Raw genomic sequence first — 54,461 nt, forward strand, 5'->3', positions numbered from 1 at the left:
GTCCGGACACCGGGGAAGGTGCGTCCGGGCGCCGAGTGGCTGGGAGTCGCGCGACAGGAGCTAGAACAGGCCGGGGATCACCTCCTCCTGAGTGTCGGAGAACACGGACTCCTGCTCGTGCAGGTAGCTCTCCCAGGCGTCCTGCGCCCAGATCTCGGCGCGGTTGCCCGCCCCGATGACGGTCAGGTCGCGGTCCAGCCCGGCGTAAGCGCGCAGCGGAGCCGGCAGGGTCACGCGGTTTTGCTTGTCCGGCATCTCGGCGCTCGCCCCCGAGAGGAACACCCGGAGGAAGTCGCGTGCCTGCTTGCTGGTCACCGGCGCCTGCCGGATCTTCTCGTGCATCACCTCGAACTCGGCCTGGCTGAACACGTAGAGGCACCGCTCCTGGCCGCGCGTGACGACGACTCCGGAGGAGAGCTCGTCGCGGAACTTGGCGGGGAGGATCACACGGCCCTTCTCGTCGAGTTTGGGGGAATGGGTGCCGAGGAACACGGACTGCCCCCCAGTTCTTCCGGCCACGGATGGTGTGTCCTCCACAGTACTCCACTTCCCCCCACTCACAACCCGGGCACAGGCCGTGGCGCGCCGAAGGGACCCCCGTGATCCGCGTCATTCCGCGGATCCGTGATGGTGGGGCGAAGTGGAGGAGAACTGCGGCTGAGGGGAGGGCCGAGGCACGAAAAAAGGGCCGATCCGTGAGGATCGACCCTGGGGTGGAGCGGAGGGGGGGGCTAGCCGCGCCCGTCTCCGCGGTTGTCCCACCTGTCGTTCAGACGGTCCATGAAACCGGAGCCCTGGCGGTTGCCCGTGCGGGGCCTGGTCTGCCGACCGACGTCGGGGAGCCCGGGCGCGGAGGAACCACCGGCTGCCGGCCGCATCGCGACGATCACACCGCCGAGCATGAACGCGAAGCCGAGGATGCCGACGAGGGGCTGACGCACGACCACGCCCGCCACGAGGACGCCGAGACCGAGGATGCCGAGGAGGATGCCGAGCACCAGAGCGCGGTAGTTGGTGCCGCCGCGCCCCTTGCCGACCGCCGCCACGAAATCGGCATCGTTCTGATAGAGGTTGCGCTCCATCTCATCGAGGAGCCGTTGCTCGTGTTCCGAAAGCGGCATCATGACCCCTTCAGGGTGTGGCGTCGATAGGGCGTGGCGTCGATCCTTCCGCGGAACGACACCGAGTAGGCGGGGTCTGGGCTCGAGCGGTCGGGCGGCGCTTCAGTGTAGACCGAGCCCGACGCAGTCACCAGGCACCTTCGGTGCATAGGCTGGTCGGGTGAACCACAGCTCTCGACTCATCGATCGCGTCCAGCTCCGAATCGATGAATTCCTCACCGGGCGCACACCAATTCTGCGCTCCATAGGAGAGGACGTCTCCGCCCTCGGCGACCTTTCGCGGGACTTTCTCAGCGGGGGCAAGCGGTTTCGCGCGCGCTTCTGCGAGGCGGGCTGGAACGCCGTCTCGAGCGCCCCGAGCCAGGCCCACCCGAGTGGCTCCGATCCGATCGCTCGAGTCGGGGCGAGCCTTGAGCTGTTCCACGCGGCGGCGCTCGTGCACGACGACGTGATCGACAACTCCGACACCCGCCGCGGCGCGCCTGCGGCGCACCGGCGCTTCTCCTTCCTCCACGCCGACGGCGACTGGAGCGGAGACCGCGACGAGTTCGGCCGTTCCTCCGCGATCCTCCTGGGCGACCTACTCCTGGTCTGGTCCGACGAGATCTTCGCCGACGCGGAGTGGTCGCTCGGCGACCGCGCCGCCGCCGAGCGCGCACGAGCCGAGTTCAACCTGATGCGCACCGAAGTCACCCTGGGCCAGTACCTGGACATCCTCGAAGAGAGCGCGTGGGTGCGCCACCCCGAGCACGAGCACCTGGAGCGAGCCGAGCGGGTGGTCGTGTATAAGAGCGCCAAGTACAGCATCGAGGCGCCACTCGCGATCGGAGGCTCGCTGGCCGGCGGTGATGACGCCCAGCTCGACGCGCTGCGCCGCTTCGGACTCCCGGTCGGGATCGCGTTCCAGCTGCGCGACGACGTACTCGGCGTCTTCGGCGACCCGGCCGTGACGGGCAAGCCCGCCGGCGACGACCTGCGTGAGGGCAAGCGCACCGTGCTGCTCGGGCTGGCCCGCGGCGCCTGCTCGCCGAGCGATCGAGCCGAACTCGACGCCGTTGTCGGCCACAGCGATGCCGACGCGGCCGCGATCGCGCGCGCGCAGGAGATCGTCGCGGGCAGCGGTGCCCTGGAGCAGCTGGAGGAGCGGATCGCCCATGAGGTTCAGGCCGCGACGGCGGTCCTCCCCGACGCGCCGCTGCGAGCCGAGGGCATCGCCGAACTCCGCGAGCTGGCAGCGCAGGTCACGGTCCGCACCTCCTAGGAGCGGATCCAGGGCTCAGGCCAGGGCCTGGGCCACCCGACGGACCTCGGCCTTGCGACCGGCGCGGAGGGCGAGGATCGGGCTCGTGCCCAGGCTCTCCTCAACGGCCAGCAGCCAGTCGACGGCCTCATCGTCGGTGAAGCCGGAGTCCGCGAGCAGGATCGCGGTGCCCCGGATCTCCGTCATCGGCTCGCCCTCGCGGAGGAAGAGGGCCGGCACCTTCAGGACACCGTCCCGGCGGCTGCCGAGCAGGTGGCGCTCCTCGAGGAGGCGGCGGACCCGGCCGGCGCCGAGTCCGGTCAGCTCTACGAGGTCGGGGACGGTCAACCACTCCAGCTCGGAGTCGGTCGAGGTGGCGGGGGCAGCGGACGAGTCGGTCACCCGTTAAGACTGCCACGAGCCCGCAGGGCCGCCAACCGCGACGGCGGCCAGGTGGGACGGGCCGGGTCCTGCGCCGCCCGGGCGTCGCTCACCGGTTCCGCCGGGGGTCTTGCCTAGACTCATCGCGTGACCACCAGCCAGCTCGACCCTCTCCTCGGCCGTCTCGTCGACGGCCGGTACGAGGTGCGCTCGCGAATTGCGCGGGGCGGCATGGCAACCGTCTATCTGGCACACGATCAGCGCCTTGAGCGCCGCGTCGCGATGAAGGTCATGCACGGTCACCTCTCCGATGATGCGACCTTCAAGAACCGCTTCGTCCAGGAGGCGCGCTCGGCCGCCCGCCTCGCCCATCCGAACGTCGTGAGCGTCTTCGACCAGGGCCAGGACTCGGACATGGCCTACCTGGTGATGGAGTATCTCCCCGGCATCACCCTGCGCGACCTGCTGAAGGAACGCGGCCGATTGACCGCCCAGCAGGTGGTCGACATCATGCACTCGGTGCTCTCCGGTCTCGCCGCCGCGCACCGAGCCGGCATCCTGCACCGCGACCTCAAGCCAGAGAACGTCCTCCTCGCCGATGATGGCCGGATCAAGATCGGCGACTTCGGCCTCGCTCGCGCCGCCTCCGCGAACACCGCCTCCGGCCAGGCGCTCCTGGGCACCATCGCCTACCTCTCCCCCGAGCTGGTCACCCGCGGTACCGCCGACACCCGCAGCGACATCTACGCCATCGGGATCATGATCTACGAGATGCTCACCGGCCAGCAGCCCTTCACGGGCGAGCAGCCGATGCAGATCGCCTACCAGCACGCGAACGACTCCGTGCCCTACCCGAGTGCGACGGTCGCCTCAGTGCCCACCTCGCTCGATGAGCTCGTGCTCTGGGCGACCGAGCGCGACCCGGACATGCGCCCCCGGGACGCCGGAGTCATGCTCGCGCAGCTGCTCGAGGCCGAACGCCTGATGGGCATCACTCCGAGCGACCGGCGCGGCGACACCCAGGCGGTCGCTCCGCTCCCCGTTCCCGAACCGGCGACGGCCCTCTTCGCCCCGGCGGAGCCCGGCCGCACCTCGGTCATCGAGCGCTCGCCGGCTACCGGCGCCGTCCTGGTGATGGACGAGGACGACGACACGGTCGCCCGTCTCGCCGCGAAGCGCCGCGTCCGGCGGCGCCGTGGAGTCCTGCTGACGGTGGTCGTGCTCCTCCTCGCCCTGATCGGCGGAGGAACGGCCTGGTGGTTCGGCGAGGGACCGGGGGCGATCGTGTCGATCCCGAACGTCGTCAGCCAGTCCCAGCAAGACGCGACGACCCAGCTGCAGGCGCAGGGGTTCGAGGTAGAGCCGCAGGCGGCACCCGACCTCACCGTTCCCGCGGGCACAGTCATGAGTTCCGATCCGCCCGGCGGGCAGGGAGTGCACAAGGGCTCCGTCATCACCCTGACGGTCTCCAGCGGGCCGCGCCAGCTGCCGGTCCCCGATCTCGCCGGCCTCTCGGAGGCCGACGCGACCGCGAAGGTCGCCGCAGGCTCCTTCACCGTCGGCGATGTGTCGAGAAGGTTCGACGCCGACGTCGCGGCGGGCGTGGTCATCTCCGCCGCGCTCCCCGACGGCTCCGCGCTGCCCAAGACGATGTCGGAGACCAGCAGCATCGCGATGGTGGTGAGCCTCGGACCGATCCCCAACGTCGTCGGTCTCTCGATCGACGACGCGACAGCGAAGGCGAAGGCCGCAGGCCTCGCGCTCGACCGCAGCGGCGAGGACTGGAGCGACACGGTCGCCGTCGGCGTGGTCCTCACCCAGGCGAACCCGGAGGCACCGGCGGTGACGGGAGACGCCATCTCCGTCGTCACCTCGAAGGGCCCGAAGCCGGTGGCCGTACCGAACCTGGTCGGGATGAACCGCGACCAGGCGAAGGCGGCCCTCGAGGCGGCAAACCTCGCGTGGAGCTACTCGCTGACCACCCTCGGTCCGCTGATCGACGCGGCGCCGAACGAGCTGACGAAGGTCACCAACCAGTCCAACAAGGCCGGTGACCTCGTGCAGCGCGGGACGACCATCCAGCTGTCCATCACGATCACGACCTGACGTCCCGGAGGCCGAGCCGCCCCTGAGCGACGGGTCGACCGGCGGGACGGAGTCAGAGTGCGCGGCCGCGCAGCTCCTCAGCCACAAGGAAGGCGAGTTCGAGCGACTGCATGTGGTTGAGCCGCGGGTCGCAGACCGACTCGTAGCGGGTGGCCAGCGTCGCCTCATCGATGTGCTCCGAGCCGCCGAGGCACTCGGTGACGTCGTCGCCCGTGAGCTCCACGTGGATGCCGCCCGGGTGCGTTCCCGCCGCTCGGTGCGCCTCGAAGAAGCCCTTCACCTCGTCGACCACGTCGTCGAAGCGCCGGGTCTTGTAGCCGGTCGGGGTCGTCAGCCCGTTGCCGTGCATCGGGTCGGTGACCCACAGCGGCAGGGCGTCGCTGCGCGTGACCGCCTCGAGCAGCGGCGGCAGCGCGTCGCGGATCTTTCCGGCTCCCATCCGGGTGATGAAGGTGAGCCGGCCGGGCTCGCGCTCCGGGTCGAGCTTGTCGATCAGCTCGAGCATGGTCTCCGGCGTCGTCGAGGGGCCGAGCTTCACGCCGATCGGGTTGCGCACGCGCGAGAGGAAGTCGACGTGAGCGCCGTCGAGATCGCGAGTGCGCTCACCGATCCAGATGAAGTGGCTCGACGTGTTGTACGGCGTGCCGGTGCGTGAGTCGATCCGCGTCATCGGGCGCTCGTAGTCCATCAGCAGGCCCTCGTGACCCGTGTAGAACTCGGTGCGCTGCATGCCCTCGAAGTCGGCCCCGCAGGCCACCATGAACTTGACCGCGCGATCGATTTCCCGGGCCAGCTGCTCGTAGCGCTGATTCTGCGGATTCTCGGTGAAGCCCTTGTTCCAGTAGTGGACGAGACGCAGGTCGGCGAACCCTCCCTGCGTGAAGGCGCGGATGAGGTTCAGGGTCGAGGCTGCCGTGTGGTACCCCTGCACGATGCGGCGCGGATCCGCGGCACGCGACTCCGGAGTGAAGTCGTAGCCGTTCACGATGTCGCCGCGGTAGGCCGGCAGCGTCACGTCGCCGCGGGTCTCGAGGTCGCTTGAGCGCGGCTTGGCGAACTGGCCGGCCATGCGGCCCATCTTGATAACCGGCATGCTCGCGCCGTAGGTGAGGACGACGGCCATCTGCAGCACCGTCTTGACCCGGTTGCGGATCTGGTCCGCGGTCGCTCCCGCGAAGGTCTCGGCGCAGTCGCCGCCCTGCAGCAGGAAGGCCTCGCCACGGGCCGCGGCTCCGAGGCGCTCGCGCAGCTGGTCCACTTCGCCGGCGAAGACGAGCGGCGGCAACGCGGCGACCTCGGCGGACGCCTTCGTCACGGCCTCGATGTCGGGCCAGTGCGGCTGCTGCTTGATCTCGAGCTCCCGCCACGAGTCCAGGCCGGCGACCACGGAGGGGGCGGCGAGGACGTACGGTTCGTTCGGATCGATGACCACGAGGGTGTTCCCGGTTCTAACGGGCGCCAGCGGCGCGCGGAGGGCCGCCGCCCGGACGGACGGCAGCGGTTGACGAGCTTATCGCCTGGGCGGCGGTGCGGCCGGGCAAGGGCGCCGAACGGGCGCTCAGCGGGTGAGCGCCGCGCGCTTCTCCTTGACCGAGGTCGCATAGACGTCGAGATACTCCTGTCCGCTCAGGGCAAGGAGCTCGTACATGATCTCGTCCGTGATCGAGCGGAGGATAAAGCGGTCGCCCTCCATGCCCTCGAAGCGGCTGAAGTCGAGCGGCTCGCCGAACACGATGCCAATCCGACCGAGTGCGGGCAGGCGCTTACCGATCGGCATGATCCTGGCGGTGTCGATCATCGCGACGGGGATGACGGGCACGCGCCCCTCGAGGACCATCCGGGCGACTCCGGTGCGGCCGCGGTACATCCGCCCGTCGGGGCTTCGCGTGCCCTCGGGATAAATGCCCAGCGCGTGGCCGCCGGCGAGAACGCGCAGCCCCGTGTTGAGCGAGGCCTCCGACGCCTTGCCACCGGAGCGGTCGATCGGCAGCATCCCGGTGGCGGTGAAGAACGTCTTCGTCGCCCAGCCCTTGAGTCCCTTGCCGGTGAAGTAGTCGCTCTTCGCCAAGAACACCATGTTGCGCTCGATCACCAGCGGGAGGATCACGGAGTCGATGAACGAGAGGTGGTTGCTGGCGAGGATCACACCACCGCTCGCGGGAATGCGATCGGCACCGACCACCCACGGGCGGAAAATCGTCTTCAGGAGCGGGCCCGCGACGATGTGCTTCATGAACCAGTAGAACATCGGGCTCCTCGGCGGTGCGGTGGGTCGGGTGCGGCGGGTGGCGTCAGAGGGAGTTCGCGTGCACGCGCGCGAGGTCGGCGGCCCCGACGACTCCGGCGTCGTTGACGAGCTCGGCGATACGGAACTCGGGCTCCGGGTGGAACCCTCGGGCGGGCAGATTGTCGACGTAGGCCTGGCGGATCGGGTCCAGCAGCAGATCCCCGGCCTGCGCCACTCCCCCGCCGATGACGAACATCTGCGGGTCGAGGACGGCACTGAGGCTGGCGGCCGCCTCGCCCAGCCAGTGGCCGAGCTGGCGCAGCGCGGCGAGGGCGCCGAGGTCACCCGCCGTGATCAGCTCGGAGATGACGTGTCCGGTCAACTCGCCGCCGTTGCGGGTGCGGGCGTCAGCGATGCCCTGGCCGATCCCGCCCGCGTCGGCGAGCTCGCCGGCGAAACGCTGGAGCGCGCGCCCCGAACCGTACTGTTCGATGCAGCCACGGGCACCGCAGCCGCAGGGCAGACCACCGGGGACGACACGCATGTGCCCGATCTCAGCCGCGGCGCCGAAGCCGCCGCGCAACAGCCGGTCGTTGATCACGATCGCGCCGCCCACTCCGGTGCCGATCGTGAGCATCAGCATGTCGCTGACGAGACGGCCGGAGCCATAGCGGAACTCGGCCCAGCCCGCGGCGTTCGCGTCGTTCTCGATGATGATCGGGAGGTCGATACGGGCCGACAGCTTCTCGCGGAAGGGCTCGTTGCGCCAATTGATGTTCGGGGCGTAGTAGACGATCGACTGGGACGCGTCGATGAAACCGGCGGCGGCGACTCCAACTGCGGCGACGTCCCCAGGGAGCAGGCCCGAGCGCAGGTGCTCGACCATCTCCACGACGACGTCGACAATCAGCTCGGGGTGCCCGGCGGGAGTGGGCCGACGGTCCTCGCGGAGGATCCCGCCGAACTCATCGACCAGGGCTCCGGCGATCTTCGTGCCGCCGATGTCGATCCCGATCGCGTGCACGCGCACCGCCTTCCCGTCGTCACCGGCGCTGGAGCGACGGCGGGCCGACCTGAGCGGCGGCCAGATCGAGTGTAGTGACCGAGGGGTGCCCGGTGCGGCTCGGCGATGAGACCCGGCGGGGTGTGTCGGCTCTGCGCCGGATTGTCAGCCTGAAAAGATCCACAGCTTCGACGACGCCGCTAGGGTGGAGGCGACGTTGATTCAGGTACCGAAGGAGTTGCCGTGGACCAGTTCGATTCTCCCCTCGTGGTGGCGGCCGACCCGCAGGCTAACGCGACCGCCCTCCTCCTGGACCGCGTGCGCGAAACGCCCGAGCGGCCGCTGTTCGCGTTGCCCGACGGCGCGCACTGGCGCGACGTGACGGCGCAGGAGTTCCTCGATCAGGTCACCGCGCTCGCCAAGGGGCTCGTCGCCGCCGGTGTCGAGCCGGGCGAGAAAGTCGGGCTGATCTGCACGACCCGCTACGAGTGGACGCTGATCGACTTCGCCGTCTGGTTCGCCGGCGGTGTCCTCGTCCCCGTGTACGAGACGTCCTCCCCCGCCCAGGTGCAGTGGAATCTCGCCGACTCGGGCGCTCATGCCGTGATCGTCGAAACCGCCGAGCACTTCGCCCGCTTCGACGAGGTCCGCGCCGATCTGCCGGAGGTCCGTCTCGCCTGGCAGATCGGGCTCGGCGACCTCGACAAGCTCGTCGCGCGCGGCGTCGACGTCCCGAACGCCGAGATCGAGCGCCGCCGCTCGCTGGCAGCCGGTGCCGACATCGCGACGATCATCTACACCTCCGGCTCCACCGGCCGCCCCAAGGGCTGCATCATCAGGCACTCGAATTTTGTCGAGCTCAGCCGCAACTCGGCGGTTGCCCTCACGGAGCTGATTCACCAGCCCGGCGCGTCGACACTACTGTTCATCACCACGGCGCACGTGTTCGCCCGCTTCATCGCGATCCTGTGCGTGCACGGCGGGGTGAAAGTCGGGCATCAGGCCGACACCAAGCAGCTGCTCCCCTCGCTCGCCTCCTTCAAGCCGACCTTCCTCCTGGCCGTCCCGCGCGTGTTCGAGAAGGTGTACAACTCCGCCGAGCAGAAGGCCGAGGCCGCGGGGCGGGGGACGATCTTCCGTCGCGCCGCCGATGTCGCGGTCGCCCATTCGATGGCCGCGGAGGCGGGCTCGGTGCCGTTCGCGCTGAGGCTGCAGTTCCTGCTCTTCGACCGGCTCGTCTACTCGAAGTTGCGGGCCGCGATGGGCGGCAGTGTGCGCTTCGCCGTCTCGGGGTCCGCGCCGCTGGGCGACCGGCTCGGGCACTTCTTTCACAGCCTCGGCATCAAGATCCTCGAGGGCTATGGCCTCACCGAGACGACGGCGCCCGCCACAGTGAACCGTACGGAACGGTTCAAGATCGGTTCGGTCGGTCCGGCGCTGCCGGGCGTCTCGGTGCGGATCGTGGACGACGGCGAAATCCAGGTGCGCGGGATCGACGTCTTCGGCGGCTATTGGAACAACGAGGCGGCCACGGCGGAGGCGTTCGACGGCGAGTGGTCCCGGACGGGTGATCTCGGAACGCTCGATGAGGACGGCTACCTGCGGGTCACGGGCCGGAAGAAGGAGATCATCGTCACGGCGGGTGGCAAGAATGTGGCGCCGGCCGCGCTTGAGGACCCGATCCGGGCGAATCCTCTGGTCGGTCAGGTCGTTGTCGTGGGGGATCAGCGTCCGTTCATCGCCGCGCTGGTCACGCTCGACTCCGAGATGTTGCCGACCTGGCTGGCGAACAACGGGCAGGAGGCGGGTCTGTCGCTCGAGGCTGCGGCCGTGAATCCGGCTGTGCTGGCTGAGGTGCAGCGGGCCGTCGATGCGGCGAACGAGCGCGTGTCCCGTGCCGAGTCGGTCCGGAAGTTCGTGATCCTGCCGACCGAGTTCACGGAGGCCAGCGGTCACCTGACCCCGAAGATGAGCATCAAGCGGAACGTCATCCTCGCCGATTTCGCCGACACCATCGCCGCCGTCTACTCCGCCGCCCCCGCCACCGAGGGCATCTCCCTCCGCTGACTCGCTTTCCCGTCGGCGAAACGCACCCCGCTCTCCGAAACGCACCCACCTCAACAGGCCAACCGCGCCGAGCCGGGCAGGGACCGGCTCGGAAATTAGCGGAGCCGTATCCGGCAAAGCGCGTCCCAGCGCTTTCCCGTCGGCGAAACGCACCCCGCTCTCCGAAACGCACCCACCCCGAACGGCCAACCGCGCCGAGCCGGGCAGGGACCGGCTCGGAAATAAGCGGAGCCGTATCCGGCAAAGCGCGTCCCAGCGCTTTCCCGTCGGCGAAACGCACCCCGCTCTCCGAAACGCACGCACCTCAACAAGCCAACCGCGCCGAGCCGGGCAGGGACCGGCTCGGAATCAACTCAGAACCAGTGGGATTCGCGGACGGCTTTCATGGCGGCGCGGCGGTCGTCCTTCGACAGGCGGTCGAGGTAGAGGCGTCCATCGAGGTGGTCGCATTCGTGTTGGAGGGCCTGGGCCATCAGACCGTCGCCTTCGAGGACGATGTCGTTGCCGTCGAGGTCGGTACCGCGGACTTTCGCGTGCGGGTAGCGGATCGCCGGGTACCAGAGGTTCGGGACGGAGAGGCAGCCTTCGTCCACGGGCTGCGGTTCTCCGTTGAGCTCGATGATCTCGGGGTTCAGGACGTAGCCGATCACGCCGTCGACGTTGTAGCTGAAGGCGCGGAGGTTGACGCCGATCTGGGGGGCGGCGACGCCGGCTCGTCCGGGCGGGCGGACGCTGTCGAGGAGGTCGTCGACGAGGCCGCGAACTCCGGCGTCGACCGTGTCGATCATCGAGGACGGGGTCTTCAGCACCGGGTCCCCGAAGATCCGGATCTGGCGTTCGGTCATGTGGTGCGCTCCCTCAGGGCCTCCTCCGCGCTCAGGAGGGCGTTCTCGACGACTTCGCTCGCTGCGGGGTGCGGCCAGTACTGGCTGCGGGCGAGTCCGCGGATGCCGATGCCGGCGCTGGCGGCGTGGACGAGCGGCTGAATGAGGATACTGGCCTGCGGCCCGATGATGTGCGCGCCGAGGAGGGCGCCGTCGAGTCCGACGACCAGGAGGCAGGCGCTGGAGTCGTCTTCGAGCGCCCAGCCGAATGCGGTGGAGCCGTACTCCTGGGTGACGGTGATCACGTCACGGCCCTGCTCGCGGGCTTGGGCGGCGCTGAGGCCGAAGTGGGCGATCTGCGGGTGGGCGAAGATCGCGCCCGGCACCGGCGAGAGCGTGTTCGAGAGCAGCTCCCGCGGGTGGAGGAGGTTGTGCGCGACGAGTCGCGCCTCGTGGTTGGCAACGTGTTTCAGCTGCCAGCGCGACGAGACGTCTCCGAGCGCGAAGAGCCCCGGCACGGGGCGCCCGCCGGAGAGCACGCGCTGTTCGGAGTCGACGCTGATCCGGCCGTCCTCGTGCAGGTCGATGCCAACAGTCGCGGCGGCGACAGTGTCGCTGTTGGCTTGGCGGCCGAGGGCCACCAGGAGCAGGTCGGTCTCGACCGTGGTGCCGTCCTCGAGGGCGACGTGCAGGCCGTCGTCGCGGGCGTCCACGCTGTCGACGCTCACGCCGGTCAGCACGGTGTAGCGCTCTGCGGCGATCGCGGTGAAGCGGCGGGCGACGTCCTCGTCGAGGGCGCGGAGGAGCCGGTCGCTGCGGACGGCGACGGTGACCGCGGTGCCGAAGGAGGAGAAGACATGCGCGAACTCGACGGCGACCGCGCCTCCGCCGAGGATCAGCATCCGCTCGGGGAGCTCGTCGAGCCGCATCACGGAGGAGGAGTCATGGATGCGCGGGTCGGGCTCGTAGGCCGCGAGGAGGGGCCGCGGCCGAGAACCGGCGGCGATGACCACCTGCGGAGCGCTGATGCGCGCTCCGCTCGCGCTGGCGAGAACGTGCGGCCGGACGCCGTCGCCGAGGGATTCGAAGCCGAAGCTCTCGCGCAGGACCGTCACGTTCGGGGAGCGCTGGTCGCGGTACTCGAAGCCGCCCTCGCTGATCGCGTCGATCCGACCGAAAACCCGATCGCGGACCTCGGCCCACTCGGGGCGCTGGAGCCGGGAGCGCACGCCGATCCGCTCGCCCTGGTCGACGTCGGTGACGACATCGGCGACGTGGACGAACATCTTCGTGGGGATACAGCCCGCGTTGAGGCAGGTGCCGCCGAACCACTCGCCGTCGTCGAGGATCGCGACCCGCAGGTCGTCGAACTCGGGTCCGACGATCGAGTTGCCGGATCCCGCGCCGATCACGATCAGGTCGAAGGCGTCGATCCGGCTGGTGTCACCCCGAGTGACATCGACAAGATCAGACACGCCGAACCGGCATCCCTTCGACGACGAGCGCGGCGAGCAGGCGCGCCGCCTCCTTCGTGCCCTCCCGCAGCTGCTCCCACTTCACGACGGACCCGGCGGCGAGTACGGGGTCGTACGGGATGCGGACGATGTCGCGGACGCGGGAGCGGAAGTGCGACTCGATCTCCTCCAGCTTGACCAGGCTCGTGCCCTGCGTCGCCGTGTTGAGCGCGACGACCGCGTTGCGCACCAGGTCGCCGTAGCCGTTCGCGTCGAGCCAGGTGAGGGTCTCGGAGGCGAGGCGCGCCTCGTCGACGCTGCCGCCCGAGACGATCACGACGGTATCCGCTCGCTGCAGCGTCGGCCGCATCACCGAGTGCACGATCCCCGTGCCGCAGTCGGTGAGCATGATCGAGTAGAAGCGCTCGACCAGGTCGGCGACGACGTTGTAGTCGTTCTCGTCGAACGCCTCGGAGAGCTGCGGGTCGGTGTCCGAGGCGAGAACGTCGAGGCGGGTCTCGTCGCGCGAGACCATCGTCGAGAACTCGGTGAAGCCGGTCACGCCGGCGGCGCGGTTCACGACGTCGCGGACCGTCGCCCGCGTCTGCTTCGGCACGCGCTCGGCCAGCGTGCCGCGGTCCGGGTTGGCGTCCACGGCGATGATGCGGTCCTCACGGGCATCGGCGAGGGCCATGCCGAGCAGCGTCGTAACCGTGGTCTTGCCGACGCCGCCCTTGCGAGTCATGACCGGGACGAAGCGGGTGCCGCCCTCGAACTGCCGACCGATCCGCTCATCCATCGCCTTCCACGCCTTCACTTTGGCGGAGTCGCCGAGGTTGACCGTGTGGAAGCTGACGCCATACAGGAAGCGGTGCCAGCCGCCGGTGGGGGCGGGCCGCGTCTTGCGGTTGACCTCGAGCAGCCGGTCCGGCGTGAGCATCGACGCCGACTCGGGTGCCGCTGCGCTCGGCTCAGTCGGAGTGGGAGCCGCGCTCGAAGACTCGGCACGGAGGCGGTCGCGGCGGGTGGGTCCGGCGGCGTGCTCGCCCGCGGGCTCGTCGGGCGCCGGCAGCGGGGCCCGGGTCGGGATGCCTGCCGTGACGGGTCCGTGCGCGACCGGTCCGTGCGCGGCAGGAGCGGGCGCGTCGGGAATGCGCGCCGAACCAGGAGTGGGCTCCGGCGGCAGGAGGGCGTGCGAGCGGGTGGGCGGTAGGCCGAGGCGGCCGACATCGATCGCCTCTTCGTCCTCGACGGGCGCGGGAGCGGTGGAGCGGCGCCGCGGGCCGGGCGGAGTGATTCGCACCCCGTCGGGCAGGAGGGTCGGTGCGGTGTCGGTCGGCCGCGGAGAGTACTGACCCGACTCCCGGGCCGCGTCCAGGGCGGTTCGCGGTGTGGGACCGGTCTCGGTGTCGGGCTGTTCGTCGTTGCGCTCATCCATGCGAACGAGCCTCCTTCCGCTTGCGATGAGTGTACCGGCGGGCTCGGATCGCACCGGGCGGCTTGGTCGGAGCCCGCCGCTGCTGCTAGTGGGACGCGCCTGCGCAGGCCCCGCGGACGACGTGTGCAGACAACGGTTAGGTTCTGCCGCCCGGGGGAACGTAAAGTAGTCAGCCATGCATGTACTCAGCGTGAGCTCCCTCAAGGGCGGCGTCGGCAAGACCACGGTGACCCTCGGCCTTGCATCCGCGGCGTTCTCGAAGGGCCTGCGAACGCTGGTCGTCGACCTCGATCCCCAGTCAGATGTGTCGACCGGAATGGACATCAATGTCGCCGGTCACCTCAACATCGCCGATGTCCTGACGTCGCCGAAGGAGAAGATCGTCCGCTCGGCGATCGCTCCCTCCGGTTGGACCAAGGAGCACCACGGCACGATCGACGTCCTGATCGGCAGCCCGTCCGCGATCAACTTCGACGGACCGCATCCCAGCATCCGCGACATCTGGAAGCTCGAGGAGGCCCTCGCCAGCGTCGAGGCCGACTACGACCTCGTTCTGATCGACTGCGCCCCCTCGCTCAACGCGCTCACCCGCACGGCGTGGGCGGCGAGTGACCGCGTGGCCGTCGTCACTGAGCCCGGCCTGTTCTCGGTGGCCGCCGCCGACCGTGCGCTGCGGGCGATCGAGGAGATCCGGCGCGGCCTGAGCCCGCGCCTGCAGCCACTCGGCATCATCGTCAACCGCGCTCGCGTCCAGTCGCTCGAGCACCAGTTCCGGATCAAGGAGCTGCGTGACATGTTCGGGCCGCTCGTGCTCAGCCCGCAGCTGCCCGAGCGGACCTCGCTTCAGCAGGCGCAGGGCGCGGCGAAGCCCGTCCACGTCTGGCCCGGTGAGAGCGCGCAGGAGATGGCGCACAACTTCGATCTGCTGCTCGACCGGGTCATCAGGACCGGCCGCATCGGCGAGCAGGTGTCGGCCGCTCAGTAGTGGCCGGCGGCGGCGTACCGGGACCGGGAGAAGAGCCAGCCCTCTCAGCCGGCGCGGCGGGAGGCGCGGCGCTGCGCGAGTTCGTCGGTGGGATCGACCGACTGGTGGTCGAGTTCGACCAGGCTCGACTCGACCTCACGGAGCACCTTGCCGACGGCGATACCGAAAACGCCCTGGCCCCGGCTGAGCAGGTCGATGACCTCGTCGTCCGACGTGCAGAGGTAGACGCTCGCGCCGTCGCTCATCAGTGTCGTCTGCGCGAGATCATCGACTCCGGACTCGCGGAGCTGCGTGACGGCCGTGCGGATCTGCTGGAGCGAGATACCGGTGTCGAGGAGACGCTTGACGAGCTTCAGGACGAGAATGTCGCGGAAGCCGTAGAGGCGCTGTGTGCCGGAGCCGGAGGCGCCGCGGACGGTGGGCTCGACGAGCCCGGTGCGGGCCCAGTAGTCGAGCTGGCGGTAGGTGATGCCGGCAGCGCGGGCCGCGACGGCCCCTCGGTAGCCAGCGTCGGCGTCGAGTTCGGGCAGTCCGTCGGTAAACAGGAGGAGGTCGCGCTGGCCGCTGACGTCGCGGCTGACTTCTCTCATTCCTGTGCCTTTCGGATCCGGACGCCGGATCCTCCGAACGCGCTCCCTACCGTACCGACCGGGACCGGCCGAGTAAACGACATCGGCCTCGGGGTCGCGGCGTGTCGCACGGGGCCCTCCGCTGCGGGCGGAGCGGCGCTCACGAGCGGGCGATCCGCGAGAGGGCGCTGCGCACCATCGCCCCGCGGATCGTGCCCAGCTGGGCGGCCAGGCTCACCGCGTTCTCGGCGGCGCCGGCCGACCCCGAAGCCTCGCCGCGGCGCGCACTCGAGGCGACGACGCTCTCGATGAGGGACATTTCGCGTTCGACGGCGACCCGCAGCGGTCGGAGGTGGCGCGGCTCGATGCCCGAGCGGCCGAGGTCGACGAGTGCCTTGAGCGTTGTCACGGCCTCGTCGCCGAACACGTCCCCGCCTCGCACGAGACCCGCGGCGATCGCCTCCTGAACGAGGGCGGGCGTGGCGCCGGACTCGGCCACCAGCCCTTGCCTGGTCAGCCGGGTGGCCGGGCCGAGGAGCGAGGCTCCAGGACCCCCGACGCCCGCGGGCAGCGTGGGCTCGCGTCCGGCATCGATGTCGTCGAGGTATCCGCGGATCACTTTGAGCGGCAGGTAGTGGTCACGCTGCAGCGCGAGGATCATCCGGAGTCGCTCGACGTCGGACGGGGAGAACTTGCGGTACCCGGAGTCGGTGCGGGCCGGCGAGACGAGCCCCTGCTCCTCCAAGAAGCGCAACTTGGACGGGGTGACATCCGGGAACTCAGTGGTCAGCCGGGCCAGCACCTGCCCGATGCTCAGCAGAGCGGCGGAACCGGTGGGGAGGGCGCGCGCCGAGGAGCGGCCCACGGCTCACGCGTCCGGAGCAGCGACGAGGTCGGCGCGGGACGCGTAGAAGGTGAGGCGGAACTTGCCGACCTGCACCTCGGAGCCGTCGGTGAGGATCGCGGACTCGATCCGAACCCCGTCGAAGTAGGTGCCGTTCAGGGAGCCGAGGTCGTGGACCTCGAAGGAGGTGCCCCGACGAACGAACTCCGCGTGCCGACGCGAGACCGTGACGTCGTCGAGGAAGATGCCCGCGTCGGGGTGACGGCCGACCGTCGTCGAGTCGGTGTCGAGGAGGAACCGGGCGCCGGTGTTGGGCCCGCGACGCACGACGAGCAGCGCCGAGCCGGAGGGCAGGGCACCGACGGCCTCGGCCTCCTCGCGGGACGCGCGGTTGTCGAGAGCGGCGAGCTGGGCGCCGATGTCGTCGGTGAACGTCAGAGTCGTCTCCGTCGACGGCTCACCGGGAACGGACTTGTGCTGGGCGGATGATGCTCCACCGACGGGCTCGACCAAGACGTACCTCCTATCCGCTCAGCGTATCCGAATCGTGACCCTCGCCGGACCCGTGAGCACCTGAGCGGACCCCGAGGACGAGGTCCCGGGTCTGCACGGCATAGACGACCCCGGCCCACCAGTAGAGGAACGCGCCCCAGAGCGCGAACGCCCAGGCGATGGGCAGGGAGGCGGGCGACAGCGCCGGGAAGGCCTGCCCCAGCATGATCAGCGGGAGGGCGTAGAAGAGGCAGAAGGTCGCGAATTTACCCAGGTGGTGCACGGGAAGCGGGCCGTAGCCGTGACTGGCCAGGACGACCGCCAGCACGACGAGCATGAGGTCGCGGGCCAGCAGCACCGCCACGAGCCACCAGGGCACCAGCCCACGGGCGGCGAGCCCCACAACGGTGGCGAAGATGTAGAGCCGGTCGGCGGCGGGATCGAGGACGCGGCCCAGGCGCGTCATCTGGTCGAAGCGGCGCGCGATCCAGCCGTCGAGGTAGTCGGTGAGGCTCGAGACGACGAGAGCGAGGAGCGCGAGGGCGTCCTCACCGGAGACAACCAGCACGAGGAAGACGGGCACCAGCGCCAGGCGCACCAGGCTGAGGACGTTCGGGACCGTCCAGATCCGGTCCTCACCGGTGCGTGCCATGCGCCCAGCCTAGGCGGGGCGCACTGCGGCGGGCTCAGCGCTTGTCGCGCCAGACGCGCTCGAAGGGCAGGCGCCAGGCGTGCGGAGCGATCAGCTGGTGGATCGCGTTCGGCCCCCAGGAGCCGGGCGCGTAGAGGCGGACGGGCGGCGGGTCCTGCAGAAGGGGCGCCGACACCTCCCACAGCCGCTCGATACCCTCGGCCGTCGTGAACAGGGTGTGGTCTCCGCGCATCGCGTCGAGGATCAGGCGCTCGTAGGCCTCGAGCGCGTCGCCGGCGCGATCGGTCTCCTGCAGCGCGAACTGCATGCTCAGCTTGTCCAACCGCATCCCGGGGCCCGGCCGCTTCCCGTAGAAGGAGAGCGAGACCTTCGAGGCGTCGGCGAGGTCGAACGTGAGGTGGTCGGGGCCGTGCGCGCCGACTCCGGAGCCCTGGGGGAACATGCTCTTCGGCGGCTCGCGGAACGCGATCGAGATGATGCGCTGGCCCTCCGCCATCCGCTTGCCGGTGCGGAGGTAGAACGGGACACCGGCCCAGCGCCAATTGTCGATCTCGCACTTCAGCGCGACGAAGGTGTCGGTCTCGGAGTCGGCGGCGACGCCGGGCTCGTCACGGTAGCCGATGTACTGGCCCCGCACGACGTTCTCGGGGTTCAGCGGGCGCATCGAGCGGAAGACCTTGTTCTTCTCCTCGCTGATCGCCTGCGGCTCGAGCGCGGTCGGCGGCTCCATCGCCATGAAGGCGAGCACCTGGAAGAGGTGGGTGACCACCATGTCCTTGTAGGCGCCGGTCGACTCGTAGAACTCGGCGCGGCGGTCCAGCGTGAGGCGCTCGGGGATGTCGATCTGAACGTGATCGATGAAGTTGCGGTTCCAGATCGGCTCGAACAGGCCATTGGCGAAGCGGAAGGCGAGGATGTTCTGCGCCGGCTCCTTGCCGAGGAAGTGGTCGATCCGGAAGATCTGCTCCTCGCCGAAGGTCTCGTGCAGCTCGGCGTTGAGCACGACGGCGCTCTCGAGGTCGACGCCGAACGGCTTCTCCATGATGATCCGCGACCGCTCGACCAGGCCGGCCTCGGCGAGCATTCGCACGACCGAGAGCGCCGCCCTGGGCGGAACGCTGAGGTAGTGCAGGCGGCTGACGTCCGGGCCCAGGACCGCCTCGGCGTCGGTCACGGCGGCCGCCAGTGCGGCGGGGCCGGCGGACTGCGGGACGTAGCGGAGCTTGGAGGCGAATTCATCCCACTGCGCCGGCGTGAGGGAGCGGCTGCCGAACTCGTCGTAGGCGAGCTTCGCGAAGGCACGGAACGAGTCGTCGTCGTGCTCTTCGAGCGAGGTACCGACGATCTGCAGATCGGGAGCGAGGGAGGAGAGCGCGAGGTGGGCCATGCCCGGGATGAGCTTGCGCCGGGCCAGATCGCCGACAGCGCCGAACAGCACGACGACGTGAGGTGCTGCCTGCTCGGTCTGAACGGCGGGAGCGGAGGGTGCGGTTGTCACGGTCACTCCTTGATCATTCCAGTTCGGATCGTGACCGCGGCGTCGTGTGCTGGATACGCGCCGCCGCTAAGGTCTCTCCCGTGCCTTCGTTCTCCGACGCGTCCGCCGCACCCGCCTCCTCCGCCGCCCCGTCCTCCGCCGACGGGACGACCGCGCCCGTGCTCGAGGAGAGGATCCGCGCCGACGTCCATCTTCTGGGCGAACTGCTCGGCCAGGTCCTGCGCGAATCGGGTGAGCCCGCGCTCTACGAGGACGTGGAGCGCCTCAGGGCTCTGACGATCAGCGCCTACGACAGCGGCGACGCGGCGGGGACGGCCGAGGCGGAGGAGTTCGTGGCCTCGCTCTCGCTCGAGCGCGCCGAGGAGGTGGCCCGAGCCTTCACCTGCTACTTCCATCTCGTCAACGTGGCGGAGGAGTTCCACCGGGTGCGGGTGCTGCGCCGCCGCGAGGCGGATGCAGGCGCGCAGTCGCCGGAGGATTCGATCCTCGCCTCGATGCGCCGCCTCACCGGCGAGCTCGGCGAGGCCGAGGCGTTCGCACGCCTCTCCCGCCTGGAGTTCCGCCCCGTTCTGACGGCGCACCCGACCGAGGCCCGCCGTCGTGCGGTTGCCTCGACCATCCGGCGCATCAGCGACCTGCTCGAGCAGCGCGACGATCCGCGCATGGGCGGAGTCGTGCTGGTCGAGATCCGTCGTCGGCTGCTGGCCGAGGTCGACACTCTCTGGCGCACGGCGCCGCTGCGCGAGTCGAAGCCGACTCCGCTGGACGAGGTGCGCACGGCGATGAGCGTGTTCGACGAGTCGCTGTTCTCGGTGCTCCCCCGGGTCTACCGCCGCCTCGACGACGCCCTGCTCGGTGAGGGCTCGGGCACGCGCGCGCCGGTCGCGCCGGCCTTCGTCCGCCTGGGCACCTGGATCGGCGGTGATCGCGACGGTAACCCGTTCGTCACGGCCGAGACGACCCTCGCGGCGGTCGACATCGCCTCGGAGCACGTCCTGATGGGCCTCGAGCGCGTCGCCCGTCGCGTGGGCCGCGCGCTGACGCTCGATGCGTCGACCACTCCGCCCTCCGCCGCCGTCGAGGCGCTCTGGGCGTCCTGCGTCGAGCGCGCCCCCGAGCTCGCCACCGACATCGCCGAGCGCTCCCCCAACGAGACGCACCGGCGGGTCCTGCTCTTCGCGGCCGAGCGCCTGGCCGCGACACGCTCCGAGGGGCCGCTGGCCTACTCCGCCGCCACCGAGCTGCTCGGCGAGCTGCGCACGCTGCAGGAGTCCCTGGTCGAGGCCGACGACGTCCGCGCGGCCTACGGCGACCTGCAGGACTTCGTCTGGCAGCTCGAGACCTTCGGCTTCCACCTGGCCGAGATCGAGGTGCGCCAGCACTCGAAGGTCCACCGCGAGACGATCGCCGCACTCCGCGCCGGCGAGGAGCTGGATGATCGTGGCCGCGAGGTCTTGGCGGTGTTCCGCGCGATCGCGAGGGTCCAGGAGCGCTTCGGCACCGGTGCCGCGCGGCGCTACATCGTCTCGTTCACGCAGTCGGCCGACGACCTCCGCACGGTCTTCGAGCTGGCGGAGGCGGCCACCGACGGCGAGCCGCCGATCATCGACGCGGTCCCGCTCTTCGAGACCTTCGCCGACCTCGACGCGTCCACCGACATCCTCGCCGAGATGATCCGCCTCCCTCAGGTGCAGGCGCGCCTCGCGGCGACGGGCAACCGCCTCGAGGTGATGCTGGGCTACTCCGACTCGTCGAAGGACGTCGGACCGGTCTCGGCGACGCTCGCGCTCTACGACGCGCAGGCGCGCATCGCGCAGTGGGCGGCCGACGAGGGGATCGTGCTGACGCTGTTCCACGGCCGCGGCGGCGCGCTCGGTCGCGGCGGCGGGCCGGCCAACCGTGCCGTGCTCGCGCAGCCGCCGGGATCGGTGGACGGCCGCTTCAAGCTGACGGAGCAGGGCGAGGTCATCTTCGCCCGCTACGGCAACCCGGACATCGCGACCCGGCACATCGAGCAGGTGGCGGGCGCGACGCTGCTCGCCTCCTCCCCCGCGGTCGGCGAGCGCAATGCCGCAGCCGCGGAGCGCTTCGCCGAGGTCGCCGCGACGATGGACCGCGAGTCGCGCCGCCGCTTCTTCGAGCTGGTGAAGGCCGACGGCTTCGCGCCGTGGTTCGCCCGGGTGACCCCGCAGGAGGAGGTGGGCCTGCTCGCGCTCGGCTCGCGTCCCGCCCGTCGCGGGCTCTCCGTCGAATCGCTCGAGGACCTGCGCGCGATCCCCTGGGTCTTCGCGTGGACGCAGGCCCGGGTCAACCTGACCGGCTGGTTCGGTCTGGGCAGTGCCCTCGAGGCGGTCGGCGACCTGGACCTGCTGCGCGAGGCCTACGCCTCCTGGCCGCTGTTCACGACAATGGTCGACAACGTCGAGATGTCGCTCGCGAAGACCGACGAGGGCATCGCCCGCCGCTACCTCGCCCTCGACTCCCGGGACGATCTCGCCGGGCTCGTGCTCGAGGAGATGGCGCTCACCCGCCGGTGGGTGCTCTCGATCACCGGCGAGGAGAGCCTGCTCACCGGCCACCGCGTGCTCGGCCGCGCGGTGCGGCTGCGCACCCCCTACGTCAACGCGCTCTCGCTCCTGCAGCTGCGGGCGCTGCGGGCGCTGCGCACCGACCCCGGAGGACCGGGGACAGAGCAGAACCAGCGGTTGCTGCTGCTCGCGGTCAACGGCGTCGCGGCGGGGTTGCAGAACACGGGCTGACCCCGCTCCGGAACGGCGGAACCCCCGGCGGCCTCACGGCTGACGGGGGTTCCGGCGCGTCTGCTGGCGGATCAGGCCTGCTGGGCGGCCTTCGCCTCCTCGTACTGACGGCGCACGTCGTCCATGTCGAGTCCACGGACCTGCTCGATGAGGGTGTCGAGAGCGGGGGCCGGCAGTGCGCCGGGCTGAGCCATCAGCGGAATGCCGTCGCGGTACACGACGAGGGTGGGGATGGAGGAGATGCCGTAGCTCGCGGCGAGCTGCTGCTGGTCCTCCGTGTCGACCTTCGCGAAGGTGATGTCGGCGTTCTTCTCGCTCGTGGCCTCGAAGACCGGAGCGAACTGCTTGCACGGGCCGCACCAGTCGGCCCAGAAGTCGATGAGGACGATGCCGTCGGCGATCGTCTGGTCGTGAGAGTCGAGGGTCATCGCAGTCGTAGCCATGCGGGGTGCAACCGGACTCCCCCGCGGCCTATTCCCGGAGGGGATCGAGGAGCTCGAGCAGCGTCCGCGGCCCGACGGCGGCCGCGCCGAGCGCCTCGATGCGTGCGACGAGACCGCGGTCGGCCGTGACGACGACCGCCGACTCCTGCCCGCCGACGAGGTCGACGATCGCGTCATCGCCCGACCCTGCGGCCGTGTGCACGGCCACTCGGTCCTCCCCAGCGAGGAGAGCCGTGCGGGCGGCGCGCGCCGCTCCCTCGAGCACCACAGCGATGCGCGGCCAGACCGTCTCGGCCTCGACTCCCAGAAGACGCCCGGGGACGCCGACGGCCGCGAGCCGAGCGAGAGCGGCGAGGAGGCGCTCAGCGGCTCCGGCGCGGTCCCGCCACCAGCCGTCGGGGCGCGAGCCGACCACGTTGGCGGCGTCCACGACGAGCACCGGGATCGAGGATCCGAGCGCGCGCAGACCCGGCCAGGCCGCTGCGAACCCGGGGTGCAGCGGCAGCGAGTCGACGTCCTCCGGCGCGACCCAGCGCAGCTCCGTGCTCTCGGCGTCGCTGATGCGCGGGACGAAATGCTCGCGGGCCTCGGCCAGAACGGTCGAGTAGCTCCACGGGCCGATCACGACCACGCTGGAGAGCACGGGCAGGATCAGTTCGGTGGGGACGCCCGCCTCCTCCTCCGACTCCCGGAGAGCGGCCTCGAACGCCGTCTCCTCCGGATGCCGGGCCCCGCCGGGCAGGCCCCACGTGTCGCCGAAGTGGCTCCAGCTGACGCGGTGCTGGAGCAGGACGCGGCCGGACGGATCACGCAGGAGCAGTCCGGCGGCGCCGAAGCGGCCCCAGAAGCGGCGCCCGTCGCCGATCTCGACCCAGCCGTCGCCGAGGGAGGCGTCGAAAGGGTGGCGCGGGAGCTCGGCGTCGGTGCCGGGGTCCTTTCTGGTCATGCCCTCCAGCCTCCCACACCGCGGTCACTGCCTCCGCCGCCGCCGACCTGGCACAATCGGACGATGCGCCGCCTGAGACTTCTCCGCCTCGCGACGCTCGCCTGGCTCGCGCTGATCGCACTGATCACGCTGACGCCCGCGCCGTACCCGGCAGGCGAGCCGAACTCGCTGATCCGCGGGATCATCGCCTTCCTCGCCTCGACTCCACTCACCGGCTGGTTCGACTTCGCAGTGGCGGAGTTCACCGCGAACGTGCTGCTCTTCGTGCCGCTCGGTGCGCTGATCGCCGCGCAGCTGCCGGCGGGGCGGCGCCTGGTGGCCGCGCCGATCGGGCTGGGAGTCTCGGTGGTCGTCGAGACGGCACAGCTGCTCTGGCTGCCCAGCCGTGTCGCCGATGTGCACGATCTGGTCTCGAACGGCAGCGGCTCGCTGATCGGCGCACTGCTGGTGATCGTGCTGCCACGCCTCTCCCCCCGCTCCCGCTCCCGGAAGGAATTCACCGCCCGTGCCCGCTGACACCCTCGTCGTTCTCAACCGCCCCTCCCTCGCCGCCGACCCGCACTCGCCGGGCGGACCCGCTTACCGCGTCGACGCGGGCGGGAGCGGCGACCTCGACGTCACCGACCTCGGATTCACCCGCGGAGACGGAGTGTTCGAGACGATCAATCTCGTCGACGGACGGCTGCAGGCCCTCGACGCTCATCTGGACCGGTTCGAGCGCTCGGCCCGCATGCTCGATCTGCCCCAGCCCGACCGAGCGGCGTGGGTTGAGGCGATCGCCGCGGCGGTCGCCGCGCACCCTCGCGTCGCCGAGGCGATGCTGAAGACGATCCTGACCCGCGGTGTCGAGGGCGGTGGTCGGCCGACCGGCGTCGTCTTCGTGCAGACCAGTCCGGACTTCGGCCCGGCCCGCCGCGACGGCGTCCGAGTGGTGCTGCTGGATCGGGGTCTGCGCTCGGACGTCCAGGAGACCTCGCCCTGGCTGCTCGCGGGAGCGAAGACGCTCTCCTACGCGGTGAACCGGGCGGCCTCGCGCGAGGCGGCCCGCCGCGGAGCGGACGATGCAGTGTTCGTCTCGAGCGACGGTTACCTGCTCGAGGGGCCGTCCGCGAACCTCGTCCTGCTGGCGACCGGCGAGCTGGTGACGCCCCCGCCGAGTCTCGGGCTGCTGCCCGGCACCACGCAGGCCGACCTGTTCGCGCTCGCTCCGGGCCTGGGCCTCGGCACGGCGGTCCGTCCGCTGCGCGCGGGCGACCTGGAGGCGGCGGACGCGGCGTGGTTGGTGTCCAGCGCACGCAACGCCGCTCCGATCCGCGCCGTCGACGGGGTCGATCGCCGCGTCGACCCGGACCTCTCGGCCCGGATCAACGCTGCGCTCCTCGCCCGCTGAGAGCCGCTCCGGCGACTCTCGTGGGCGAATGGGTCAGGAGAGGCCGTCGACGTCCGCAGGTCCGCGGCTGATCAGTCCGCCGCGGACGTGCTCGACGGTCGGGTCGAGCTGGACGGGCCCGCGCTCGTCGGCCGCCTCATCGTTGATGACGGCCGAGACGATGCCGCGCCAGTCGGTGCCCTCGGCCACGGCGTCCTCGGAGCCGACGCGGCGGGTGACGAACACGGCCTCCGACTCCTCGCCCGCGTGCGAGATGACGGCGAGCACACCGACGGTGCGGCCGCCCGGGTGCTCGATCCGCCACTCCTCGTGCCCGGACGGGACGAGCGAGAACTCCAGGCCGGCGTGCGGGAAGCCGGTGGGACGCAACTCGGACGGCGAGCCGCTCTGCGGGGGCGCGCCGCGCGTGGGCACACCGGTGCCCTCGCCGCTCGTCGTGCTCATGCCGACGTCGCCGCGGGTACCGCCGGCCCCGGAGCTGTCGTTCGCGGCGACCATACGGTCCTCGCCGCTCTGCAGGGCGTCGTCCGCTCCGGTGTAGATGCTGTCGTCTCGGTTCATGGGAACCTCCTTGTCGGCGGCCAGTGTAGGACCGCGGGGTGGGGTAGGACGCGGAGTGCCGGCGAGCGGGCCCCGTTTCGTAGACTGGGCGGATGCAGATCCCGGTGACCGGTGCCGTGCGGGTGGACGCCTGGCTCTGGGCGGTCCGTGTCTACAAGACCCGCTCCGCCGCGACGACCGCAGCGCGAGCCGGCCACATCCGCGTGAACGGGGAGCGGGCGAAGGCGGCGCAGACCGTGCGTGTCGGCGACGAGGTCCGCGCCCGCATCGGCGGGTTCGACCGGGAGCTGATCGTCCGGGGACTCGTGGTCAAGCGGGTCGGAGCGCCGGTCGCCGCCGAGTGCATGGAGGACCACACGCCGCCACCGCCACCCCGGGAGTCCGCCCCGGGCGTGATCGTCCGCGACCGCGGGGCGGGCCGCCCCACCAAGCGCGACCGGCGCGACATCGAGCGGCTCCGCGGGTTCTGACGCCTCGGCCGCTCAGGGAGCGAGGGCGCGCAGGCGCTCGAGCAGCCCCTCTGCCGCCTCGTCGAGGAAACGCTGCTGCAGCTCGTCGCCGACCTGCACGAGGGCGATGTCGGTGAAGCCCGCCTCGATGTAGGGCACGAAGCTCTGGGCGAGCTCGTCGAGGTCGGGTCCACAAGCGATCTGCTCGGCGACGTCCTCCGGCCGGACGAACTGGCTCGCTCCGGCGAATCCCGCGGGTGTGGGCAGGTCGGAGTTGACCGCCCAGCCGCCGGCGAACCAGCGGAACTGCTCGTGGGCGAGCGCCACGCCCTGCTCCTTATTGGGCGCCCAGCAGATCGGGATCTGGCCGATCGTGCGCGAGGGGGCGGCATCCGCGCCCCGGACCGAGGTCCACTGCGAGATCAGCTCGGCGTCGGCCTCGGTCGTGATCAGGTGGTCGCCGATCGGTGCGAAGCGCGCGATCGACTTCTCTCCGGAGACGGCGAGGCCGATCTGGACCGGCGTGTCCGGCAGGTCCCAGATGCGGGCCGAGTCGACGCGGAAGTACTCGCCCTCCCAGGTCACCAGCTCGCCGGTATGCAGCTCGCGGATGAGGTGCACGGCCTCCTCGAGCATGTCCTGGCGCACGGCAACCGAGGGCCAGCCTTCGCCGACGACGTGCTCGTTGAGGTTCTCGCCCGAGCCCAGGCCCAGGGTGAAGCGGTCGTCCGAGAGGATCGCGAGCGTGGCCGCCTTCTGCGCGACCACGGCGGGGTGGTAGCGGATGGTCGGCGCCGTGACGTACGTCGTGAGGTCGATGGTCGAGGTCGCCTGCGCGACGGCACCGAGCAGGGTCCAGGCGTACGAGGCGTGCCCCTGCTCCGTCAGCCAGGGCGAGTAGTGGTCGCTCGAAACCGCGAACTCGAAGCCGAGTCGCTCGGCGTCGACCGCGTAGCCCACCAGCTGCTTGGGTCCGCTCTGCTCGGTCATCAGGGTGTAGCCGAATCTCACCATCGTCCGTCCTCGTTCCGCTCGTTGTGGGATGCCCGGAGGCACCTCCCATGCTGGGTCGGGAGCGGAGTGCGCGCTAACCCCTTGCCCCGACCGCGAGCGGCGGCTAGCGAGGAGTCAGACGAAGCGGATGCGGTTCTGCACGCGGGTGCGCACCTCGAACGACTCGCCGTAGCCACCCAGGCGCGGGTCGTCGATGCCGGAGCGCAGCAGCTGCGGCAACAGCGAGCGACGGAGGACGACGGCGCCCTGATGCCGGCCGCGCTCGACCTGCTCGAACGGCTGCTCCAGCGCGTCATCCGGGACGACGACGACGCTCGCCGAGAAGCGGACGCCCAGCTCGCGGCCGAGTCGCCGCGCAGCCTTGGCGAGCGACGCGATCGGCTTCTCGTCCTCGGCGATCCCGGGGCCCTCCAGCTCGCCCTTGCGCAGCCGCACCGGGTCGCCCCAGTCCGCGGAGGTGAGGGCGAGCAGACCCGCCGGACCGAGCACGAGGTGGTCGATTTTGAGACCGCCGTCGCCCACCGCCACGTCGTTCCAGATGGTGTAGGCGATGCCGAGGGCGCCGACCAGGGCAGCCGTCGCCTCCTCCGCCTGCGCCTTGGCGAGCCAGGAGCGGACCTCGCGCGGGGCGGAGCGGACGATCGCCGGGTCGAAGGGGTCGTCGGTCTCGACGCCGCGGCCCAGCCACTCGCGGACCAGGCGCAGGTAGTACTCGCGTGCCGCGCCTCCGGGGTGACCGTAGGAGCGAGCCCGCACCGCGGAAGCGGTCTGCGGGCGGGGCGAGCCGGTGTAGGGCGAGTGCGGGGAGGACGCTCCGGGAGCGGGAGCACCGCGGTCGTAGTCGCTGCGGGCCGAAGCGCTGCCGATCCGCTCCCACGCGAGCTGCACGGCGTGGAAGGACGCGGCGTCGCCCCCGGTGTCCGGGTGGGTTTCGCGCAGCCGCAGGCGGTAGGCCCGGCGGAGCTCGTCCTCGGACGCGGTGGCGGCGACGCCCAGCACCTCGTAGGGGGTGCGGGCGGCGTGGCTGTCGGGCATGTGCTTCCGGGAGGGTCGGGGCGGCGAGGTTCCGAGTGTATCGACGTCGGCCTGGTGATCAGCGGGCGAGCAGCTCGCGGACCCGCGGGATCACCTCGGTGCCGTAGAGCTCGATGGTGTGCATGATCGCCGGGTGCGGGAGCGTTCCGGCGCTGTACTTGAGGTCGAAGCGGTCGATGCCCAGCGCGGCCACCGTCCGAGCGATCTTCTGCGCGACGGTCTCGGGCGAGCCGAGGTGGAGGGCGCCGTCGGGCCCGGCCTCCTCCTCGAAACGCTCGCGGGTCATGGGGGACCAGCCGCGCTCGCGGCCGATGGCGTCCATCATCGCCTGGTGATGGGGGAAGTAGAGTTCGCGCGCCTCCTCGTCGGTGTCGGCGACGAAGCCGGGCGAGTGCACGGCGATGGGCAGCCGGGGCTGCTCGAGCTGGTCGAGCGCACGGCCGAAGAGGTCGACGTAGGGGCGGAACCGGGCGGGCGAGCCGCCAATGATCGCCAGGACGAGCGGGAAGCCGTAGCGGGCGGCGCGCACGACGGACTCCGGGCTGCCGCCGACGCCGATCCACGTGCGGAGAGTGCCGCTGTCGGGCGCGGGGTAGACGCTCTGCTCGGTGAGCGCGGGGCGGGTCGTGCCCTGCCAGGTCACCGGACCGCCCTGCAGCAGGGCGTGGAAGAGGTCGAGCTTCTCCTCGAAGAGGACCTCGTACTGCGCCAGGTCGTAGCCGAAGAGCGGGAACGACTCGGTGAAGGAGCCGCGGCCCAGGATCACCTCGGCGCGACCGCCGGAGAGGCCGTCGAGGGTGGCGAAACGCTGGTAGACCCGCACCGGGTCGTCGGAGGAGAGCACCGTCACCGCGGAGCCGAGGTGTATCCGCTCGGTGCGGGCGGCGATGGCGGCGAGCACGACATCCGGTGCGCTCACGGCGAAGTCGGCGCGGTGGTGCTCGCCGATGCCGAAGAAGTCGATGCCGACTCGATCCGCGAGGACCCCCTCCTCGACCACGTCGCGCAGGACCTGGCCGTACGGCAGCGGGGCACCGTCGGGCCCGGCGGTGACGTCGCCGAACGTGTCGACGCCGAACCTCACTTCATGCATACTCATGGACTTCTGCAACCGCCGCTGATCGCCGACTATTCCTGCTGGTCGAGTCGGTCGGAGCCATCCCCCTCCGGTGCGAGGATCCCCGCCGCGATCGCCGGCTCGCGATAGGCACGGCCGAGAGAAGCGACGGTGTCGTGGGCGTTCAGTCCGCTCGGGTTCGGCAGCACCCAGAGCGGCACGCCGGCGACGCCCTCCTCCTGTCGGCCCTGCACGGCGGTTCGGCGGCTGAAGGCGGTGATTCCCACCACGGCGACGGCCGCCGGCCGCACGCGCTCGACCGTGGCCAGGAGCCGCCGGGCGCCCGCACGCAGCTCCTGCGCACTCAGCTCATCGGCGCGCGCCGTCGCGCGGGCGGCGAGGTTCGTGATGCCGATGCCGCGCGAGACCAGATCCGCTCGGTCGGCGGCGCTCATCCCCTCCGAGACCCGCGGCACCCGATCGAGAATCCCGGCGGCCGTGAGTGCCGGGTAGAAGCGGTTGCCGGGGTGTGCGAAGTGCGCGCCGGTGGCGGCGGTCCACAGGCCCGGATTGATGCCGACGAAGAGGAGGCGGACGTCGTCGCCGAGCAGGTCCTCGACCGTGCGGCCGTGGAACGACGCGAGTTCGGCGCGGGAAAAGGGCACGCGACCATCCTCCCGCGACGCAAGTCCTCTCGGCGCCCGCCAGCCGATGCCAGCATGGGGAGATGACGAACGCATCCCAGGACCACCCGATCCAGCACGGCAGCGAGGACGCGCAGCTCGACGAGAAGCTGCGCGGCGTGCTGCTGCAGGTCGCCGGCGACGCCGAATTGCGACCGGAGGAGGACGTCGAGACACTGTTACGCCAGCGTCTGCGCGACACCAGAATCGCGATCTCGGAGGAGGCGATCCCGGGGCTCGCGAAGCGCATCCCGGGCCTGACCCAGCGCGGTGGCGGGGACGTGAACCCCGGCGCGCACTGAGCGCTTTTCTCGACGAGCGTCGCGGGTGCGACCGGGACTACTCCGGGACCGCCGGGCCCTTGCGGTGGTGGTCGAAGACCAGGCTCGTCCGCGTCGAGGCCACCGCCGGATGCGCCGAGAGGTTCGAGACCACGAAGTCCCGCACGTCGTTCGAGTCGCGCACGGCGACGTGGATGATGAAGTCCTCCGACCCGCCGAGGAAGAACAGCTGCACCACCTCGGGCAGCGCGCGGATCTCCTGGGCGAACCGGGTGATCGCCTGCCGCTGACCGACGCGGATGTTGACGCTGATCAGGGCCTCGAGGGTGAGTCCGAGCGCGGCCGGATCGAGGTCGACCGTGAACCCGGTGATCACGCCGCGCGCGACCAGGCCGCGCACTCGCGCGACGCAGGTCGACGGGGCGATCCCGGCGCGCTCGGCGAGCCGACTGTTGGGGGTGCGCGCGTCGGCGCGGAGCAGGCGCACCAGTGTGCGATCAACCGGATCGAGGTCGTCGAGGTCGTGCAGATCCTTCGGTGCCACTCGCCCGCTCCCCCGCTCCTCCGATGAATCTTCGGCTGATGCCGCTACTTCTGATTGATCCTGCGGAATCTCTCCGCCCTGGGCACGATCTTCGCACGATGGGGGCAGAGCCGGTGCAGGATCGGCGCCCACCGCCCGCCCCGCGGGCCGCAGCGAAGGAGCCGTCGTGCGCGTCGGAATCCCCACCGAGATCAAGAACAACGAGAACCGGGTCGCCGCTACTCCGGCCGGCGTGCACGAGCTGGTGCGCCGCGGCCACGAGGTCCTGGTCGAGGCGGGAGCCGGCGTCGGCTCCCGAGTGTCGGACGACGACTTCCGCGACGCGGGCGCCCGCCTCGTCGACGGAGCCGACGAGGTCTGGGGCGAGTCCGAGCTGATCCTGAAGGTCAAGGAGCCGATCGAAGCCGAGTACCCGCGGATGCGCCGCGACCAGGTGCTCTTCACCTACCTCCACCTCGCCGCCTCCCGGCCCTGCACGGACGCGCTGCTCGCCGCAGGCACGACCGCCATCGCCTACGAGACCGTGCAGCTCGACGACCGCCGGCTGCCACTGCTCTCGCCGATGAGCGAGGTGGCCGGTCGCCTGTCGATCACGGTCGGTGCGTACCACCTGATGAGCGCTGTCGGCGGGCGCGGGACACTGCTCGGCGGCGTCCCCGGCACGCCGAAGGCGAAGGTCGTCGTGATCGGCGGAGGTACGGCCGGCGAGCACGCCGCGGCGAACGCGCTCGGCCTGGGTGCCGACGTCACCATCGTCGACCTCTCGCTCCCCCGCCTGGCCCAGCTGGAGAACCGGTTCCAGGGCGCGATTCAGACCCGCGCCTCCTCCGCCTACGAGATCGCGGCGCAGCTCGCCGACGCCGACCTCGTGATCGGCTCGGTCCTCATTCCCGGTGCGAAGGCGCCCAAGCTGGTGACGGACGAGATGGTCGCCTCGATGAAGCGCGGCTCGGTGCTGGTGGACATCGCGATCGACCAGGGCGGCTGCTTCGAGGGCTCGCGTCCGACCACGCACGATGACCCGGTGTTCCCCGTGCACCAGAGCGTCTACTACTGCGTGGCGAATATGCCCGGTGCCGTGCCCGAGACCTCGACGCGCGCGCTGACCAATGCGACGCTCCCCTACGCGGTCGCGCTCGCCGACCGCGGCTGGCGGGCCGCCCTGGCCGCCGACCCCGCGCTCGCCCGCGGGCTGAGCACGCACGACGCTCAGGTGACCAACGCGGCCGTCGCGGCGGCCTTCGACCTGCCCGCGGCGCCCGCGGCGACACTGCTCGGCTAAGCGCCCGCCAGCCCGAGCCGCTCGAGGATCGCGGCGACCTCCTCCTCCGGAGCGCCGCCCACATCGACCGTGACGTGGAACTCGTCGTCGCCGAGGGGCTCCAGCGCCTCGAACTGCGAGTCGAGCAGGGTGGTCGGCATGAAGTGGCCGACGCGGGAGGCGAGGCGTCCGGCGATCCGGTCGCGCGAGCCCGCGAGGTGCGCGAAGACGAGGTCGTCGCGGCGCAGGACGTCGCGGTAGCGCCGGCGCAGAGCGGAGCAGGTCACGACGACCGACGCTCCCGCCGCGATCCGCTGCTCGAGGACGCGCGCGATCTCGGCCAACCACGGTGCTCGGTCCTCGTCGGTCAGCGGCATCCCCGCGTGCATCCGGTCGACGTTGGCCTGCGGGTGCAGGTCGTCGCCCTCGAGGAACTCCCAGCCCAGGCGGGCGGACAGCAGCGACGCGACGGTCGACTTGCCGCTGCCGGAGACGCCCATCACGACGACGGCGCGGACGGGGACGGTGGGCAGAGCGGTCATCAGATACCTCCTACGAAGAGACCGATCAGGAGGACCCCGACGAGCCCGGTCACGGAGACCAGGCACTCCATCACGGTCCAGGTCTTCAGGGTCTGGCCGATGCTGAGCCCGAGGTACTCCTTCACCAGCCAGAATCCGGCGTCGTTGACATGCGACAGGAACACCGAGCCCGCCCCGATCGCGAGCACCATGAGGGCCACCATCGGCCCGTCCATACTCTCGGTCAGCGGCTGGAGGATCCCCGCAGCCGTCACGGTGGCGACGGTCGCCGAACCGGTGGCCACGCGGATCACGACGGCGACGAGCCAGGCGAGCAGCAGAGCCGAGGCGCCGCTGCCCTCGGCGAGCTGAGCGACGACTCCGCCGATCCCCGTGTCGACAAGGACCTGCTTGAAGCCGCCGCCCGCGCCGACGATCAGCAGGATGCCCGCGATCGGCGGCAGCGAGCTGGAGAGCGAGGTCTGCAGCTCGGTGCGGTCCATCCGGCCGCCGCGGCCGAGGAGGACGAGGCTGACCAGCAGGGCGATCGCCAGCGCAATGGTCGGTGTGCCGAGGAAGTCGAGGGCGCCCTTCCAGGCGACGGTGGAGCCGGGGGCGGCGATGTCGGCGATCGCCTTGCCGAGCATCAGGACGACCGGCAGCAGGATGCTCGCGACGGCGGCCGCGAAGCCTGGCCGGTGCTCGCGCGCCTCGCCGGCTCCCTCTCCGAACAGGGGTGGCGTCTCGACCGGCGCCCAGCGTGCGGCGAGCCGGCCGAAGAGCGGACCCGCGACGACGACGGTGGGGATCGCGACCAGGACGCCGAACGCGAGGGTCACGCCGAGGTTCGCGCCGAGCGCGTCGATCGCGACAAGGGGGCCCGGGTGCGGCGGGACGAGGCCGTGCATCACCGAGAGTCCGGCGAGCGTGGGAATGGCGACCGTCATCAGCGGCAGTCCGCTGCGGCGCGCGACCAGGATCACGACCGGGATTAGGAGCACCAGGCCGACCTCGAAGAACATCGGCAGGCCGATCAGTGCTCCGACGAAGCCCATCATCCAGGGCAGCGCCCGGGTGCTCGAGCGGGCGATCAGGGTGTCCACGATGCGGTCGGCTCCGCCCGAATCGGCGAGCAGCTTGCCGTACATTGCGCCGAGGCCGATCAGGATGCCGACCCCGCCCATCGTGGAGCCGAAGCCGACCGCGAAGCTCGCGACCGCGTCGGCCGCGGCGAGACCCGCGATCAGACCCGTGGTCAGCGCGCCGATCAGCAGCGAGACGAACGGATGCAGCTTCAGCCAGGTGATCAGGACGACGATCACAGCGATACCGATGACGGCGGCGAGGATCAACTGCCCCTGCCCGGCAGCGCTGACGGGGTCGTCGCCGGCGGCGGCGGTGCGGAGAGTAGTGAGGAGGGTCGGTGTCATGAGCGTCCTTGATCGAGCCGACGGCCAGCGGTCGGCTTTTGTCCGACATAACCTGCGTCGGTCACGATCATGCCCGAAGACGGGCCAGGACGCGACCTCCACGATGGCAGGATGACCGCATGCCCGCGCCGACGCCCTCGCTGCACCATGCGGTGCTGAACGAACTCGGCTCGCAGATCGTGCGCGGCGAACTCGCTCCGGGCACCACCTTCAGCGCCGACGAGCGGGCGGAGCGGCGGGGAGTCTCGCGTTCGGTGATGCGCGAGGCCGTGCGCGTGCTCGAGACCCTGGGCCTGGTGACCTCCCGCCGTCGCGCCGGGACACGCGTGCAGCCTCCGGAGTGCTGGAACGCCCTGGACACGCGGGTTATCGCCTGGGGCCTGGACGGGCCCGACCGGCGGCGCCAGCTGCACCAGCTCAGCGAGCTCCGGCTCGGGGTGGAGCCGCTGGCCGCCCGGCTCGCCGCGGCGAACGCGTCGAAGGAGCAGCGGCGAGCGCTCACGGAGGCGGGCGACGCGCTCTCGATGCACTCCCGCGCCGCCGATCAATCCGCCTACCTCGCCGCCGACACCGCCTTCCACCGCTCCCTGCTGGCCGCCTCCGGCAACCGCATGCTCGCGCAGCTGGGCGATCTGGTCGCCGAGGTGCTGGCGGGCCGCACCCGCAACGCGCTGATGCCGCGGGAGGCCGACTCGACGGCGGTGCGGCTGCACCGCGCGGTGGCGGCAGCGGTCGCCTCTGGGGATGCGGACGGGGCGGAAGCCGCGATGCGGGCCATCGTCGAGGAGTCGGACCGCGCAGTGCAGGAGAGCTGATGGGGTTGCAGCTGAGCGGTGCGGCGCGCACAGTAAGACGCATGGTCGAGGGATACACGTCCGCACAGGTGCGAGCAGCCGAGGCGCCGCACCTGGCCCGTCGGGAGCCGCTGATGCAGCGGGCCGCCGGCGGTCTCGCCCGCGAGCTGCGGCTCGTGCTCGCCGGCCGCTCCGACCGCTCCCGACCGGGCTTCGTGCTCGTGCTGGTCGGGCCGGGCGACAACGGCGGCGATGCGCTCTACGCGGCTGCCGAACTCTCCTCCTCAGGGACCGACGTGGCCCTCGTGCTCACGGCGGAGCGGGCGCACCGCCGCGGCCTCGCCGTCGCGCTCGACGAGGGCTGCGGGCAGGTCTCCGCCGACGACGCGCCGGGCCTCGCTGCGGCGGTGGCTCGCGCGGACGTTCTGGTCGACGGGATCCTCGGCATCGGAGCCACCGAGCCGGCACTGCGGGGACGTCCGCGCACCGTGGTCGAGGCGGTGCTGGCGGCACTGGAGCGGCGCTCCGAGCGCCCGGTGGTCGTCGCGGTCGACCTGCCGAGCGGCATCCACCCCGACGACGGGTCGGTCCCCGATTCCACGGTGCTGCGCGCCGACATCACGGTGACCTTCGGCGCGATCAAGGCTGGTCTGCTGCTGCCTCCGGCCGACTCCTACGCGGGCCGCCTGCGCCTTATCGACATCGGCCTCGGTCCGGACCTCGCCGGAGTGGAGCCCGCGGTTCGCGCGTGAGCGGGGCGGATCAGGCGGGGGCGGATCAGGCGGGGGCGAGCAGGTGCGCCTTCTCGGGGTGCTGCTCGAACCACTGACCGACGTACCAGCACATCGGCACCACGCTCCGGCCGCCGGCGGCCTCGATGTCGTCGACGGCGAAGGCGACCAGCTCCCCCGCGAGCCCGCGGCCGCGGAAGGGCGGGGTCGTGAAGGAGCGGATGAGCGAGACGCTGTCGGGCTTCTCGCGGTAGTCGAGGACGCCTACCAGGGCCCCGTCGAGGTGCAGCTCGTAGCGCGACGCGTCGTCCGCCCGGCGGAAGTCCTTGGCCATGCCTCCAGAGTAGGACGGCTCGGGCGGGTCAGGCCTCGTCGTCGAGCATCTCGCCGTCGACGTAGAGCCAGCGGCCGTCCGCGCGCAGGAAGCGGCTCCGCTCGTGCACAAGGCCGGGACCGGCGGGCGAGCGGTAGGAGGCGCGGAACTCGACGAGGCCCTCCTCGTCGCCCTCGGCGCCGAATGAGGTGTCGACGATCTGGAGGCGCCGCCACCGGACCTCCGGATCAAGGTCGATGCGACGCGGCCTGGTCGAGGGGTGCCAGCTGGCGAGCAGGTACGGGGCGCTGCCGAGGACGTTCGCGCTGTAGCGACTGCGCATCAGGCGCTCCGCCGTCGGCGAGGGTTCTTCGCCGAGGTGGGCAGGGCGGCAGCAGTCGGTGTAGCGGCGGCGGCTTCCGCAGGGGCAGGAGTCGGCGGGGTGCATCCGGCCAGTGTGGCAGGGAGTACCGCGGGCCTGCGCGTGCCGCCCGGGTGTGCATCCCCTCCACGTCTGCCACGGCGCCGTGAGTCTGCCGCCGGATCTCGGCACCGTTGCCCCCTCATCGACCACGAACGGAAGGAACGACCCCATGCTCACGCTCACGGACACCGCCAGCACCGTCGTCACGACCATCACCGGACAGACGCAGACCCCCATCGGGGGCGGCCTGCGGATCACCGGCACCGACCTCGACGCGAGCACTTTCGCGGTCGCTGTCGCCGCGGCCCCCGAGCCAACGGACACCGTTGTCGAGCAGGACGGAGCCCGTCTCTTCCTCGACGGGGCCGCCTCCGTCGTGCTCGGCGACAAGGTGCTCGACGCGCACGTGGATGAGGGCGGCTCCGTCAGCTTCGAGATCACTCCGCAGGGCTGACCAGCACGACAAGGGTCAGGACAGAACGTCGCGGGTGGTGAAGCGCCCGATGGCGAGCGAGCCGAAGACGGCGACGTAGGCCAATTGGAGCAGCGCGTTCTCGCCGAAGGAACCCCACGCGATCGGGTCGCGCAGTAGGTCGGCGAAGTCGAACCAGTGGTCCGTCAGCAAGAACGGGTGCAGGACCTGGAGCTGCGAGAGCGAGCCGACGATCTGCGCCGCGATCGAGATCACGACGGTGGCCGCCATCGCGCCGACCGGCACATCGGTCAGCGTGGAGATGAAGAGGCCGACCGCCGCGAGCCCGACCAGCGAGAGCGCCGCGTACACCGCGATCGCCAGGGCGCGCCCGATCGCATCGGCGAGCGGGACGGTCGTGCCCGAGAGCATCGTCACTGGTCCGACCGGGAAGAGCGCCAAGCCGATCAGGACGCCCACCACCATCACCGTCAGCGCAGCCGCTAGGCAGAACGCGACGCACGCGATGAACTTGACCGCGAGCAGCCGCACGCGGCCGACGGGGCTGACCAGGAGGTAGCGCAGGGTGCCCAGCGACGCCTCCCCCGCGATCGCATCGCCCGCGACGACCCCGACGGTCAGCGGAAGGAAGAGCGGCACGGCGACCGTGATCGCCGCGAATCCGGTGAACAGGCCGTTACCACCGATCGCGCCGACGAAGGACGGGCCACCGGCGTCACCTCCCGAGAGCCGCACCGCAACGGCGAGCAGGATCGGGAGGGCGGCTAAGGCTGCGAGCAACGCCCAGGTGCGGCGACGTCGAAAGAGCAGGGCCAGCTCGGAGGCGAGCAGCGAGCCGATCCCGCCGCGGCGGACAGTGGTCTCAGCGCTCGACATCGAAGCCCTCCCCGGTCAGCTCGACGAAGCGCTCCTCGAGCGAGGGCCGGCGGACGGCGAAGCCGCGGACTCGGACATCGGCCCGCACCAGGTCGGCGACAAGCGTCTCGCCCGCGAGCCCCGACGGTAGGGCGGCGACCACGAGCGGCGGATCGGCCGGGTGCGGACCCGGCGCGGTGCGCGGCTCCAGCCCGCGAGCGCGGAGGGCGACGAGGGCGCGTTCGGGATCGGGGGTCGCAAGTTCGACGGCGGCGGCGTCGCCCCGCAGCTCATCGAGGCCGCCCTGCGCCACCAGGCGTCCGGTGCGCATGACGGCGGCATGGGTGCAGAGCTGCTCGATCTCGGCGAGCAGGTGACTCGAGACGAGGACCGTGGTGCCGTCCTGGTTGAGGCCGCGCACCAGGGCGCGGACCTCACGAGTCCCCTGCGGGTCGAGACCGTTCGTCGGCTCGTCGAGCACGATCAGGTCGCGGGGCGAGAGCAGGGCGACGGCGATGCCGAGCCGCTGCTTCATCCCGAGTGAGTAGGAGCCGACCTTCTTGCGTGCGGCGGCGGAGAGGCCCACCCGGGCCAGGGCCTCCGTGACGCGGCTGTCGCGGGTGCGGGGCGAGGTGCCCTCCTCCGCGGCGTCGAAGCGGCGGAGGTTCGCAGCTCCGGAGAGAAACGGGTAGAAGCCCGGGCCCTCGACCAGCGCACCCACCCGGGGGAGTACGTCGCCGGCCCGCCGAGGCATCGCCGAACCGAGGACCGTGATGCTGCCCTCCGTCGGCGCGGCCAGGGCGAGCAGCATCCGGATGGTCGTCGTCTTACCCGAGCCGTTGGGGCCGAGGAAGCCGAACACGGCGCCACGCGGAACGGCGAGATCGAGACTCGAGACCGCCTCCTGACGCCCGAATCGCTTGGTGAGGCCCCGCGTCTGGACCGCGAGCTCGCCCGTCGTCACCGAGCGGCAGCCGCGTCGCGCAACGTCTCGACCGTCACGGCGCCCGCGAGGACGCGACCGTCCTCGGTGAGGAGCACGGTCAGCAGGGCGGAGGAGAGGACGCGGCCACCATCGACCCGCGTCGTGATCGCCTCGAGCGAGCCGAGACCCGCGGGGTTGCCCGCGGGCAGCTCGACAACAGTGCCCCAGCCGGAGCCAGTGGTCGTGACATCGGCGTCACCGGGAGTCACGGAGTCGGGGGCATCGGTCGACGGGGTCTCGGCAGCGGGGACATCGGTCGCGTCGTCGACCGGCGCGGCGTTCTCCGACACCTGAGCGCCCGCCGGGGGCGTGAACGTGAAGAGGGAGGCGTCAGGCCTCGAGAAGTCGATGCTCGTGTAGGCGAGGCTGAAGGCGGGAGCGGTGCCGCCGCGGGCCGTCACGGTCACGCCGAGCGGGAGACCGGTCTGGCCGTCGACCGAGACGCTCACGGAGCCGACCAGAGTGCCGCTGTCACGCGGGGTGAGAACGAGTTCGTACGCGTCGCGCCCGGCGACCCGGACATCCGATCCGACGGCCACGGAGGTCGTCGGGTCGATCGCGGCGAGCAGGTGCTCGGCGGCCGAGGACGGCGTGAGAACCTGGTCGCTCGGAGTGCCCTCGTGGACCGCTCCGCTGGGCGGAGAGTGGTGCGTCGCGGTGTTCGCACCCGAGTCGTAGACCCAGACGCCGTCCGTCTTCGAGGCGATCACGTCGCGCTCGGCCAGTCGATCCAGCACTTGCAGGCGTGCGCCCTGCTCGGAGTCGACATAGACCCGAGCCTGGTGTGATCCGGTCGCCATCTCGACGAGGGCGTCGATCGGGTCGGCGGAGCCCGACGTCGCACCGGTCGAGCCGCCGAGGGCAGAAAGGTCGGGCAGTCCGAGGTCGGAACTCTGCTGAATCTCGCCCGAGAAGGCGGTGGCGTCGCTCTCGGCGACGAAGGCGAGGAGGTCGGCGGCCGACTTCTCGGGGAGATCTCCTGCGGCACTCGCGGAGAGGGGGAGGGCGACGGCCGCGGCGACGACGACTGCGGGGACCACGACGACAGGTGTCCAGCGCTTCCAGTCAATGCTCATGGAGGAGACGCTACGCCTCGAACCACCGCGGCGGCTGCGAATGAGGCAGTGCACAGCCTCCCGGAAGGGGGTGCGCAGGGCGGGCCGGGCCGGGATGATCGGCAGATGGACCTGCCCTTCGCGCTCCCACTCGCTCCGATGCTCGCCAAGGCGGTGCCGCGGGTACCGGCGCGCAACGCGGTCGAGGGCGGTTACTCCTACGAGCCCAAATGGGACGGCTTCCGCGCGATCGTGTCGGTCTCGGGAGGCGAGTGCGAGATCGGAAGCCGCGGCTCGAAGCCGCTGACGCGGTACTTCCCCGAGCTGGTCGAGGCGTTCCTCCGGGTCCTCCCCGACGGCTGCGTGCTCGACGGCGAGATCGTGCTGGCGACCGGCGAGCCGGGAGCGCAGCGGCTCGACTGGGACCTGCTCTCCCAGCGCATCCACCCCGCTGCCAGCCGCGTGACGATGCTGGCGGAGACGACTCCGGCGATGCTCGTCGCCTTCGACCTGCTCGCGGCCAACGGGCGCAGCCTGCTCGAGGAGCCGTACTCGGTGCGGCGGGAGGCGCTCGCCGAGCTGCTGGCCGGGGCGCCGCATCCGCTGCACCTGGGCCGCACCACGGCCGACGAGGACCTGGCGCGGGACTGGCTGGAGCGCTTCGAGGGCGCGGGACTAGACGGCGTGGTGGCTAAACCCCTCGCCGCGCCGTACTCCCCGGGCAAGCGCACGATGCTCAAGGTCAAGCACCACCGCACGGCCGACGTGATCGCGATCGGCTACCGCGAGCACGCCTCGAAACCGGGAGTGGGGTCGATCCTGCTCGGGCTGCACGGCGACGACGGCGAGGTGCGCCAGGTCGGTGGCGCCTCGGCGTTCAGTGACGAGCGGCGAGTGCACCTGCTCGACGAACTCGCGCCTGCGGTCGTGCGCGACGCGGAGGGCGAGCCGGTGCGCGGCGACGGCGAGCGGAGCCGGTTCTCCAGCGGCCGCGACACCTCCTTCGTGCGCCTGCGGCCCGAGCTGGTGCTCGAGGTGCGCTACGACCAGCGCGAGGGCGACCGCTTCCGGCACACCGTGCAGTTCGAGCGCTGGCGCCCGGACCGCGAGGCGGCGTCCTGCACGATGGAGCAGCTGGAGCAGCCGACCGCCTACGACCTCGGCGACGTGCTCGGCGGGGACTTCTTCGCGCGGCTGGGCTGCACGCGCGGCGGCTCCCCCGGCATCTTGGGGAAATCCGGCGGGAACGGCAGCTCGCCCAGACCCTGAGCGAGGTCGCGCTCCCACCAGCCGAGCAGGGCGTCGAGGCGACCGGGAGCCTCGTGCATCCGCTCCCACGGATCGCCGCGCTCGGCTACTCTCGCCGGGACCGTGCGGATCGTGAAGGCGCGCGGATCGACACCGTCCAGCTCGTCCCAGTCCAGCGGAGTCGAGACCGGCGCGTGCGGGAGCGGGCGGGGGCTGTAGGCGCCGGCGATCGTGCGGTCGCGGTTGGCCTGGTTGAAGTCGACGAAGATGCGCTCGCCGCGCTCCTCCTTCCACCACGCCGTCGTGACCTGCTCGGGCATCCGCCGCTCGAGCTCGCGCGCAGCGGCGATGACTGCGTGCCGCACGTCGAGGAACTCGTGCTCGGCGACGATCGGCGCGAAGACGTGCAGCCCGCGGTTGCCGGACGTCTTCACGAACGCTTCGAGGCCGGCCTCGCGCAGGACCTCGCGCAACGCGTGCGCCGCGACGACCGCGTCGGCGACATCGGTGCCGGGCTGCGGGTCGAGGTCGATCCGCAGCTCGTCGGGCAGGTCGGGGGCGTCGGCCCGGGAGGCCCAGGGGTGGAAGACGACCGTGTTCATCTGGGCGGCCCAGACGGCGGCGGCGGGCTCGTCGATCACGAGCTGCGGGTGCACCCGTCCGCTCGGATAGGTCACCGGGACGGACCGCACGTACTCCGGTGCGCCCTTGGGCGGGTTCTTGGAGAAGAACTGCTCGCCCTCGATCCCGGAGGAGAAGCGCTGCAGCGAGACGGGGCGGCCCCCGTTGGCCGCGACGAACGCAGGGCCGACCGCGATCAGATACTCCGCGACCTCTCGCTTCGTGATGCCCGGCTCGGGGAAGAGCACGCGCCCGGGGCTCGAGATCCGCACCTCCCGATCGCCGTCGGGTCCGGGCACGGTGAGGACGACGGCGTCGCTGCTGGGCATCTGCTGAGGCTAGCCCGCGGCACCGTCGGGCGACAGGGGGCCGCCCGGGCGCCTCCGCAGTCGGATGGGGCCCTTGGCGCGCGACGGGTCGACCAGCTGGCCGCCCTGCACGATCTCGATCTCGCCCCGGTCGACGAGGCGGCGCGCGGCCCGGCGGACCGGCTCCATCAGCGGTCGCCACTGCTCTCCGCCGACCCGCCGCGCCACTTCCGACGGACACGCCGTCGAGGACGGAGCCCGCGCGAGCAGGACGGTACGGATCTCGTCCTCGAGTCGCGCCTCCTCCGGGCCGACTCCGCGGCGGCGGCAGGCGTCGGAGCAGTAGCGCACCGCCTCCCAGTCGCGCGCCCACTTCGCGCGCCACTCGATCTCGCGGCCGCAGGAGACGCACGTCTTGCTCTCGGGGTGCTGGCTGGAGGTGCGCTGACGGTGGGCCATGTTCTCGAGTCTGCGCGCGAGCAGGAGCGGGGGCGACGGGTTGCGCTGAGGGCGAGCGCGGGGTGCGCGATTCGCAGGAGGGCGTGCGATGTGCAGGACGGCGTGCCATCCGCCGGACAGCGTGCCATGTGCAGGACAGCGTGCCGTGTGCAGGACAGCGTGCCGTGTGCAGGGGATTCGAACGTCATCCGGCCGACGTCGCGGCGGAAATCGATTTCCGGGCAGCATGTCCTGCGAATCGCACGGTCCCCTGCGAATCGCACGGTCCCCTGCAAAACGCGCGGTCCCCCCCGGCGGAGGGAGGAGGGCGGCGTGGTCGGCGGTCGCCGCGTCATACTCCGCAATGGGGCGCCCATTCCTCAGCCGGTGCGTCAGGCTGGAGGGGCCGTGCTGCGGCGCGACGGCGGGGTGCGTCCCGTGCCGCACCCTCGATCGATCAGGAGTCTCCGATGAGCCGTGAGAATCTGGCCGCCACCCCGGCCGGCGTACCGGAGCACCACGCCTTCGCCGGGCTCTCGCCGGAGGAGTTCAAGCTGGCGTTCCGCAACCACGCCGCCGGCGTCGCGTTGATCACCGCCGACCCGGGAACCGGCCCCGTCGCTCTGACCGCGACCTCCGTCTTCTCGGTCAGCGCTGAGCCGCCGCTCTTCGTGTTCTCGCTCTCGTCCGCCTCGTCCAGCTCGCCCGCGATCCAGGCATCCGAGACGCTGGTCGTGCACCTGCTCGGTGCGGAACAGCTCGATCTGGCCCGCCTGGGCTCGACCAGCGGCATCGACCGCTTCGCCGACACGTCGCTCTGGTCGCGGCTGCCCACGGGCGAACCCTTCTTCCCGGGCGCGGCCGCCTGGATCCGCGGCACGGTGATCAACCGCATGGAGGCGGGTTCGTCGACGATCGTCGCCGTGCACGCGCTCGAGGCGCACGTACCCGAGGACTCCGAGTCGACGGCTCCGCTCGTCTACCACAACCGCACCTGGCATCACCTCGGCGAGCACTCCCGCCTGAGCTGAGGTCCGGCCGCGCCGGGGACTCCCGAGCGGAGGCTTCCGCGGGTCAGGCCCGCGGTCCGGTCGCCACCCGCCGGCCCGGTGTGTTCGACCACTGCGACCAGGAGCCCGGGTAGAGGGCCGGAGCGAAGCCGGCGAGGGTGAGCGCGACCGCGTCGAGCGCGGCCGAGACGCCGCTTCCGCAGTACACCCCGACCGGGGCGTCCTCCCCGACACCGAGCGTTTCAAATCCCGCGCGCAGCTCGTCGGCGGGTCGGAACCGCCCCTCAGAGTCCAGCACCGCGGAGGCCGGGGCGTTTCGTGCACCGGGTATGTGGCCCGCCTGGGGATCGTACGGCTCTACCTCGCCGCAATAGCGCTCGGGAGCGCGGGCGTCGAGCAGGACGCCCAACACGGGCAGCGCCGCCGCCTCGTCGATGTCCAGCACCGGGAGACGCCCGTAGGCCAGCTCGACATCGCCGCGCTCGCGGGGGACATCGCCCGCCTCGAGCCTGCGCCCCGAACGGATCCAGCCCGGGAGTGAGCCGTCGAGCAGGCGGACGTCCTCGACCCCCGTCGCCCGCAGCAGCCACCACGCTCGTGCTGCCGCAACGTTCTGGGCGTCGTCGTACACGACGACGGCTCGGCCTCGGCGCATTCCCCATCCGCGAGCCGCCTCCTGCAATCCCTCAATCGGGGGCAGCGGATGGCGCCCCTCCTCCGGCTCGCCGTGGGCGGCCAGCTCGTGGTCGAGGTCGACGTACACCGCACCGGGCAGATGGCCCGCGAGGTACTCGGGGCGGCCGTCCGGCCGGTCGAGCTGCCAGCGTACGTCGAGCACGAGCGGCGGCTCCGGCGAGAGCAGGAGCGCGGCGAGCTGGTCGGGGGTGGTCAGGATGCTCTCGCGGGCGGGTGTTGTCGGAGTCATGTCGTCCTTCCGATCCGCGTCGTCAGCGGAGTACTGCTTCAGGATGCTCGGCCGAGTGCCGGTTCGGTGCGCCCGAGCCATCCGGGACAGCGATGGGCCCGTCCCCCAGATCGGAAGACGGGCCCATCGGCGGCGTTCAGTTCGCCTCGCAGGCCATCCGGTCACCGTCGCGGTCAAGATCCGCGATGTCGCCGTAGTACGGGTAGTAGCGGTCGAACCACTCCTGCGCAGCGGGCTGCGACGAGAAGTCGCTGCAGTTGACTGCGTCCCCAGGGTTGCCCGGCCGACCGGGGCCAGGCGCAGGCGCAGGCGCCGGCTGGTTGCTCTGCCAGAGCGCGCGGCCCTGGGACGAGTAGATCACCAGGTTGCCGTCGTTCTGCATCACCATGCGCGAGCCCGGGTTGTTCCCCGTGCCCGACTGCCAGAGCGCACGACCGGAGGGCGAGTAGATCACGGCGTTGCCGTCGGCCTGCATCTCGAGGCGGTTGCCACCGCCAGAGGTGCCCGCGGTCCACCGGACACCGCCGTTGGAGTAGACGACGAAGTTGCCGTCGCCCTGCATGGCCGCTTCGCTCCGACCATCGGAGGAGCGCAGCCGCTGGTCGGCGGTCAGGCGGTTGCCGCCGTAGAGGGTGTCACTGAAGGTGGGGGCGGGCGGAGCCGGCGGCGAGTAGCTGGACCACAGCGCTCGACCCGACGCCGAGTAGATCACCAGGTTGCCGTCGTTCTGCATGACCATCCGCGCTCCGCCGTTGCCCGAGGTACCCGACTGCCACACGGCGCGACCAGACGCGGAGTAGACCACGGCGTTGCCGTCGGTCTGCATCACCAGGCGCACACCCTGGCCCTGGGTGCCCGCGGTCCAGCGCACGGACCCGCCGGAGTAGACGACGACATTGCCGTCGGTCTGCATCGCGGCGCGCGATCCGCCGTCGTTGGAGGTGAGCTGCTGTCCGCGCTGGAGTTCGGCTCCGCCGGCGAGGACGTCGCGGATGACCGGTGCCGGCGGCGTGACGCTCGACCAGACCGGGCGGCCCGAGGCGGCGTAGATCACGAGGTTGCCGTCGTTCTGCATCACCATGCGCGCGCCGGATTCACCCGACGTGCCGGACTGCCAGCGGGCTCCTCCGCTGGGCGAGTAGATAACCGCGTTGCCGTCGGTCTGCATCTCGAGCCGGTTGCCGCTGCCGGAAGTGCCCGAGCTCCAGCGCGGGGAGCCGTCGGTGTAGACGACGAAGTTCCCGTCCCGCTGCATCGAGGCGCGCGAGCGTCCGTCGCTCGAGGTGAGCTGCTGCTCCGACCGCAGCGCCTGCCCGCTGACCAGCGTGTCCTGCACTGCCGGACGGGTATCGCGCGAGCTCCACGCGATGCTCGAGTCGGTCCGGTGGACCACGAGCCGGCCGTCGCCGTCGAGCAGGAGGGTGGCTCCGGGGTTGCCGTCGGTCCCCGTGCTCCAGACCGGCGCGCCCGAGTCGGCGGAGAGGACGACGTTGCCGTCGTCCTGCACGCGGAGAATCGATCCGATCCCCTGGGTGAGCGTGCTCCAGACGGGACGGCGCGCCGCGTCGTAGATCACCGCGTTGCCGTCGTACTGCATCTCGAAGGTGAAGGCGCCGTTCGAGGAGGCGAGGCTCTCGCCGGGGAGCAGGTACTCGCCGGGGACCAGGGCGTTGTAGTAGGTCTGCGCACCACTCAGAGTCGAGCCGTCCGACGCAGCAGCGGGTCGGGAGGACGAGCCCGGCTCGAAGGCCGAGGAGGCCGAGGACGCCGAGGAGGCCGAGGACGCCGTGGCGGCGGGCAGCGCTGTCGCGAGAGGCGCGACGACCGTCGCTCCCCCGGACGCGAGAAGGCAGGTAAGAGTGATCGCCGCAAGGCGGCGGGAGGGTGGCAGCGGCACAGGTGACCCTTTCGAGGTGGGGAGTGAGCGGCTCCGCCGGCGGGCGAGCATCCGTCGGAGGATCGCACGCCCTGAGCCGGCCGTCCATCCCCGGTGGGCGGAACTACTCACCGGCGCCTGCGGCACCGAGAGCTACTCGGAACCTCCTAAAATCGGAGCCATGTCGAAAGTGTTGAGCAGTCTGCCCGTGGGCGAGCGTGTCGGAATCGCATTCTCGGGAGGCCTCGACACATCCGTCGCCGTCGCCTGGATGCGCGAAAAGGGCGCGGTGCCCTGCACTTACACGGCCGACATCGGCCAGTACGACGAGCCCGATATCGAGAGCGTCCCCTCGCGCGCGGCGCAGTACGGCGCCGAGATCTCGCGCCTCGTCGACGCGAAGAGCGCCCTGGTGGAGGAGGGACTCGTCGCGCTGCAGTGCGGCGCCTTCCACATCCGCTCGGGCGGGAAGACCTACTTCAACACCACTCCCCTGGGCCGAGCCGTGACCGGCACCCTCCTCGTCCGCGCGATGCGCGAGGACGGCGTCGACATCTGGGGCGACGGCTCGACCTACAAGGGGAACGACATCGAGCGGTTCTACCGCTACGGCCTGCTCGCCAATCCGCGCCTGCGCATCTACAAGCCGTGGCTGGACGTGCAGTTCGTCAACGAGCTCGGCGGCCGCACCGAGATGTCGGAGTGGCTCGTCGCGCGCGGCTTCCCCTACCGCGACGCTACCGAGAAGGCCTACTCGACCGATGCGAACATCTGGGGCGCCACCCACGAGGCCAAGCGCCTCGAGGAGCTCTCCAGCGGCCTTGAGCTGGTCGAGCCGATCATGGGAGTCGCGTCCTGGCGCGACGAGGTCGAGATCGCCTCCGAGGTCGTCTCGGTGCGCTTCGAGGCCGGCCGCCCGGTGGCACTGAACGGCGTCGAGTTCTCGGATGCGGTCGCGCTGGTACTGGAGGCGAACGCGATCGGCGGGCGCCACGGCCTGGGCGTCTCGGACCAGATCGAGAACCGCATCATCGAGGCGAAGAGCCGCGGCATCTACGAGGCCCCGGGCATGGCCCTGCTCCACATCGCCTACGAGCGCCTGCTCAACGCGATCCACAACGAGGACACGGTGGCCCAGTACCACTCCGAGGGCCGTCGCCTGGGCCGCCTGATGTATGAGGGGCGCTGGCTCGACCCGCAGTCGCTGATGCTGCGCGAGTCGATTCAGCGCTGGGTCGGCTCGGCCGTGTCCGGCGAGGTCACTCTGCGACTGCGCCGCGGCGACGACTACACGATTCTCGACACCACCGGAGCGGCGCTGAGCTACCACCCCGACAAGCTCTCGATGGAGCGCGTGGGCGACGCCGCCTTCGGCCCGGAGGACCGCATCGGCCAGCTCACGATGCGCAACCTCGACATCGCCGACTCCCGCTCGCGGCTCGAGCAGTACGCGGCGGCCGGCCTGGTCGGCGGCGCGACCGCCGAACTTGTCGGCGAGCTCGAGATCGGCGAGGCCGACGCGATCACCGCGGGCGGTGGCTCGGCGGCCGCCGACGCACTCGGGCGAGCGACCGATCTGGCCTCGGAGGGTGCGGCGTTCGACGCCGGCACCGACTGAGGCCGCGGCTCAGGAGACGACGGAACCCGGGGTAGACGACCGCACCAGAGCGAGCGCGGCGTCGACGGTCTCGAGGGACGGCACCGGATCGACGCGGGCCAGAACCAGCGCCGCCACCAGCAGCGAGACCAGGACCTCGGCCTGCCCGGCGGCCCACTCGGGGCTGTCGGGCCAGCGGGCCAGCGCTCCCGCCCGCAGCGCACCGACCAGCTCAGCGCGGTAGTCCGCGATCACCTCGCGCACGGCGTCGTCGCGGGCGATCGGCGCAGCCGCGGCGTTGAGCAGGAGGCAGCCGCTGCGGGCCGAGAGTGTCCGGGAATCGGCGAGCGCCACCCGAAGCCCAGCGAAGTAGTCCGCGAGCGCCGTCGGTGACACTCCGGCGGGATCGACGAGGGGCGCCAGCCGCGGCCGGACGATCTCGTCGAGGTAGCTCTGCACCGCTGCGTCGAAGAGTCCGCGCTTGCTGCCGAAGGCGTGGTAGAGGCTGGAGCGGCGCAGTCCGGTCGCGAACTCCAGGTCCGGGAGCGACGCCTGTTCGAAGCCGTTCTCCCAGAACACGGCGCGGGCGGCGCGGACGACCTGCACGGTGTCGAAGCCCTGCGTGCGACCCACGGCGCCTCCTCCTGACCGGTGACGGATGCGGGACCGCACTGGCGCGGGCCACGCGCTCAGTATATTGTGGACCGGTCGATACACAAACGGCCCGGAACCCTTCGTGCCGCTGACATCTGCTGGAGGCTCCCGTGATCGTTCTCGGACTGGTGCTCGCCGCTCTCGCCGCGGTGCTGCACGTCTACATCTTCGTGCTCGAGTCGGTCCTCTGGAGGACCCCGCGCGCGCGCTCGACATTCGGCACGACCGCGAGCGAGGCGGAAGCGACGAAGGAGATGGCCTACAACCAGGGCTTCTACAACCTCTTCCTCGCGATCGTCACCGTGGTCGGCATCGTCGCCGTCGCGACCGGAGCTGTCGCCGTCGGCGCCGCGCTCGTGTTCGCGGGCACCGGGTCGATGGTTGCCGCGGCGCTCGTCCTCCTCCTCTCCGCCCCGACCAACCGCCGTGCCGCACTGACCCAGATGACTCCGGGTCTGCTCGCGGTGATCGCGCTCGCCGTCGGCCTCGCCCTCTGACCTGCTCCGCTCCACCACCACGAAAGGCGCCATGACCTCCGTCACCAGCACCCAGATCCAGCTCGTCCGCCGTCCCGACGGGTGGCCCGTCGCCGAGGACTTCCGCACCGCGAGCGTCGAGTACGGCGACCCGGCCGCGGGCGAGGTCCGCGTCGAGAACGCTTTCCTCTCCGTCGACCCCTACATGCGCGGCCGGATGAACGACGTGAAGAGCTACACCCCGCCCTTCGCCCTCGGCGAGACCATGACCGGCGGCGCCATCGGCCGGGTCACCGTCTCCGACGATCCGGCCTTCCCGGTCGGTAGTGCGGTCCTCCATCAGCTCGGCTGGCGCGACATCGCCCAGGCGGAGTCGTCGCAGTTCCGCGTCGTCCCCGAGATCCCGGGGGTCCCGCTCTCGCTGCGCCTCGGCGTCCTCGGCATGACCGGGCTCACCGCCTACGTCGGGCTCACTGCGATCGCCGGCATGAAGGAGGGCGATACCGTCTTCGTGTCGGGAGCCGCGGGGGCCGTGGGCTCGGCCGCCGGCCAGATCGCGCGGCTACTCGGCGCGACGAGGGTCATCGGATCCGCGGGCTCGGCGGAGAAGGTCGCGCTGCTGACGACGAAGTACGGCTACGACGCCGCCTTCGACTATCACTCCGGTCCCGTGCGCGAGCAGTTGGCCGAGGCGGCGCCCGACGGCATCGACGTCTACTTCGACAATGTTGGTGGCGACCACCTCGAGGCGGCGCTCGATGCCTTCCGCGACGGCGGGCGGGCGGCGCTCTGCGGAGCGATCGCCGGCTACAACAGCACCGGAAAGACCGCCGGACCCGACAACATGGCGAACATCATCACCCGCGGGCTCACGCTGCGCGGCTTCACCCTCTCGGGCTACCTCGACCACGCGCCGGCGTTCGATCGGCTGATGTCCGGCTGGCTCGCCGAGGGCAGAATCGCCTACGACGAGACCGTCGTCGAGGGCATCGACCACGCGGTGGACGCGTTCCTCTCGATGATGCACGGCGGCAACACCGGCAAAATGATCGTCCGCCTCTAGCCGGGCGCGGCGGGCGGGCCTCCTCTCCGGGTCGCCCCACCCACCGCCATGTTCTCGAAGCGAGACCAAGGACCCGTGTCCAATCGCTCCGGACGGTGCCAGACTGCCGGGATGAGCACGTTCTCGCCGCGCCTCGCCGCCCGGGCGCTGACGGCAGCAGCACTCGTCCTCCTGCTCGGCGGCTGCGCGGGCGGCAACGGGCCGTCCACGGTGCGGACGCCGCTGCCCACGCCGACCGTCAGCGCGACTGCGACTGCGACCGCGACTGCGACCGCACCGCCGGTCCCGATGCCGACCGTGACCGAGACGGTGACCGCGACTCCTCAGGCAGCGGTGACTCCGGCTCGCGAGCCCTCGACGTCTCGCTGTACCGGCTCCGACCTGACGATGGAGTACCGCCCGGATCCCGGCGCGTCCGGCGCCGGCAGCAGCGCCTTCGACCTGGTGCTCACCAATGTCTCCTCGAGCGCCTGCACCCTGGCCGGTATCCCGGGCGTGTACGCGATCGACGCGAGTGGCACCCGGATCAGCGCGGTCGCCGACGCCTCCGGCCCGAACCCGCCGGGTCTGATCGAGGTCGCGTCGGGCGCCCGGGCGGACGTGCGGGTCGCCTCGCACTCGCCCGGCGCGTACGGCTGCACCGTCGGCACCTCCGCCGCCCTGGTCGCCGAGGTCCTCGACGCCGACGACGGCGCGGTCCGCGCTCCCGCCGAGCTTGAGGTCTGCACCGATGGGACCGTGATGATGGACGCTTCTGCCTACAGGATGCTCTGAGCGCGACCCCTTGACCGGGACCTGTCGACCCGCGAGCCTCGCACTACACGTCCCCACCCCTCCCGGAGGTCACCATGAAGGTCGGCTCGCTCATTCTCCGTCTCGCCGTCGGCGGGCTCTTCGTCGGACACGGCTTGCAGAAGCTGCGAGGCTCGTTCGACGGCCCGGGCCTGGACGGCACCGAGCAGATGATGTCGAGCCTGGAGCTGCACCCGGCTCGGCGGAACGCGGTCGCCGCGGCGGTGACCGAGACGGCTGGCGGCGCGGCGCTGGCGCTGGGTGCCGCGACTCCGCTCGCCGCTGCCGGCCTGATCGCGACGATGGTCACCGCTGTGCGGAAGGTGCACTGGAGCAACGGACTTTGGAACACGGGCGGCGGCTGGGAGTACAACGGCGTCCTGGTGGCGGCGACGGCCGCGATCGTCGCGGACGGACCCGGCGCGCTCTCCTTCGACAATCTGATCGGCAAGAAGACGTGGGGTGCGGGGTGGGCGCTCTTCGCGCTCGTCGGCGGTGCCGCTGCGTCGACCGCGCTGATCGAAGCCGGTCGTCGCGCCGCTCCGGTCGCGGCGGCGTCCTCCTCTGAGTCCGAGGACGGATCCGGCGAGAGCTCCTCCTAGCCGCACCGCGCGCTCCCCGGGGAGCGACCGGGTCGCCGCATTCGAGCTGGGCGGCGCCCACGACAGTGCCGGGCACGAGGCGGAGTACGAACGGGTGCTGCCCGCTGGCCTGGATGACGAGCGACAGGCCCGGCTGAGGATCCAGTCCGCCTCCACCCTCCGAAACCTCGGCCGCTACCCCGCACCGACACCAAGCGGTAGCGCGCAGCGCATCAGCCTTCGAGCAGGATCGCGTCGATCTGGCTCATCGCCTGGCGCAGCCCCTCCTCCATGCCCATCTCGATCATCTGCTCGAGCTGCTCGACCGACTCGAAACGGCTGCTGAGGATCATCCGCGTCCGCCCCGGCGCGACCTCGTCGAGGACGACGGTCGCACGGGTCACGCCCATCGCGTCGACCGGATCGCCCCGCTCGTCGGCAAAGCCGTCCTCGAAGTCGAACCGACTCGGCTCCTCAACGCGGGTCACCCGCCACCAGCCGCGCGCCTGCTCGCCGTCCGGGCCCGTCATGACGTAAGCGCTGCGTCCGCCCTCGACGGGCTCGTGCCGCTCGAACGTCGCGGGCCAGGTCGGTGGCCCCCACCAGCGCTCAAGCCGGCGCGGGTCGGTCCAGAGGAGCCAGACGCGCTCGATACCCGCGTCGAACTCGGCGGTGACGGTCAGGGTCAGTTCCTCGATGTCCTTGATGGACTGCAGCACGGTCATGTGCGTCTCCTTCTAGCACGTCCCGCGAGCCGGTCGGCTCCCGGGTGGTCACTCCTCAGTGAGGAGGTCCGACATGCGGTCGACCCTCCCCCGCCACAGCTGCTCGTAGGCGTCGAGCAGGCGCGACACCCGCCGCACCGTGGCGACCTCGCCCTGCACCAACTGCTCCCGACCACTGCGGCGCTTGCGTACGAGAGCCGCCCGCTCGAGGACGGCCACATGCTTTTGCACCGCCGCGAACGACATGTCGTATCGGGCCGCCAGCGCCGAGACGGACTGCTCACCGACGAGCACTCGGGCGACGATGTCGCGCCGGGTGCCATCGGCCAGCGCCCGAAAGAGCAGATCGACCTCGGGGTCCGCTTGTACAACCATATGGTTGCACGATAGACGTGGGCGCCGTACGGCGCAAGAGCGCTGTCGCACCTACCCGGCGCCCGTCAGCTCAGCGCGGATCAGTTCAGGCGCTCGCCGCGGCAGGTGCTCGCCGCGTCGAGAGCCTCGGCGGCGCCGTCCAGAACCCACTCCGGTAGGGCGCGCGTCGCGAACAAAGCAGCATAGAGCTGGGCCATCGAATTGTCGGGGTCGAGCCGCAGGGCCTCGTTGAGGTGGAGCGCAGCGAGGCTCGACACTCCGCGCGCCCACCAGCACCACGCGAGCACCGTGAGCACCGGCGACCGCGCTCCCTCGGGGGCGAGTGCTGCCGCCCGAGCCAGAAGCCGGGTCGCCTGAGTCAGCCGTCCGCGCTCCGGAGCCCGACCGGTCCCGAGGAGCAGCGCCGACATCTCCTGGTCGTGGTCGTCGCCCGGTCCGGCCAGGAACTCCCGTGCGGCGAGAGAGGACACGCTCTCCCCGGTCTGCGCGCTGAGGGCTTCGAGCCGCTCCTGGCGGTGCGCCTGCATCGCGCCCACCTCGGCGGTGCGAGCGATCTGCATCGTGACCTGGTCCCGCAGCGGCGGAAATTGCAGCATCCGGACGACCAGCCCCTCGCGGCGCACGTCGGGCGGCCCGGTGAGCCAGCGCTCGACGAGCGCCACCGTGTCGCCGAGCAGGGGCGGCCTCCCGAGCACCTCCCCGACGAGCGCGCGATCGGCCTCAGCGACGGCGGGAAGCACGGAGAGCGCAGCGAGATCGAGCGGCTCGTCAACGACCGCCCGAGCGAAGACCCCCGTCTCGCTCCGCTCGATCTCGAGGAGCGGCCGCGGCTGTCGGCACTCCTCGGGCTCGGTGTAGCGCCCCCAGCCGTCGCCCGCCACGCAGGCCACCGCGACGATCCCGAGCCGGGTGCGCCCGAGACGCCGCAGCACCGCCCGCCCGAGGTCGAGCTGCGGGATGCCCCGCTTCTCGGCGTACCCCGCGGAGGTGTAGACCACCACCAGCACCGCGGTCGCGCGCGGCATGGTCTCCATCAGTCGAGCGCAACCGCGCGCCAGAGCCTCGACCTCGGCGCGGCGCAATCGCTCCGGGAGGGGAAGGCGGAAGCCGCCGCCGGCGCGCGTCCCGAGGAACGGCACCACGACTACCGACTCCTCCGGACGGATGCCGATGATGGAGGGGACGGCGGCGAGGAGATCCTGGATCTCGCTCGCCCGAACAATCTCGGGGTCGCGGCGGCGGGACGAAGGAGTGGAGGTGCGCTGAGGTGATGTCATGACCGACACCCTGCTCGCCTCGCCGCGAGCGCAGGGGCAGCACAGCCGGATCCGTGGAGAGTCGCGGCGAAGCGATGCCTGTGGAGGAAGGCCTGCGCCCGCCGCCGCTCTCACACCACCGCGGGAGCCGCTCGCAGCACCTTCGCCATCGGCCGCCCCCGGGCGATCTCGTCGATCAGCTTGTCGAGGTATCGGATCCGCTGCATCAACGGGTCCTCGATCGTCTCAACACGCACTCCGCAGACCACGCCCGTGATCGCCGACGCGTGCGGATGCAGGCGCGCCGCCGCGAAGAACTCCTCGAACGTCGTCCTGGCCTCGAGGTGCTGCCGCAGCTGCGCGTCCGTGAAGCCCGTGAGCCAGCGCACTGCCTCATCGACCTCGTCCCGGGTACGACCCTTGCGTTCCGCCTTCGCGACGTAGAGGGGGTGCACGTCCGCGAACGCCACCGAGAAGATCCTGCTCATGGCCGGGAAGCGTACTCGCCCGCCGCCCGGCGCGGCAGAGGCGCCCGCCCCGCTATCCTCCCCAGTGGCCCTCGCGCCTCCACTCCACTCCGAAGCCGACAGAGAGAACCACCGTGAGCCTCCTGCGCACCAAGTCCGTCGAGCAGTCGATCGCCGACACCGACGAGCCCGAGTACAAGCTCAAGAAGTCGCTGTCCGCGCTCGACCTCACGGTCTTCGGCGTCGGAGTCGTCATCGGCGCCGGCATCTTCACCCTCACGGGTCGCGCCGCGCACGACATCGCCGGCCCCGCGATCGTCCTCAGCTTCGTCGTCGCCGCCTTCGCCTGCGCCCTCGCGGCCATGTGCTACGCCGAGTTCGCCTCGACGGTGCCCGTCTCGGGGTCGGCCTACACGTTCTCCTACGCCTCGCTCGGCGAGCTCTTCGCCTGGATCATCGGCTGGGACCTGATCCTCGAGCTCTTCCTCGGCGCGAGCGTGGTCGCGCAGGGCTGGAGCACCTACCTCAGCTCCCTCCTGGAGCAGCTGGGCGTCTCCCTGCCACCCGCGCTCGCCAACGGCGGAGTGGTCGATGTGCCCGCGATCCTCCTGGTGCTGGTGCTCGGCGCACTGATGACTCTCGGCATCAAGGAGTCGCTGCGCGTCAACCTGGTGCTCGTGGCGATCAAACTCTTCATCGTTCTGTTCGTCATCGTCGCGGGTCTGCAGTTCGTCACCATGGACAATTACTCGCCGTTCGTTCCCGCGGCCGAGCCCTCGCAGTCCGCCTCCGGCCTCACCCAGCCCCTGCTGCAGTTCCTCTCGGGCATCGAGCCCGCGACCTTCGGAGTCGGCGGCATCATCGCGGGCGCCTCCCTCGTCTTCTTCGCCTACATCGGCTTCGACGTCGTCGCGACCACAGCGGAGGAGACCCGCCGCCCGCAGCGAGACCTGCCCATCGGCATCATCGCGTCGCTCATCATCTGCACCGTGCTCTACTGCGCTGTCGCCCTCGTGGTGACCGGGATGGTGCCCTACCGCGAGCTGGACCCCTCCGCTGCGCTCGCCAATGCCTTCGCCTACCACGGGCAGGCCTGGATGGCGACGGTCATCTCCGCCGGTGCCGTCGCCGGCCTGACCACTGTGGTGCTGACGCTGCTGATCGGTGCGACCCGCATCATCTTC

The 54,461-nt window shown here is 71.2% G+C and carries 60 protein-coding genes (1 of these 60 running past the window's edge); 22 read left to right on the forward strand and 38 right to left on the reverse strand.

The genetic code is table 11. The annotated features are described in order from the left end of the window. Nucleotides 1-60: 60 nt before the first annotated feature. Entirely contained in the window at nt 61-492 is a 432-nt protein-coding gene (gene mraZ, locus C5D07_RS12155) for a division/cell wall cluster transcriptional repressor MraZ (protein WP_068252618.1), read from the reverse strand. 239 nt (nt 493-731) lie between these two features. Next, the gene (locus C5D07_RS12160) at nt 732-1,124 is read right to left on the reverse strand and encodes a DUF3040 domain-containing protein (RefSeq protein ID WP_308470993.1); all 393 of its coding nucleotides are present in this window, start codon (nt 1,122-1,124) and stop codon (nt 732-734) included. 157 nt (nt 1,125-1,281) lie between these two features. Between C5D07_RS12160 and C5D07_RS12165 the strand changes: the two genes are divergently transcribed. Continuing rightward, on the forward strand, nt 1,282-2,382 hold the full coding sequence (locus C5D07_RS12165) for a polyprenyl synthetase family protein (RefSeq protein WP_068252616.1): 1,101 nt from the start codon (nt 1,282-1,284) through the stop codon (nt 2,380-2,382). Nucleotides 2,383-2,397: 15 nt separating this feature from the next. Here C5D07_RS12165 and C5D07_RS12170 read toward each other — a convergent pair whose 3' ends face one another. Beyond that, the gene (locus C5D07_RS12170; protein WP_068252615.1) at nt 2,398-2,763 is read right to left on the reverse strand and encodes an Rv2175c family DNA-binding protein; all 366 of its coding nucleotides are present in this window, start codon (nt 2,761-2,763) and stop codon (nt 2,398-2,400) included. 126 nt (nt 2,764-2,889) lie between these two features. On the opposite strand from C5D07_RS12170, the gene pknB reads away from it, so the two are divergent. Next, nucleotides 2,890-4,848, forward strand: a complete 1,959-nt coding sequence (pknB, locus tag C5D07_RS12175; protein ID WP_068252614.1) for a Stk1 family PASTA domain-containing Ser/Thr kinase — start codon at nt 2,890-2,892, stop codon at nt 4,846-4,848. 52 nt (nt 4,849-4,900) lie between these two features. On the opposite strand, the gene C5D07_RS12180 is transcribed toward pknB, so the two are convergent. From C5D07_RS12180 to C5D07_RS12190, 3 genes are all read right to left on the reverse strand, one after another. Beyond that, entirely contained in the window at nt 4,901-6,280 is a 1,380-nt protein-coding gene (locus C5D07_RS12180) for a class II 3-deoxy-7-phosphoheptulonate synthase (RefSeq protein WP_373408352.1), read from the reverse strand. 126 nt (nt 6,281-6,406) lie between these two features. Then, a complete protein-coding gene (locus C5D07_RS12185; protein ID WP_068252613.1) occupies nt 6,407-7,096 on the reverse strand; it encodes a lysophospholipid acyltransferase family protein in 690 nt (229 codons plus the stop codon). 43 nt (nt 7,097-7,139) lie between these two features. Next, the gene (locus C5D07_RS12190; protein WP_068257128.1) at nt 7,140-8,099 is read right to left on the reverse strand and encodes an ROK family glucokinase; all 960 of its coding nucleotides are present in this window, start codon (nt 8,097-8,099) and stop codon (nt 7,140-7,142) included. 222 nt (nt 8,100-8,321) lie between these two features. Here C5D07_RS12190 and C5D07_RS12195 point away from each other — a divergent pair, with 222 nt between their 5' ends. Beyond that, entirely contained in the window at nt 8,322-10,145 is a 1,824-nt protein-coding gene (locus C5D07_RS12195) for an AMP-dependent synthetase/ligase (RefSeq protein ID WP_104259434.1), read from the forward strand. A gap of 353 nt (nt 10,146-10,498) precedes the next feature. On the opposite strand, the gene def is transcribed toward C5D07_RS12195, so the two are convergent. From def to C5D07_RS12210, 3 genes are read right to left on the reverse strand one after another with little or no spacing between them, the layout of a single operon-like run. Then, nucleotides 10,499-10,990: a peptide deformylase gene (gene def / locus C5D07_RS12200; RefSeq protein WP_068252611.1), complete on the reverse strand. Its 492-nt coding sequence runs from the start codon at nt 10,988-10,990 to the stop codon at nt 10,499-10,501. After that, on the reverse strand, nt 10,987-12,444 hold the full coding sequence (locus C5D07_RS12205; protein WP_068252608.1) for a mycothione reductase: 1,458 nt from the start codon (nt 12,442-12,444) through the stop codon (nt 10,987-10,989). The genes def and C5D07_RS12205 overlap by 4 nt, the downstream gene beginning before the upstream one ends. After that, entirely contained in the window at nt 12,437-13,861 is a 1,425-nt protein-coding gene (locus C5D07_RS12210; RefSeq protein ID WP_084415844.1) for a MinD/ParA family ATP-binding protein, read from the reverse strand. The genes C5D07_RS12205 and C5D07_RS12210 overlap by 8 nt, the downstream gene beginning before the upstream one ends. A gap of 175 nt (nt 13,862-14,036) precedes the next feature. Between C5D07_RS12210 and C5D07_RS12215 the strand changes: the two genes are divergently transcribed. Further along, a complete protein-coding gene (locus C5D07_RS12215) occupies nt 14,037-14,846 on the forward strand; it encodes a ParA family protein (protein ID WP_068252605.1) in 810 nt (269 codons plus the stop codon). A gap of 44 nt (nt 14,847-14,890) precedes the next feature. Here C5D07_RS12215 and C5D07_RS12220 read toward each other — a convergent pair whose 3' ends face one another. The 5 genes from C5D07_RS12220 to zwf form a co-directional block, all read right to left on the reverse strand. Continuing rightward, complete coding sequence (locus tag C5D07_RS12220) at nt 14,891-15,436, reverse strand: MerR family transcriptional regulator (RefSeq protein WP_068252604.1); 546 nt, start codon at nt 15,434-15,436, stop codon at nt 14,891-14,893. 139 nt (nt 15,437-15,575) lie between these two features. Then, nucleotides 15,576-16,280 (reverse strand): transcriptional regulator FtsR, encoded by a 705-nt coding sequence (gene ftsR / locus C5D07_RS12225; RefSeq protein ID WP_068252603.1) that lies wholly within the window; start codon nt 16,278-16,280, stop codon nt 15,576-15,578. Between the two features lie 3 nt (nt 16,281-16,283). Then, a complete protein-coding gene (locus C5D07_RS12230; protein WP_068252601.1) occupies nt 16,284-16,772 on the reverse strand; it encodes an FHA domain-containing protein in 489 nt (162 codons plus the stop codon). 10 nt (nt 16,773-16,782) lie between these two features. After that, on the reverse strand, nt 16,783-17,403 hold the full coding sequence (locus C5D07_RS12235) for a CDP-alcohol phosphatidyltransferase family protein (RefSeq protein ID WP_068252600.1): 621 nt from the start codon (nt 17,401-17,403) through the stop codon (nt 16,783-16,785). Between the two features lie 34 nt (nt 17,404-17,437). Further along, complete coding sequence (gene zwf / locus C5D07_RS12240; RefSeq protein WP_104259435.1) at nt 17,438-18,901, reverse strand: glucose-6-phosphate dehydrogenase; 1,464 nt, start codon at nt 18,899-18,901, stop codon at nt 17,438-17,440. Nucleotides 18,902-18,981: 80 nt separating this feature from the next. Between zwf and C5D07_RS12245 the strand changes: the two genes are divergently transcribed. Further along, nucleotides 18,982-21,660, forward strand: coding sequence for a phosphoenolpyruvate carboxylase (locus C5D07_RS12245; protein WP_084415843.1), 2,679 nt, complete (start codon nt 18,982-18,984; stop codon nt 21,658-21,660). Between the two features lie 71 nt (nt 21,661-21,731). Here C5D07_RS12245 and trxA read toward each other — a convergent pair whose 3' ends face one another. Continuing rightward, a complete protein-coding gene (trxA, locus tag C5D07_RS12250) occupies nt 21,732-22,103 on the reverse strand; it encodes a thioredoxin (protein ID WP_068252599.1) in 372 nt (123 codons plus the stop codon). 28 nt (nt 22,104-22,131) lie between these two features. Then, complete coding sequence (locus tag C5D07_RS12255) at nt 22,132-23,049, reverse strand: NUDIX hydrolase (protein ID WP_068252595.1); 918 nt, start codon at nt 23,047-23,049, stop codon at nt 22,132-22,134. 63 nt (nt 23,050-23,112) lie between these two features. Between C5D07_RS12255 and C5D07_RS12260 the strand changes: the two genes are divergently transcribed. Both C5D07_RS12260 and C5D07_RS12265 read left to right on the forward strand, forming a co-directional pair. Then, nucleotides 23,113-23,565 carry a VanZ family protein gene (locus C5D07_RS12260; protein WP_084415842.1) on the forward strand — a complete coding sequence of 151 codons (453 nt, stop codon included), beginning with the start codon at nt 23,113-23,115 and terminating at the stop codon, nt 23,563-23,565. Then, complete coding sequence (locus C5D07_RS12265; RefSeq protein ID WP_068252592.1) at nt 23,555-24,439, forward strand: aminotransferase class IV; 885 nt, start codon at nt 23,555-23,557, stop codon at nt 24,437-24,439. The genes C5D07_RS12260 and C5D07_RS12265 overlap by 11 nt, the downstream gene beginning before the upstream one ends. 33 nt (nt 24,440-24,472) lie before the next feature. Here C5D07_RS12265 and C5D07_RS12270 read toward each other — a convergent pair whose 3' ends face one another. After that, nucleotides 24,473-25,000, reverse strand: a complete 528-nt coding sequence (locus C5D07_RS12270) for a hypothetical protein (RefSeq protein ID WP_068252589.1) — start codon at nt 24,998-25,000, stop codon at nt 24,473-24,475. Nucleotides 25,001-25,092: 92 nt separating this feature from the next. Between C5D07_RS12270 and C5D07_RS12275 the strand changes: the two genes are divergently transcribed. After that, on the forward strand, nt 25,093-25,470 hold the full coding sequence (locus C5D07_RS12275; protein WP_068252586.1) for an RNA-binding S4 domain-containing protein: 378 nt from the start codon (nt 25,093-25,095) through the stop codon (nt 25,468-25,470). Between the two features lie 12 nt (nt 25,471-25,482). On the opposite strand, the gene C5D07_RS12280 is transcribed toward C5D07_RS12275, so the two are convergent. From C5D07_RS12280 to C5D07_RS12295, 4 genes are all read right to left on the reverse strand, one after another. Further along, a complete protein-coding gene (locus C5D07_RS12280) occupies nt 25,483-26,463 on the reverse strand; it encodes a TIGR03557 family F420-dependent LLM class oxidoreductase (RefSeq protein WP_104259436.1) in 981 nt (326 codons plus the stop codon). A gap of 114 nt (nt 26,464-26,577) precedes the next feature. Beyond that, nucleotides 26,578-27,498, reverse strand: coding sequence for a J domain-containing protein (locus tag C5D07_RS12285; RefSeq protein ID WP_068252582.1), 921 nt, complete (start codon nt 27,496-27,498; stop codon nt 26,578-26,580). Nucleotides 27,499-27,556: 58 nt separating this feature from the next. Then, nucleotides 27,557-28,591: an LLM class flavin-dependent oxidoreductase gene (locus C5D07_RS12290; RefSeq protein ID WP_068257118.1), complete on the reverse strand. Its 1,035-nt coding sequence runs from the start codon at nt 28,589-28,591 to the stop codon at nt 27,557-27,559. Between the two features lie 35 nt (nt 28,592-28,626). Next, complete coding sequence (locus C5D07_RS12295; protein WP_104259437.1) at nt 28,627-29,220, reverse strand: mismatch-specific DNA-glycosylase; 594 nt, start codon at nt 29,218-29,220, stop codon at nt 28,627-28,629. A 62-nt stretch (nt 29,221-29,282) separates the two neighbouring features. Between C5D07_RS12295 and C5D07_RS12300 the strand changes: the two genes are divergently transcribed. Next, on the forward strand, nt 29,283-29,540 hold the full coding sequence (locus tag C5D07_RS12300) for a hypothetical protein (protein ID WP_068252577.1): 258 nt from the start codon (nt 29,283-29,285) through the stop codon (nt 29,538-29,540). Nucleotides 29,541-29,577: 37 nt separating this feature from the next. On the opposite strand, the gene C5D07_RS12305 is transcribed toward C5D07_RS12300, so the two are convergent. Further along, on the reverse strand, nt 29,578-30,063 hold the full coding sequence (locus C5D07_RS12305; protein ID WP_068252575.1) for an Lrp/AsnC family transcriptional regulator: 486 nt from the start codon (nt 30,061-30,063) through the stop codon (nt 29,578-29,580). A gap of 166 nt (nt 30,064-30,229) precedes the next feature. On the opposite strand from C5D07_RS12305, the gene ald reads away from it, so the two are divergent. Continuing rightward, nucleotides 30,230-31,345 carry an alanine dehydrogenase gene (gene ald, locus C5D07_RS12310; RefSeq protein WP_104259438.1) on the forward strand — a complete coding sequence of 372 codons (1,116 nt, stop codon included), beginning with the start codon at nt 30,230-30,232 and terminating at the stop codon, nt 31,343-31,345. On the opposite strand, the gene C5D07_RS12315 is transcribed toward ald, so the two are convergent. Together C5D07_RS12315 and C5D07_RS12320 are read right to left on the reverse strand one after the other, a co-directional pair. Beyond that, entirely contained in the window at nt 31,342-31,866 is a 525-nt protein-coding gene (locus C5D07_RS12315) for a gluconokinase (protein ID WP_104259439.1), read from the reverse strand. The genes ald and C5D07_RS12315 overlap by 4 nt on opposite strands. Next, nucleotides 31,866-33,275: a GntP family permease gene (locus tag C5D07_RS12320; protein ID WP_104259440.1), complete on the reverse strand. Its 1,410-nt coding sequence runs from the start codon at nt 33,273-33,275 to the stop codon at nt 31,866-31,868. The genes C5D07_RS12315 and C5D07_RS12320 overlap by 1 nt, the downstream gene beginning before the upstream one ends. 119 nt (nt 33,276-33,394) lie before the next feature. On the opposite strand from C5D07_RS12320, the gene C5D07_RS12325 reads away from it, so the two are divergent. Both C5D07_RS12325 and C5D07_RS12330 read left to right on the forward strand, forming a co-directional pair. Continuing rightward, a complete protein-coding gene (locus tag C5D07_RS12325) occupies nt 33,395-34,090 on the forward strand; it encodes a FadR/GntR family transcriptional regulator (RefSeq protein ID WP_068252562.1) in 696 nt (231 codons plus the stop codon). Further along, on the forward strand, nt 34,090-34,821 hold the full coding sequence (locus C5D07_RS12330; protein ID WP_237358241.1) for an NAD(P)H-hydrate epimerase: 732 nt from the start codon (nt 34,090-34,092) through the stop codon (nt 34,819-34,821). Before C5D07_RS12325 ends, C5D07_RS12330 begins: the two co-directional genes overlap by 1 nt. Nucleotides 34,822-34,846: 25 nt before the next feature. Here C5D07_RS12330 and C5D07_RS12335 read toward each other — a convergent pair whose 3' ends face one another. Continuing rightward, nucleotides 34,847-35,245, reverse strand: a complete 399-nt coding sequence (locus C5D07_RS12335; RefSeq protein ID WP_258061852.1) for a GNAT family N-acetyltransferase — start codon at nt 35,243-35,245, stop codon at nt 34,847-34,849. Then, a complete protein-coding gene (locus C5D07_RS12340) occupies nt 35,163-35,774 on the reverse strand; it encodes a YchJ family protein (RefSeq protein ID WP_346243095.1) in 612 nt (203 codons plus the stop codon). Before C5D07_RS12340 ends, C5D07_RS12335 begins: the two co-directional genes overlap by 83 nt. On the opposite strand from C5D07_RS12340, the gene C5D07_RS12345 reads away from it, so the two are divergent. Then, complete coding sequence (locus C5D07_RS12345) at nt 35,707-35,991, forward strand: Fe-S cluster assembly protein HesB (RefSeq protein ID WP_104259443.1); 285 nt, start codon at nt 35,707-35,709, stop codon at nt 35,989-35,991. The two genes, C5D07_RS12340 and C5D07_RS12345, sit on opposite strands and share 68 nt — an antisense overlap. A gap of 15 nt (nt 35,992-36,006) precedes the next feature. Here the strand turns inward: C5D07_RS12345 and C5D07_RS12350 are convergent, their stop codons facing one another. The 3 genes from C5D07_RS12350 to C5D07_RS12360 are packed head-to-tail and all read right to left on the reverse strand — an operon-like array spanning nt 36,007 to nt 38,886. Further along, nucleotides 36,007-36,846, reverse strand: coding sequence for an ABC transporter permease (locus tag C5D07_RS12350; protein WP_068252549.1), 840 nt, complete (start codon nt 36,844-36,846; stop codon nt 36,007-36,009). Then, the gene (locus C5D07_RS12355) at nt 36,833-37,789 is read right to left on the reverse strand and encodes an ABC transporter ATP-binding protein (protein WP_104259444.1); all 957 of its coding nucleotides are present in this window, start codon (nt 37,787-37,789) and stop codon (nt 36,833-36,835) included. Before C5D07_RS12355 ends, C5D07_RS12350 begins: the two co-directional genes overlap by 14 nt. Further along, the gene (locus C5D07_RS12360; protein WP_068252543.1) at nt 37,786-38,886 is read right to left on the reverse strand and encodes a LolA family protein; all 1,101 of its coding nucleotides are present in this window, start codon (nt 38,884-38,886) and stop codon (nt 37,786-37,788) included. Before C5D07_RS12360 ends, C5D07_RS12355 begins: the two co-directional genes overlap by 4 nt. Nucleotides 38,887-38,991: 105 nt before the next feature. Between C5D07_RS12360 and C5D07_RS12365 the strand changes: the two genes are divergently transcribed. Continuing rightward, nucleotides 38,992-40,134 (forward strand): ATP-dependent DNA ligase, encoded by a 1,143-nt coding sequence (locus C5D07_RS12365; RefSeq protein ID WP_084415841.1) that lies wholly within the window; start codon nt 38,992-38,994, stop codon nt 40,132-40,134. Here the strand turns inward: C5D07_RS12365 and ligD are convergent. Both ligD and C5D07_RS12375 read right to left on the reverse strand, forming a co-directional pair. Next, nucleotides 40,017-41,063, reverse strand: coding sequence for a non-homologous end-joining DNA ligase (gene ligD, locus C5D07_RS12370; protein ID WP_181026364.1), 1,047 nt, complete (start codon nt 41,061-41,063; stop codon nt 40,017-40,019). The two genes, C5D07_RS12365 and ligD, sit on opposite strands and share 118 nt — an antisense overlap. Nucleotides 41,064-41,072: 9 nt before the next feature. Then, entirely contained in the window at nt 41,073-41,501 is a 429-nt protein-coding gene (locus C5D07_RS12375) for a DUF2256 and DUF3253 domain-containing protein (protein WP_104259445.1), read from the reverse strand. A 449-nt stretch (nt 41,502-41,950) separates the two neighbouring features. Here C5D07_RS12375 and C5D07_RS12380 point away from each other — a divergent pair, with 449 nt between their 5' ends. After that, a complete protein-coding gene (locus C5D07_RS12380) occupies nt 41,951-42,511 on the forward strand; it encodes a flavin reductase family protein (RefSeq protein ID WP_068252528.1) in 561 nt (186 codons plus the stop codon). A 43-nt stretch (nt 42,512-42,554) separates the two neighbouring features. Here C5D07_RS12380 and C5D07_RS12385 read toward each other — a convergent pair whose 3' ends face one another. Both C5D07_RS12385 and C5D07_RS12390 read right to left on the reverse strand, forming a co-directional pair. Next, nucleotides 42,555-43,415, reverse strand: a complete 861-nt coding sequence (locus C5D07_RS12385) for a sulfurtransferase (protein WP_104259470.1) — start codon at nt 43,413-43,415, stop codon at nt 42,555-42,557. Between the two features lie 136 nt (nt 43,416-43,551). Beyond that, complete coding sequence (locus C5D07_RS12390; RefSeq protein WP_068252525.1) at nt 43,552-45,312, reverse strand: excalibur calcium-binding domain-containing protein; 1,761 nt, start codon at nt 45,310-45,312, stop codon at nt 43,552-43,554. Between the two features lie 160 nt (nt 45,313-45,472). On the opposite strand from C5D07_RS12390, the gene argG reads away from it, so the two are divergent. Further along, nucleotides 45,473-46,909 carry an argininosuccinate synthase gene (gene argG / locus C5D07_RS12395; RefSeq protein ID WP_068252522.1) on the forward strand — a complete coding sequence of 479 codons (1,437 nt, stop codon included), beginning with the start codon at nt 45,473-45,475 and terminating at the stop codon, nt 46,907-46,909. A 9-nt stretch (nt 46,910-46,918) separates the two neighbouring features. On the opposite strand, the gene C5D07_RS12400 is transcribed toward argG, so the two are convergent. After that, nucleotides 46,919-47,521, reverse strand: coding sequence for a TetR/AcrR family transcriptional regulator (locus tag C5D07_RS12400; RefSeq protein ID WP_068252520.1), 603 nt, complete (start codon nt 47,519-47,521; stop codon nt 46,919-46,921). A gap of 131 nt (nt 47,522-47,652) precedes the next feature. Between C5D07_RS12400 and C5D07_RS12405 the strand changes: the two genes are divergently transcribed. The 5 genes from C5D07_RS12405 (at nt 47,653) to C5D07_RS12425 (ending at nt 50,800) form a co-directional block, all read left to right on the forward strand. Further along, complete coding sequence (locus C5D07_RS12405) at nt 47,653-48,039, forward strand: DUF1304 domain-containing protein (RefSeq protein WP_068252518.1); 387 nt, start codon at nt 47,653-47,655, stop codon at nt 48,037-48,039. A gap of 31 nt (nt 48,040-48,070) precedes the next feature. Beyond that, a complete protein-coding gene (locus tag C5D07_RS12410) occupies nt 48,071-49,081 on the forward strand; it encodes an NADP-dependent oxidoreductase (RefSeq protein ID WP_068252515.1) in 1,011 nt (336 codons plus the stop codon). Nucleotides 49,082-49,192: 111 nt separating this feature from the next. Next, nucleotides 49,193-49,855, forward strand: coding sequence for a DUF4232 domain-containing protein (locus C5D07_RS12415; RefSeq protein ID WP_170063551.1), 663 nt, complete (start codon nt 49,193-49,195; stop codon nt 49,853-49,855). A gap of 74 nt (nt 49,856-49,929) precedes the next feature. Continuing rightward, nucleotides 49,930-50,475 (forward strand): DoxX family protein, encoded by a 546-nt coding sequence (locus tag C5D07_RS12420; RefSeq protein WP_104259447.1) that lies wholly within the window; start codon nt 49,930-49,932, stop codon nt 50,473-50,475. Then, nucleotides 50,438-50,800: a tetratricopeptide repeat protein gene (locus C5D07_RS12425; RefSeq protein WP_104259448.1), complete on the forward strand. Its 363-nt coding sequence runs from the start codon at nt 50,438-50,440 to the stop codon at nt 50,798-50,800. Before C5D07_RS12420 ends, C5D07_RS12425 begins: the two co-directional genes overlap by 38 nt. Here the strand turns inward: C5D07_RS12425 and C5D07_RS12430 are convergent. The 4 genes from C5D07_RS12430 to C5D07_RS12445 all read right to left on the reverse strand — a co-directional run bounded on the left by C5D07_RS12430 (nt 50,688) and on the right by C5D07_RS12445 (nt 53,298). Then, the gene (locus C5D07_RS12430) at nt 50,688-51,179 is read right to left on the reverse strand and encodes an SRPBCC family protein (RefSeq protein WP_068252507.1); all 492 of its coding nucleotides are present in this window, start codon (nt 51,177-51,179) and stop codon (nt 50,688-50,690) included. The genes C5D07_RS12425 and C5D07_RS12430 overlap by 113 nt on opposite strands. Nucleotides 51,180-51,227: 48 nt before the next feature. After that, entirely contained in the window at nt 51,228-51,554 is a 327-nt protein-coding gene (locus tag C5D07_RS12435) for an ArsR/SmtB family transcription factor (protein WP_068252504.1), read from the reverse strand. 80 nt (nt 51,555-51,634) lie between these two features. After that, nucleotides 51,635-52,831, reverse strand: coding sequence for a DUF4192 family protein (locus C5D07_RS12440; protein ID WP_104308598.1), 1,197 nt, complete (start codon nt 52,829-52,831; stop codon nt 51,635-51,637). A 110-nt stretch (nt 52,832-52,941) separates the two neighbouring features. Then, nucleotides 52,942-53,298, reverse strand: coding sequence for a DUF2200 domain-containing protein (locus C5D07_RS12445; RefSeq protein ID WP_068252498.1), 357 nt, complete (start codon nt 53,296-53,298; stop codon nt 52,942-52,944). A gap of 113 nt (nt 53,299-53,411) precedes the next feature. Between C5D07_RS12445 and C5D07_RS12450 the strand changes: the two genes are divergently transcribed. Then, on the forward strand, nt 53,412-54,461 hold the 5' portion of the coding sequence (locus C5D07_RS12450) for an amino acid permease (RefSeq protein WP_104259450.1). Its footprint extends 399 nt past the window's final position; only the first 1,050 of its 1,449 coding nucleotides appear in the window; its start codon is at nt 53,412-53,414; the stop codon falls past the right edge of the window.

It is taken from the genome of Rathayibacter tritici (assembly GCF_002932875.1).
Classification (GTDB): Bacteria; Actinomycetota; Actinomycetes; order Actinomycetales; family Microbacteriaceae; genus Rathayibacter; species Rathayibacter tritici.

Excerpts from the sequence above, each read along its gene's own strand:
- C5D07_RS12255 (WP_068252595.1), bottom strand. The coding sequence starts at position 23,049 with ATGACCAGAAAGGACCCCGGCACCGACGCCGAGCTCCCGCGCCACCCT.
- C5D07_RS12325 (WP_068252562.1), top strand. The coding sequence starts at position 33,395 with ATGCCCGCGCCGACGCCCTCGCTGCACCATGCGGTGCTGAACGAACTC.
- C5D07_RS12340 (WP_346243095.1), bottom strand. The coding sequence starts at position 35,774 with ATGGGGGTCTGCGTCTGTCCGGTGATGGTCGTGACGACGGTGCTGGCG.
- C5D07_RS12260 (WP_084415842.1), top strand. The coding sequence starts at position 23,113 with ATGCGCCGCCTGAGACTTCTCCGCCTCGCGACGCTCGCCTGGCTCGCG.
- C5D07_RS12315 (WP_104259439.1), bottom strand. The coding sequence starts at position 31,866 with ATGACCGCTCTGCCCACCGTCCCCGTCCGCGCCGTCGTCGTGATGGGC.
- C5D07_RS12410 (WP_068252515.1), top strand. The coding sequence starts at position 48,071 with ATGACCTCCGTCACCAGCACCCAGATCCAGCTCGTCCGCCGTCCCGAC.
- C5D07_RS12345 (WP_104259443.1), top strand. The coding sequence starts at position 35,707 with ATGCTCACGCTCACGGACACCGCCAGCACCGTCGTCACGACCATCACC.
- C5D07_RS12290 (WP_068257118.1), bottom strand. The coding sequence starts at position 28,591 with ATGCATGAAGTGAGGTTCGGCGTCGACACGTTCGGCGACGTCACCGCC.
- C5D07_RS12375 (WP_104259445.1), bottom strand. The coding sequence starts at position 41,501 with ATGGCCCACCGTCAGCGCACCTCCAGCCAGCACCCCGAGAGCAAGACG.
- C5D07_RS12320 (WP_104259440.1), bottom strand. The coding sequence starts at position 33,275 with ATGACACCGACCCTCCTCACTACTCTCCGCACCGCCGCCGCCGGCGAC.
- def (WP_068252611.1), bottom strand. The coding sequence starts at position 10,990 with ATGACCGAACGCCAGATCCGGATCTTCGGGGACCCGGTGCTGAAGACC.
- C5D07_RS12215 (WP_068252605.1), top strand. The coding sequence starts at position 14,037 with ATGCATGTACTCAGCGTGAGCTCCCTCAAGGGCGGCGTCGGCAAGACC.
- C5D07_RS12385 (WP_104259470.1), bottom strand. The coding sequence starts at position 43,415 with ATGACTCCGACAACACCCGCCCGCGAGAGCATCCTGACCACCCCCGAC.
- C5D07_RS12365 (WP_084415841.1), top strand. The coding sequence starts at position 38,992 with ATGGACCTGCCCTTCGCGCTCCCACTCGCTCCGATGCTCGCCAAGGCG.
- C5D07_RS12430 (WP_068252507.1), bottom strand. The coding sequence starts at position 51,179 with ATGACCGTGCTGCAGTCCATCAAGGACATCGAGGAACTGACCCTGACC.
- C5D07_RS12380 (WP_068252528.1), top strand. The coding sequence starts at position 41,951 with ATGAGCCGTGAGAATCTGGCCGCCACCCCGGCCGGCGTACCGGAGCAC.
- argG (WP_068252522.1), top strand. The coding sequence starts at position 45,473 with ATGTCGAAAGTGTTGAGCAGTCTGCCCGTGGGCGAGCGTGTCGGAATC.
- C5D07_RS12185 (WP_068252613.1), bottom strand. The coding sequence starts at position 7,096 with ATGTTCTACTGGTTCATGAAGCACATCGTCGCGGGCCCGCTCCTGAAG.
- C5D07_RS12445 (WP_068252498.1), bottom strand. The coding sequence starts at position 53,298 with ATGAGCAGGATCTTCTCGGTGGCGTTCGCGGACGTGCACCCCCTCTAC.
- C5D07_RS12280 (WP_104259436.1), bottom strand. The coding sequence starts at position 26,463 with ATGGTGAGATTCGGCTACACCCTGATGACCGAGCAGAGCGGACCCAAG.
- C5D07_RS12415 (WP_170063551.1), top strand. The coding sequence starts at position 49,193 with ATGAGCACGTTCTCGCCGCGCCTCGCCGCCCGGGCGCTGACGGCAGCA.
- C5D07_RS12435 (WP_068252504.1), bottom strand. The coding sequence starts at position 51,554 with ATGGTTGTACAAGCGGACCCCGAGGTCGATCTGCTCTTTCGGGCGCTG.
- C5D07_RS12440 (WP_104308598.1), bottom strand. The coding sequence starts at position 52,831 with ATGACATCACCTCAGCGCACCTCCACTCCTTCGTCCCGCCGCCGCGAC.
- C5D07_RS12350 (WP_068252549.1), bottom strand. The coding sequence starts at position 36,846 with ATGTCGAGCGCTGAGACCACTGTCCGCCGCGGCGGGATCGGCTCGCTG.
- C5D07_RS12160 (WP_308470993.1), bottom strand. The coding sequence starts at position 1,124 with ATGATGCCGCTTTCGGAACACGAGCAACGGCTCCTCGATGAGATGGAG.
- C5D07_RS12360 (WP_068252543.1), bottom strand. The coding sequence starts at position 38,886 with ATGAGCATTGACTGGAAGCGCTGGACACCTGTCGTCGTGGTCCCCGCA.
- C5D07_RS12220 (WP_068252604.1), bottom strand. The coding sequence starts at position 15,436 with ATGAGAGAAGTCAGCCGCGACGTCAGCGGCCAGCGCGACCTCCTCCTG.
- C5D07_RS12285 (WP_068252582.1), bottom strand. The coding sequence starts at position 27,498 with ATGCCCGACAGCCACGCCGCCCGCACCCCCTACGAGGTGCTGGGCGTC.
- ligD (WP_181026364.1), bottom strand. The coding sequence starts at position 41,063 with ATGCCCAGCAGCGACGCCGTCGTCCTCACCGTGCCCGGACCCGACGGC.
- C5D07_RS12235 (WP_068252600.1), bottom strand. The coding sequence starts at position 17,403 with ATGGCACGCACCGGTGAGGACCGGATCTGGACGGTCCCGAACGTCCTC.
- C5D07_RS12275 (WP_068252586.1), top strand. The coding sequence starts at position 25,093 with ATGCAGATCCCGGTGACCGGTGCCGTGCGGGTGGACGCCTGGCTCTGG.
- C5D07_RS12330 (WP_237358241.1), top strand. The coding sequence starts at position 34,090 with ATGGGGTTGCAGCTGAGCGGTGCGGCGCGCACAGTAAGACGCATGGTC.
- C5D07_RS12420 (WP_104259447.1), top strand. The coding sequence starts at position 49,930 with ATGAAGGTCGGCTCGCTCATTCTCCGTCTCGCCGTCGGCGGGCTCTTC.
- C5D07_RS12210 (WP_084415844.1), bottom strand. The coding sequence starts at position 13,861 with ATGGATGAGCGCAACGACGAACAGCCCGACACCGAGACCGGTCCCACA.
- C5D07_RS12270 (WP_068252589.1), bottom strand. The coding sequence starts at position 25,000 with ATGAACCGAGACGACAGCATCTACACCGGAGCGGACGACGCCCTGCAG.
- C5D07_RS12300 (WP_068252577.1), top strand. The coding sequence starts at position 29,283 with ATGACGAACGCATCCCAGGACCACCCGATCCAGCACGGCAGCGAGGAC.
- trxA (WP_068252599.1), bottom strand. The coding sequence starts at position 22,103 with ATGGCTACGACTGCGATGACCCTCGACTCTCACGACCAGACGATCGCC.